Source organism: Lysinibacillus sp. Bpr_S20 (genome assembly GCF_023337835.1).
Taxonomy (GTDB): Bacteria; Bacillota; Bacilli; order Bacillales_A; family Planococcaceae; genus Lysinibacillus.
The window spans coordinates 115,344-173,014 of the sequence record NZ_JALNLQ010000004.1; the positions used below are offsets into that span (position 1 = coordinate 115,344).

Here is a 57,671-nt window from a genome sequence, read left to right on the forward strand (position 1 = left end):
AATGAAGAAATATGTAAGCAATTACGTGGATATGGAGATGTCGTGCATATTTTATCAACTCCACAAGGAGCGGCACATATTTTATCTTTTAGTATTCGCGATTTAAAAGGTGAAGTCATTATTAATGCATTGCAAAAACGTAATGTCATTGCATCGACATCGAGTGCTTGTTCATCGAAACAGACAAAAACAAGCCATGTTGTGGAAGCACTAAACATTGATGAGCACTTTAAAAAGGGTGTTATACGAATAAGTTTTGGTGCACATGTAACAAATGAAGATATAATAAAGTTTAAACAAGTATTAGATGAAGTATTGATGGAACTTAAAGGAGAATATTAAAAATGATTTGGAAAGAAATTTTAATTCGATATGGAGAGCTTTCTACAAAAGGTCGCAACAAGATGGATTTTATTCGTCGTTTAAGAGAGAACATTCGTCATGCGTTTGCGGATTTAGGACATTTACACATTCGCACAGAGCGCGACCGTATGTTTATAGCTATTCAAAATGAAACACAAATGGACGTATTATTAAAAGGATTACCTAAAATTTTTGGTATCCAATCATTTAGTCCAGTGGCTGCATGTGAAAAAGACATGGACGCTATGAAAAAACTTGCGATAACAATTATGGATACATTTAAAAATGAGCAGCTTACTTTTAAAGTAGAAGTAAAGCGTACTGATAAAACATTTCCGTTAGAATCACATGCTATTCAACGCGAAATCGGTGGTTATGTATTACCACAATATCAAAATTTATCAGTTAAGGTGAAGCAGCCTGATATCGAGCTTCGTGTAGAGGTGCGTCATGATGCAACATATATGATGGCACAAGTTATTCCGGGTGCAGGTGGAATGCCTGTAGGTTCGAATGGTAAATCTTTATTAATGCTTTCTGGTGGTATTGATAGTCCTGTTGCTGGTTATTTAATGATGAAACGAGGAGTGCGTTTAGAGGCGATTCACTTCTTTAGTCCTCCGTACACAAGCCAAAATTCATTGGAAAAAGTAAAGGTGCTTGCTAATGAATTAACGAAATTTGGTGCTAGTATTCGTTTACATGTTATTCCTTTTACTGAAATTCAAGTTCTTATTAAAGAAAAAGTACCTTCTAATGTTTCAATGACAACAACTCGTCGTATGATGTTAAAAGTTGCGGACAAAGTACGTGAAGAAATTGGTGCACTAGCAATTGTTACAGGTGAAAGTCTTGGACAAGTAGCGAGTCAAACGCTCGAAAGTCTAACAGCTATTAATGCCGTAACGAATACACCGATTTTACGTCCATTAATCTCATCAGATAAATTAGAAATTATTGATATCGCAGAGAAAATAGGCACATACGAAACGTCTATCCAGCCATTTGAAGACTGCTGTACAATTTTTACGCCTGCAAGTCCAAAAACAAAGCCAAAGCTTGAAAAGGTTGAGCATTACGAAAGCTTCTCGGATTTTGATGAACTAATCGAACGAGCAGTGAAAAACCGAGAAGTCTATATTTTCCCGAAAAAAGAACAAGAAGCAGATAAATTTGCAGATCTTCTATAAGAAGAAACTTTCAAAGCCGACTCAAAAGTATTGAGTCGGCTTTTTTGTTCCCTTCCTTTGTAGGTACAATTTACCTATAAAATTTTTGTATTAAAAATCTAATAACGCACATTCTATATTCACAAGGAGGTGAGAGACATGACTAACAACAACAACCGCAGTTCAAACAAGCTTGCTGTACCTGGTGTAGAGCACGCACTTGATCAAATGAAATACGAAATTGCACAAGAATTTGGTGTTCAATTAGGAGCTGACGCTTCAGCTCGTGCCAACGGTTCCGTTGGTGGTGAAATCACTAAACGTCTTGTACAAATGGCAGAATCTCAATTAAAAGGTATGCCAAACAACAACCAATAATTGCTTAATCAGTAATTATTAAAATTAAAACCAGTGACCGTAAAAGGCACTGGTTTTAGTTTGTTTAAATTGTTTATTTTTATCCCGTATTAACGGGTAATCATTTATCTGTTTTATTTATCCTACAAATGATTTAAATGTAGAAACTGTATTTGAAATATCCTCACTTTCGCAAATCGCAGAAATAACTGCTATTCCATCTGCGCCTGCTTTCACTACTGTATGTGCATTCGAACAGTTTATGCCTCCAATTGCTACGATAGGGAGCTCAGGATATTGTGTTCGAGCTTGCTGTAAAAAATCAGTTCCACTAGGTGGTTTGGCGTCGCTTTTAGAAGTGGTTGAAAAAATTGGACCAATTCCTACATAATCAGCACCATATTGTAGTGCAGTTTGTAATTCAACTTGAGAATGAACAGAAACACCTAGAATCATGTTACCAATTTTTTTACGTACGATCGACACTGGAATATCCTCTTGCCCAATATGAACACCATCCGCGCTAAGTTTTATAGCCAATTCTACATCGTCGTTTACAATAAATGGAACACGATACTGTTGACATAGCTTTTGACATTTGCGAGCAAAATCTTCATAGGCTTGCCCAGTTAATGAATTTGTTCCTTTTTCACGAAATTGAAACATAGTAATGCCAGATTGGAGAGCTTTCTCTAAAACGTTTATTGGCTCGTGATTCAAAACATTATTTGTACCCATAATAAAATATAGCTGTAAATCGTCACGTTTCATGAATAATTACCTCACAGGAATCTTTATAGTTTTGATAAGCAAAATGATTTGTTGGACCATGGCCATTACCAATAGATAAATCATGAGTTATGGCTAATTGAATAAATTTTTTAGCTTCCTCAATCGCTTCTTCCAATGGTAGTCCTTGACCAAGAAAGGCAGTTAATGCAGCGGAAAACGTACAGCCTGTACCATGTGTGTGTTTTGTTGCAATACGAGTAGACTGCATGGAAAATGATTGACCACCTTGAAAAAATACATAATCAGTAGCAAAACATGGATCCTCTAAATGACCGCCTTTAATAATGACACATTGAACGCCCATTTGTAATAAGACTTGAGCTACTTCTTTTATATCTGTTAAAGAATTGATTTTCCTTCCAGAAAGGGTTTCTGCCTCAGGAATGTTCGGTGTTACGATTGTTGCTAAAGGTAACAAATGACTACGTAAAGCTTCAATTGCTTGTTGTTGCAATAAGCTTTCACCACCTTTTGCTATCATGACAGGGTCTACGATAAGCGGAATATTTACTTCGGCTAAAATACGTGCAATTGATTGGATTATTTCGGAGGAAAACAGCATTCCAGTTTTAATAGCACTTATTGTAAAATCTTCGACTAGCGCTTTTAGTTGTTTTTCAACGAAGCTAACTTCAATTGGTAAGACATCCGATACACCGAGAGTATTTTGGGCCGTTAAAGCTGTAATAACAGAGGTTCCAAACACCTTTAATTCCTGAAATGTTTTTAAATCAGCCTGGATTCCTGCTCCACCCCCGCTATCTGAACCGGCTATTGTCGTTACAATATGCATCATGCTTCACCGTCCTTGGAAAGTCGATGTAGTTCATTTAATACTGCGATTTGAAAATCGCCAATGAATTGTGTAGAAGAAGCGGCTTGCTCGGCTACTTTTTTATAAAGTGATAATGTTTCTACTAATTGGTCAATTGGTTTATTTCCTACGGCGTAGGAGGCACAACAAATTGCACTCAATAAGCAACCTGTTCCAGTAACTTCTGCCATTTGAGAATGTCCACCTGTAACCCATTGCTGATGCTTGCCATCCGTAATAAAATCCTCTTCACCGGTTACTATAACAAGACAATCGTAGAGTTGAGCTACTTTTTGTGCCTCGACTGCTAAAGAAATGGAGCCACTGCCACTATCTACGCCTTTTTGTCGCCATTCTACATTGGCAATAGCAGCGAGCTCTCCAATATTACAACGAATAGCCGCAAATTTTATTTCTTCTAGTAATTGCTGTACCGTTTGTTTCCGATAAGATGTTGCGCCAGCAGCAACGGGATCTAAAATAACAGGAATACCAAGGGCATTTGCTTTTTTTCCTGCAAGTAACATGGATTCTTTCATGCGCTCATTAAGGGTACCGATATTGATCAATAAGCCTGAGGCGATTGTGACCATTTCCTCAACCTCATGACTGTCATCAGCCATTACTGGAGAAGCACCTATTGCTAATAAGCCATTTGCTTGAAAATTAGCTACTACATAATTAGTAATGCAATGAATAAGTGGGTTTTGTTTTCGGATAGTTTGAAATATCAATGTAAGTCCTCCTTGTTGGATGGACGTAAGCGTGCAAAAAAGGCTCTTTTTCGTGTGGAAAACAACACGCAAAAGAGCCTTTCATCAGTAAATAGATGTGAATTGCTCCCTACGTCAGTATTAACTAACAGGTTCAAAGGGTCAGGTTTTACCTTCTCAACTCTAAATGAGTCCCCCTGCAATCTTGCTTTTAGTTGACCAAAATGTACCATATTATTCAATCATGTTCAATAGGGAGTTTTTATCTTCATAAGTAAATGTTTACTGTGTAAAGCAACGATTACGCAAAGTTAATGGATAGAATCGATCCGTGACTGTTGCCATATAGTAGAGCATGATAGTTGTCACGACTTTAATGATTTAGAGTGTCTTCCATTGAAAATGATAAAAATGGAGCTTTATAATGAGCGTACAAAAGGGGGCATTTGCTATGAAAAGAGAAGATTTAATCGCACCAGAATGGTATAACATTTCAGAGGAAATTGAAAAATATGCACAGGATTCTACCAAAAATGCTTTATTAGTTTATAACGAAAACGGAGAAATTCAGTACATTACATATACAGCTTTACTTGAAAAAGCAAATCAGGCAGCGCATGTATTTACATCACAAGGTTTAAAAAAAGGTGATGTTATATTAGTCATGGTACCGAGATCCGTGGAAGCCTATATTGTCTATATTGCAGCCTTAAAGGCAGGTTTAACGATTATACCTAGTTCAGAGATGTTAAGAACGAAGGATATTGAATATCGAATCAAACACGCCGATGCAAAAGGCGTTGTTGCATTTGAGCCTTATATTGAACAATTCGATAATGTGGAGAATTTCCAAGAAATACAGCAATTTGTTATTGGTCACGCACATGAACCTTGGCAGCCGTTGCTTGAAAAAATGCAAAACCAACCAACGACCTACATAAGTTCTACACCGACTAAAAATACTGACATTGCCTTTTTAGCATATACGAGTGGGACAACAGGTAATCCAAAGGCAGCAGTTCATACGCATAGCTGGGGTTACGCACATTTACGGACTACTGCTCCAAATTGGCTTGGCATTCAAGAAGGAGACATTGTTTGGGCTACAGCAGCTCCAGGATGGCAAAAATGGATTTGGAGCCCGTTCCTCGCTACTTTAGGAAGTGGTGCTACAGCATTTGTTTACAAAGGTCACTTTGATGCGGCAACATACCTTACGCTGCTTGAAAAATTCAATATCAATATTCTGTGTTGCACACCAACCGAATACCGATTTATGGCAAGCCTTGAAAATTTGCAAGACTTCAATTTAAGTACGATACGTCAGGCTGTGTCAGCAGGTGAACCTTTAAATAGTGAGGTGATAAAGGTATTTACCGAGGTCTTTAATCTACAAGTACGAGATGGTTATGGACAAACAGAGAATACATTACTTGTGGGTACAATGGTAGGGATGGAGCCTAGAATGGGCTCAATGGGGAAGCCTACTCCGGGTAATAATGTTGAAGTTATCGATGATTTTGGAAATCCTACTGCTATTGGAGAAGTTGGAGATATTGCTGTACACTGTGAAACACCCGCCTTATTTAAGGAATATTTAAACGATCCTGAACGTACAAATTTACAGTTTAGAGGCGATTGGTATATTACAGGAGATCGTGCATATAAAGATGGAGATGGCTATTTTTGGTTTGAAGGGCGTGGAGATGATGTCATTATTTCATCTGGGTATACGATAGGCCCATTTGAGGTAGAAGATGCGTTATTGAAGCATCCAGCTGTGAAAGAAACTGCCGTTGTCGCAAGTCCGGATGGAATTCGTGGAAATCTAGTAAAGGCATTTGTTGTGCTCGCTGATGGAGAAGTTGGTGATGAAACGCTAATAAAAAAACTACAAAGACATGTAAAAACTTTAACAGCCCCTTATAAATATCCTCGTGCAATTGAGTTTGTTACTGAGCTACCAAAGACTTCATCGGGCAAAATTCGTCGTGTCGAATTACGTGAGCAAGAAAAAATCCATTATGTCAAACATCATTAATTTCCTAGGAAATAATGTCGAAAATCAAAGTTCTTGCTTTTTTTATGAACTTTGATTTTTTTTATAAAATTAAGTAATGTATTATAGATTGAATGGTGCTTGTGCATAGTATTGGCTCTTCACCAAAGATTGGCTATGAATTTGTTAAAATGTATGATATGTATAGAAGTTGAATCATATTTTTGCAATAAGTTTGAAACAAATTAGGAAATCAATCGTATAACGTTATGAGGAGGCGGAAAGATATGAATGGTAAAAGGTGGGCCGCTTTAATAATTGCAGGTGTACTATTAATATTTTCATTAGGGATTAACACCATTTTTGCAATATTTAAATCGAATTTCTTTAGCGATTTCGAAAGCTTGGTGGCTGGAAACGATTTGACGGTAATGGAAAAGGTTAAAGAAAGTGGTGATATGGATAAACGTATTGCTTACTTAAAGGTGGATGGAGCGATTCAAGATGTTGGCTCAAGTACATTATGGCAACCAGTTTCCTATGATCATCAATTTTTCTTAAATCAATTAGATAATATTTTATATGATCAAACTGTAGAAGGTATCGTTTTAAGTGTTAATTCACCAGGCGGCGGTGTAAAGGAATCAGCAGAAATATATAAGAAACTATTAAAAATTAAAGAAGAGCGACAAATTCCAATCTATGTTTCTATGGATTCGATGGCAGCTTCAGGTGGTTATTATATTTCAGCACCTGCAGATAAAATATTTGCGCAACGTGATACAATTACAGGTTCAATTGGTGTCATCATGCAATCTATTAATTATCAGGCATTAGCAGAAAAAGTTGGTATTAAATATGAAACGTTTAAATCTGGTGAACATAAAGATATGCTTAGTCCAATGCGTGAAGTGACACCGGAAGAGCGTGCTATGATGCAAGACATGATTAATGAAACTTATCAGGAATTCGTTAATATTGTCGCAAAAGGGCGTAATATGTCTGAGGCCAATGTGAAAAAAGTTGCGGACGGTCGAATTCTTAGTGGTAAAAAGGCTAAGGAAGCAGGCTTAGTAGATGAGATTGGCGATGAGGAAGCAACAATTGCTGCACTACGTAAAGACTTTGGTTTAGAGGACGCAGAATTATTTGAGTATTCATATGATGTGGGTGGTTGGCAATCATATGTTGGGATGAAGATTGGATCAATATTTGGTCCTTCAGCAGAGGAAAAAATGTTGATGAAAATTATGGCAGATTACAAAGCGCCAAAAATGATGTACTTATATGGCGAAAACTAGGGAGGGAGTACAATGACAAACAATGAAATTGTTATGCAAGGTTCACCCTCTATGGAGAATGCCCTCCTAATAGATACGCCAAATACGAATAAAAATTATGCGTTAAAAACGGCAGGCTTTTGGATACGTTTTTGGGCATTTTTATTAGATGGATTCGTTATTACAGCTGTAGGTGGAATTCTCGTTAATCCGATTTTTTATTTTATGGATTGGTCATTATCGGAAACGGTGTGGTATGCACCCATTTCGATTATATCCGCAATTATCTATTACAGTTATTTCGTTTTAATGACGAAATTTTTTGGGCAAACGCTAGGGAAAATGATATTTGGATTACGTGTTATTTCATTAAAACATGAGAAGCTGACTTGGTCAGATGTGTTATTCCGTGATTGGATAGGACGTATCATCAATAGCATTTTTATGCCACTTTATATTCTTGTAGGCATTTTACCGAACAATCAAGGTCTACATGACTATTTCGCAGATACAACAGTCGTTCATGAAAAAGTTTATATTGAAAAAGATATTGTGCAACCATCTTTGCCAATCAAAGAGGAAAAGACGGAATCTGTCACTCTAGAGGAAAAATCAGAACCTGAAAAACTAGAGGGAAAAAGCGAAGAATAAGGGCAAGAGCTGTCTCATTACATTGAGACAGCTCTTAGTTTTTGTGGAAATAGTGATGATTAACGGTTATTTCGTATGGAATAGAGGAACAAACAAAGTGCTCAGTTGGAACGGACATCGACCCAAGGGTGTGAAAAGATTGTTCAAAACTATTTTGATAAGCTGTCTCAGTTGCAATTAATTCCCTCCATTTAGTAATATTATGTACATATGAAGATTAGGAGGCGTTTATATGGCACAAGTAACATTTAAAAATGGCCCAGTAACACTTGTAGGTAACGAAGTAAAAGTTGGAGACCAAGCACCGGACTTTACTGTATTAGCGAATGATCTATCACCTGTTACATTAAAAGATTCAGAGGGGAAAATTCGCTTATTTAGCGTTGTACCATCATTAGATACTGGTGTTTGTGATGCACAAACACGTCGTTTTAATGAAGCAGCAGCAAACTTAGGTGACAATGTAGTCATTTATACTGTATCGGTGGATCTTCCATTTGCTCAAAAACGTTGGTGTGGTGCAGCAGGCATTGATGCTGTTCAAACAGTTTCAGATCACCGTGACCTTTCATTTGGTGAAGCATACGGTGTCTACATCCAAGAATTACGCCTTCTAACGCGTGCGGTGTTTGTTGTGGATGCTAATGACAAAGTGACTTATGTGGAATATGTTCCTGAAGCAACAAACCATCCAAACTATGAAGCGGCCATTGCAGCTGTCAAAGCACTAGCATAATGTATTGATTTTAGGCTAAGATATTACTAGACAAAGGGGCTGTGACAAGTTTTTGTCACGGCTCTTTTCTGCGTGAAAGGAAGTTGTGTATGGAAAATATCGAGAAGTTATTTGGTATGCTAAATGAACATGCCGAAAAGATAGAAAAAGAACATAATATCACATTGCTAGAGGGCATTTTAGACGGCTTAGAGGCATGGCTAGATGGGGAAGTTAATTTTTCACAAGAAGGTGCTACAAAGGAAGATGTGCGCAAAGCGATTCAAATAGCTGTTTTAAAGGGGATGCGAAAAGGATCTCAGCCGAATCATCAAATGACACCTGATACGCTTGGGTTATTAGTTGGTTATTTTGTGGAGCAACTATTTGCAAATCGTTTGAAAAAAGAAAAAATTTCCGTTTTAGACCCAGCAGTAGGTACAGGGAATTTACTACTAACAGTTATGAATTTATTAGACGGGAAAATAGAAGCAACAGGGGTAGAGGTTGATGAGCTACTTATTCGTATAGCTGCGGCAACAGCTGATTTGACAGAGCAGCCTGTGTCCTTATACCGTCAAGATGCATTAGAAGATTTATTAGTAACGCCTGCAGATGCTGTTGTTTGTGATTTACCGGTCGGATATTACCCGAATGAAGATATCGCATTAGATTATGAATTATGCCCTTCAGAAGGAATGAGTTATGCCCATCATTTATTTATTGAGCAGTCTATTAACTACACGAAGGATGGAGGCTACTTATTTTTCCTAGCACCAACCCATCTCTTCGAATCTGAGCAATCGAAACAACTTCATAAATACATTCAAAAGCATGCTTGGATTCAAGCAATTATTCAATTGCCAGATACAATGTTCGCTAATAAAGCACTTGAAAAGAGCATAGTCATTTTGCAAAAACAAGGTAAAGAATTTAAAGCTCCAAAAGAGGTACTGTTAGCAAAAGTACCAAATATGCAAAATAAACAAGCTCTTGCTATGTTCTTTGAAAAAGTGAAGATGTGGCAAGAAGGGAAATAAGTAAAAAAGGTATCCGAATTAGGATACCTTTTTTAGTTTGTCTATTATATATAAGCATGTGTATCAATATAACTGTTAGTTTCACTTCGAGTCGCCTCAAAAACGAGAGGGTTGATTTCCGCTCCGGCTGGGCGCTTTCCTGGGGGCGTCCGATGAGCCGCTTCACTCGCGATGCTCGCTCCAGGGTCTCGGGGCAACAGGATGTTGGTCACGAAGGCGTTATCACAGGACGTGATGCTCTTAGCCTTCGTTCCCCTATCGCTAATCCCCTAGGAGTCGCCCAGTCTCCACTCCAATCAACCAATTCACTTAGCGTGTATCTTTTGGTGTGGACTATAGAATGTTTTAAGCACAATAGCTAAGTGTTGAAAACCTATATGAGACACTGCTTTTTAGCACGTTATAGGAACTTGCAACTTGCCTTATACAAAAAAATAATCAAATTTATCGAAGATCTTTTTAGTGTGTGATTATAGATTTTAATACAATAGTGGCTTCAGATTTTCAACTCACTCCGTGTTATGGAACCATCAAAGACTCTTTAATCCCATTGACATAATAGTTTTTCAACAATAAGAAAAAGGTATCCAACATTGGATACCTTTTATGTAAGACAAAATTAATTTTCAGGTGTACGGATAACAAGTACGTCACATTTAGCTGAGCGTACAATTGCTTCAGATACTGAACCGATAAGGAAGCGTTCTACTGCATTTAGACCAGTTGCACCACAGATGATTAAGTCTGCGTCTACAATTTTAGAAAGCTCTTTTGTAATGATATTTTTTGGTGAGCCGTATTCAATTACAAGGTTAACATTAGTTAAGCCTGCTTCTTCAGCCTGTTTTTTGTAACCATTTAATAGCTCTTCAGAGAATGCTTGAGCACGCTCAGCAATTGAACGGTCATATGCTTCGATTGCAGCGAATGAACGTGTATCAATAACATTTACTAAATTTAATACGGCACCTTCGTTACGTTTTGCTACGTCAATCGATTTACGGAAAGCGTATTCAGCTTCCTTAGAACCGTCTACTGCAACTACAATGCTTTTATATTTATTAGCCATTTGAATTACCTCCCAGATTTGTATAAGTTGATTATACCAAATGATTTTCTAAAGGAAATACTTTCCGGAAGAAAAAATGTGAAAAAGTGAAGGCATTTAATTCACAATTGACTACAGGTTATTTTTGTTACATACGTGACGTTCTTCGGAATTTCTGTCGTATCGATTAATAAAAATACTGTATGTTCCAAATAAATATACGGGGTGGAAAATTACTATTCAATCCAGTTAGAATATTTAGTATTGTGTAAATATTATAAATTTTTTCTATTATTATTTTAATTAAAGCATTTTTTGTTTATGTTTGGTAATATGGAAATGCAAGGGGTGCATCAATACATCGAAGAGTATGTAACAAAATGTGCTTATTTTTTGGTAATGGAAGGGGATAGGGAAGATGAAGATTGGTATTCCAAAAGAGATTAAAAACAATGAAAATCGTGTAGCTATGACACCAGCAGGAGTTGTTACATTAACAAATGCAGGTCATGAAGTGTACATTGAAACTGGTGCCGGTTTAGGCTCAAGCTTTACAGATGCAGACTACGTTTCTGCGGGTGCTCATATTGTGGAGACTGCAAAAGAAGCATGGGCGCAAGAAATGATCATGAAAGTAAAGGAACCCGTAGCATCAGAATATGATTACTTCTATGAGGGTCAGATCCTATTTACTTATTTACATTTAGCGCCAGAGCTAGAGCTAACGCGGGCACTTTTAAATAAAAAAGTTGTAGGCATTGCATACGAAACAGTGCAAATAGCAAATGGTTCTTTACCGCTTTTAACACCAATGAGTGAAGTTGCTGGTAAAATGGCAACGCAAATTGGTGCACAATTCTTAGAGAAAAATCATGAAGGTAAAGGAATTTTACTAGGTGGCGTATCTGGTGTACCACGCGGTAAAGTTACAGTGATTGGTGGCGGTATTGCTGGAACAAATGCTGCGAAAATAGCTGTCGGAATGGGTGCCGATGTAACGGTTATTGATTTAAGCCCAGAGCGTTTACGTCAATTAGAAGATTTGTTTGGCCGTGATGTTCAAACATTAATGTCTAATCCTTATAATATTGCAGAATCAGTGAAAAACTCAGATTTAGTAGTCGGTGCAGTTTTAATTCCGGGAGCTAAAGCACCAAAGCTTGTTTCTGAGGAAATGATTCAGTCAATGCAGCCAGGCTCAGTAGTAGTTGATATTGCTATTGACCAAGGTGGTATTTTTGAGACATCTGATCGAGTGACAACACATGATGATCCAACTTATGTAAAACATGGAGTTGTACATTATGCTGTAGCAAATATGCCAGGCGCTGTACCGCGTACATCAACAATTGCTTTAACAAACAATACAATTCCTTATGCACTTCAAATCGCTAATAAGGGTTACAGACAAGCATGTGTCGAAAATGCTGCGCTGAAAAAAGGTGTTAATACTATAGATGGACATCTTGTTTACAAGGCAGTGGCAGATTCTCAAGGTTTGCCATTTGTAAATGTTGATGAATTAATTCAATAAATGCAAATAAGGGAGCGGTTCAATTTGATACGTTCCCTTATTCTTCCAGCATTTTAATATAATATAATATTCCAATTCTAATAGATTTCTTTCCTTTTGTTTTTAAAAGAACTTAAAGTGGAATTTTTGTACATACAGGAATCAGAATATTTGAATTAATCGATTTTTTAGATTATTAAAATTAAAGAGGATGAAATATGTATGCAACATGAAATAACTCCAAAAAAATCGTTTGTCGATAAGATGCTCGATATAATTGAACGTACTGGTAATAAATTGCCAGATCCAATTACATTATTTGTTATGATGGCATTATTAGTACTCATCTTATCTTGGGTATTAGATGTTATGGGTATTTCGGCTGTAAAACCAGGAACGAATGAAACGATAGAAGTCGTTAATTTATTGAGTCGAGAGGGCTTAATTTTAATCGTTACACAAATGCAAAGTAATTTTACAGGATTTCCGCCACTTGGCTTAGTTATTGTGTCAATGATTGGAATTGGTTTGGCGGAACAGACAGGTCTGATTTCTGCGATTATGAAAAAGACTGTTATGAGCGCACCACAGAAATTAATTGTACCAGTGATTATTTTAACAGGTTTAGTGGGCAATTTGGCTGCAGATGCGGCTTTTATTATTTTACCTCCAGTGGCGGCACTTATTTTTATGAGTTTAGGTCGTAACCCTTTAGTAGGTTTAATTGTGACGTATGCGGCTGTTGCTGGTGGCTTTAGTGCAAATTTATTAATTAGTTCAATCGATGTATTATTATTAGGTATTACAGAATCTGCTGCTCGTATTGTAGATCCAGATTATACAGGTCGCGCTACAATGAACTATTATTTCTTAATTGCCTCAACATTTGTTTTAATATTTATTGGTACATGGGTGACAAAAAAGTTTACAGAACCCCGTTTTGGCGATTATAAAGGAGAAATTAGCGTACTCGAACCATTGACACCGCTAGAGATGCGTGGTTTAAGGTGGGCAGCGATTGTTGCAATTATCTATTCTGCGATTATTGCCTATACAGTAATACCATCAAACGGTCTACTACGAGATCCTGAAACAGGCGGCTTTTTAAATTCACCATTTATGACGGGTATTGTACCAATTATGCTGTTCTTTTTCCTATTACCAGCGTTGGCGTATGGTATTGCAGCAAAAGAGGTAAAGAGTGACAAGGATGTAGCAGAAAAAATATTTAAATCCATTGCAGATATGTCATCGTTTATCGTACTTGCATTTGTTGCTTCTCAAATGATTGCGTACTTCAATTGGAGTAATATTGGCTCCATTGTTGCAATTAAAGGAGCAGAATTTTTACAGGCATTAAATTTCACAGGTTTACCAATGATTATTGGATTTGTTGTGATCTGTGCATTCGTTAATTTACTGATTGCGAGTGCCTCTGCAAAATGGGCATTATTAGCGCCGATTTTTGTACCAATGTTTATGTATCTTAATTATTCACCAGCAGTAACACAAGTAGCGTATCGGGTAGGAGATTCGATTACAAATCCTATTACACCAATGCTTGCATATTTTGCTATTTTATTAGCATTTGCAAGACGTTACGATAAAAATATCGGAATCGGAACACTCATTTCGGCGTTATTCCCATATACTATATTCTTCTCGATTGGTTGGATTATATTATTTGCTATTTGGTTCTTACTGGGATTACCACTTGGACCAGGAGATTACATTTATCTTCGTTAAACAGAAGAATCCCACGTCCTGTGGGAACGACTGAGTGACGCAACTAGACAAGGCTTATTTGATAATAATAGGAGGAATTTGAATGATTGCACAACATGTACAACTTTCAACATTACTTGAACAATTCGAGGAGGAAATGATTGCACTGCGTCGTCATTTTCATGAAAATCCAGAGCTTTCTTTTGAAGAGGTAGAAACCCCTAAAACAATTGCCGCGTTTCATCGTGCATTAGGACATGAGGTGCGAGAAGGCGTAGGGGGTAATGGCGTTGTCGCAAAACTTATTGGAGGCAAACCAGGTAAAACAGTGGCACTTCGGGCGGATTTCGATGCATTAGCAATTACGGAAGAGACGGGGCTACCATTCCAATCTAAAATCAAGGGTCGAATGCATGCTTGTGGGCATGATGGGCATACAGCAACTCTACTTGTATTAGCGAAGGCATTAAACAAAATGCAAGCAGATTTAGCAGGAACGATTGTTTTCATCCATCAACACGCTGAAGAGTTAGCGCCGGGTGGAGCAAAGTCTATGATAGAGGATGGCTGTCTAGAAGGTGTTGATGTAATTTTCGGGACGCATTTATGGGCTCCTGCAGAACTTGGTAAAGTGCAAATAGCATCTGGACCATTTATGGCTGCGGCAGATTCTATTGATATAACAATCAAAGGGAAGGGTGGGCATGGTTCTACGCCAAATGAAACGAAAGATTCGATTGTACTAGCTGCACAATTTATTACGAATTTACAACAGCTTGTAGCACGCCGAGTAAATCCGCTACGCCCAGCTGTAGTGTCAATTGGACATATTGAGGCACTCAACCCATTTAATGTCATAGCAGATAAAGTGTATATGAAAGGAACGGTCCGTACATTCCATAACGAAGAGCGTGATCTCCTTGAACAAGAAATTGAAGAAGTACTAATAGCTACTTGCTATTTAACAAGGGCTGAGTATGAATATGAATACCGTAGAGGCTATCCACCTGTTGTGAATCATCCAGCAGAAACGGAGCATGTTATCAAGGCAGCCGAAAAGGTGTCTAGTGTCAAAGCTGTTGAAATTGTCGATCCTACGATGGGGGGAGAAGATTTTGCTTACTATTTAGAAGAAAGACCAGGTGCATTTTTCTTTGTAGGTGCGCAAAATCCTTCTTGGACGGAAGTATATCCTCATCACCATCCTAAATTTGATATCGACGAACGCTCGCTCCGCATAGCTGCAAATGTTTTAGGTCAGGCAACTCTTGATTATTTGGAAAAATAATCAATGACATAATGAAAGGAAGCACCATTGCTATAATGGCTGCTTCCTTTTTTATCTCACATAACTAATAATCAGTGGGGGATGAAATAAAATCCCCACTGATTAAAGTCTCACTTTACCTGAGTAAATATTGTCAATTACAGTACAATCAAATCTTTAGGGAATTTTGTTAGTACTTCTACGCCGTCTTTTGTTACTACTACATCATCCTCAATACGGACACCTGTCACATCAGATTTATAGATACCTGGTTCAATTGTGAAGACCATGCCTTCCTCCATAGTCATTTCATTTGCGCCTGTAACAGAAGGGAATTCATGTACGGAAATGCCTAGTCCATGACCAAGTCGGTGTGTGAAATATTCGCCATAGCCTGCGTTAGAGATCGTATCACGAGCGATAATATCTAAATCCATTGCGCGAACACCTGGTTTTACTGCTGAAATTGCATTCATGTTAGCAGATAAGACTGTGTTGTAGATTTCCTTTTGTGCCTCACTAGGTTCACCAAAGGCAACTGTACGTGTAATGTCAGAGCAATAACCATCGTAAATGACACCAAGATCGAATAATATCATATCGCCTTTTTCTATTTTTCGAGCACCTGGTTTACCGTGTGGAGAGGCTGTCTTTGGACCGCTCAATACCATTGTTTCAAACGACATTTTGCAGCCTTTATCTTTAATAGCGCTTTCTATCGCTGTTAAGATTTCCATTTCTGTTTTGCCTTCAGCGATTTCTTTACAGCCGATTTCGATAGCATAGTCAGCTAATTCAGCAGCTTTGCGTAATTTTTCCAATTCAGTTTCATCTTTAATAACTCGCATCGCATTGATTTTTTCGTCGAGTCGAACGAAACTTGCTTGTGGGAATGATTGTTGTAGGGCTTCTAAACGCTCTACAATAAGTTGAGCTTTTTCAATAGCAAACGTTTGTGGGTTAACATTACGAGCTTTTATCGCTTGGGCAAGAACTTCCATTGAATTTTCAGTATCTTGGTGACCAATGACATCATAAGGCCAGCCTGCATCCTTCGCATCTGGGATTTCCATTTTGGGGCAAATTAAAAAAGGTTCTGCCTCTTTAAAAATCATCACGCCAAGTAATCTCTCATGTGGATCACTTTTAAAGCCTGAAACGTAAAAAACATTGTCTGGTGTAGTTACGAAAGCGGCATCAATTTGATGTTGTTGTAAATAGTTTTGAATTTCTTCAACCTTTGACATAAACAGTTCCTCCTCTTATTGCATAGAAAAAAATTGCACGTGCTTTGGCTATAATTACAGCCTGGCTTTGATCGAATGAATTTTTCTTTCTTAACAAGGTATATCTATGTTAGGAAAGAATCTATTATTCTCAGTACTAGCATATCAAAAAAAGGGGAAAACCGCATGAATAGCGAATAAAAATGATGTAGAACAATATGCACTGTAGGGAGGAAACGGATATGGAAATTAGTTATCATGGACATTCTGTTGTCAAAATTCAATCAAATGGGAAAACAATATTGATAGATCCATTCATTAATGGGAATGGGCAAACAGATTTAAAGGTAGCTGATGAAGCACCAGATATTATTTTACTTACACATGGCCATAATGATCATGTCGGGGATACAGTAGAGCTTGCAAAGAAAAAAGATGCACTCGTTATTGCACCAAATGAGTTAGCCAATTGGATTTCTTGGCAAGGGGTGAAAGCGCATCCAATGCATATAGGGGGAGCTAAGGAATTTAATTTTGGTAAAGTGAAGTTTACGCAAGCGTTCCACGGTTCTTCATATGTAACGGAAAATAATGAAATTATTTATATGGGAATGCCTGCCGGAATTTTATTGTTTATTGAAGGATTAACAATTTATCACGCAGGTGATACAGCTTTGTTTGGTGATATGAAGTTAATCGGAGAACGCCATCCTATTGATATTGCATTTTTACCAATTGGGGACAATTTTACAATGGGTCCAGAAGATGCGGCTTGTGCAGTTTCGTTTTTGAAGCCGAAAATTGTCGTACCAGTTCATTACAATACATTCCCTCCAATCGAGCAGGATCCACAAATTTTTGCAGATTTAGTGCAAAATGCAGAGGTTCAAATTTTAAAAGCGGGTGAAAAAGTAAACTGTTCCTAATCAGCGGCACTGCTGTACTATATGGGTTGGCACCACGTGCGTAGTTGAAACGATGGGAAAAGTAAAACAAATTCATCACTTTATATTAAATATTTTTATAAAAAATATGGTACACTAAGAGCAGAATTTGATGCTTGAGAAATAGGTGATATTTTGTCTACAAAACATGAGAGAATTTTACAATACATCGAATCATTACCCGTGGGTGATAAAATTTCAGTACGTCAAATTGCAAAAGAAATGCAGGTGAGTGAAGGAACGGCATACCGTGCTATTAAAGAAGCGGAAAATCGTCGTTTAGTAAGCTCTATTGAACGTGTTGGAACAATTCGTATTGAGAAGAAAAAGAAAGAAAATATTGAGCGGTTAACCTTTGCTGAAATCGTTAACATTGTAGATGGCCAAGTTTTAGGTGGAAAAACAGGTCTACATAAAACGTTAACGAAATTTGTTATTGGTGCCATGCAATTAGAAGATATGATGCGTTATACAGATGCAGGAAGCTTGCTCATCGTTGGTAACCGTATTAAAGCTCATGAAAATGCACTGCGAGCTGGTGCAGCTGTTTTAATTACAGGGGGCTTTGATACAACAGAGGAGAACAAGTTACTCGCAGATTCCTTGGATCTACCAATTATTTCTACAAGTTATGATACCTTTACTGTGGCAACAATGATTAATCGTGCAATTTATGATCAGTTAATCAAAAAAGATATTTTATTTATTGAAGATATTTATGTGCCAATGACTGATACTTCTGTCCTTCGAAATGATGAAACAATTCGTCATTTCCAAAAGCTAAATGAACGAACAACTCATGGTGCGTTTCCTGTTCTTACAGCAAACAATAAGCTTGTTGGGATGATTACCGTTAAAGACGTTATTGGTCGAGAAGAAAACGAGCTTATTGAAAAGGTTATGACAAAAAATCCGATCGCTGGATCGATGAAAATGAGTGTTGCTTCTGCAGGACATCGTATGATTTGGGAAGGGATTGACCTATTACCAATTGTCGATGATGACAATATTTTGCAAGGTGTGATTAGCCGACAAGATGTACTAAAAGCACTTCAGCTTGCTCAAAGACAGCCGCAGCATGGTGAAACGATTGATGATTTAGTGAAAAACGAGATGAAGGTGCTTGGCGATGAAGAATTAATCGTAGAATTTAAAGTAACACCTCAAATGACAAACCAATATGGGGCAATTTCTTATGGAGCATTTACAACTTTGTTAGCGGAAGTTGGCTCATTCGCATTAAAGCGCCGTAAGCGTGGGGATGCTGTTGCCGAAAACATGACGATTTATTTCATCAAGCCTGTGCAAATGGAAAGTACACTTACTGTAAAACCTCGAATATTAGACATGAGTCGTAAGTTTGTGAAAATGGACTTCGAAGTGTTTAATCAACAAATGCTTGTTGGGAAGGCAATGATGATGTTCCAATTACTGGAGCGTTAAGAAAACACAAAAAGGGATGGCCTAGAGGAAATGCTAGGCCATCCCTTTCACTTTTTTAATTATGCCCGGGCATAATGGATTTTTTCATTGGTTAATTCGGTACTCTTCTTCAACAAATTGACCGTAGTGACGAACCTTCTTACTATTTTCGATCACAACAAAGATGCCTAAAACGACAAGAATTGCTACAATAATAAATGTAAATAGCCCAGGGAATAAATACGCTTGGTTAAAACCGAATAAAAGAATAAATGCACCAAGACTTACATTAGCCTTGCTTTTGTACCAATTTTTAGCAATTGGTAATGGAGAACGAAACTGTTTTGTTTTAAAATAAAAATAAAAAACAAATGATATGATTATTGCAAACACAAATATTAAATTGATCATAGTAAACCTCCTAGCATAACTAGTCATTATTGTAACGATTATTGAGGAAAAATGCTAACGGTTATTACTATCAAATTGGGGGAAATTAATTTGAAAAGACAAATCATCGACACAATTGCTTCATATGAAACAATCGTTATTCATCGCCATGTGCGCCCAGATCCAGACGCTTATGGATCTCAGCAAGGGTTAAAAGAGCTTATTTTAGCAAACTATCCGGAAAAAAAGGTTTATGCAGTAGGTGAGCATGAAGAATCTTTATCATTTTTAGCAAATCCAGATAACATAACAGATGATATATACGACGATGCTTTAGTTATTGTGACAGATACAGCAAATACGGCACGTGTGGACGATCAACGCTATACAAAGGGTAAAATGATTATTAAAATTGATCACCATCCAAATGATGATCCGTATGGTGATTTACTATGGGTGGATACAACTGCGAGCTCTTGTAGTGAAATGATTTATGAGCTTTTTGAGGAAGGGAAACAACTGGCCAACTGGATGCTACCTGATGCCTCAGCAAGATTATTATTTGCTGGTATTGTAGGGGATACAGGACGTTTCCAATTCCCTAGCACGACCGTAAAAACGTTTAAAATAGCAGGGGAGCTCATTACATATAATTTTGATCGAAATCAAATTTTCGATGGAATGTATGAAATGGAGCAAAAGCTTTTAAATTTACAAGGTTATATTTATCAAAACTTCAAAATGGATGAGTATGGGGCAGCACATATCAAGCTGACAAAGGAGTTACTGACAGAATTCAATGTTGTCCCGTCAGAGGCATCCCTATTAGTTGGTTGTCTTGGAAGTGTGAAAGATATTTGTGCATGGGTGGTCTTTATTGAAGAGGTCGATCAGATTCGTGTGCGTTTACGTTCAAAAGGCCCTATTATTAACACGTTGGCAAAGGAATTCAATGGTGGTGGGCATCCGCTCGCTTCGGGGGCTACAGCTTATTCATGGGAAGAAGCAGAACGTGTTATAACGAGATTACAGGAAATTTGTAAATCATATCGATAAACATGAATATTGGGCTCTTCGCTAAAATTAGTGGATGACATTGTTAAACGTATGCCATATATAAGGTGATTGGAGTGGAGGCTGGCGACTCCTTGGGGATCAGCGATAGGGGAACGAAGGCTAAGAGCATCACGTCCTGTGATAACGCCTTCGTGACCAACATCGTGTTGGCCCAAGCGGCTCATCGGACGCCCCCAGGAAGCTCTGCTCTGCGCGAAAGCGAAGCGTCAGCTACAAATGTTTTATCTGTGCGAAAGCGCAGCGGCAGCAACAAAGCGCCCAAACGGAGATCAACACTCATCATGGTAATTTTTCGATATTTGGTGATTATTTGTAAACTTAAGAGAATAAGAACGTACTTCTGCCATAATAATAAAGTTTTGAAATTAACATTTTTAAATACTTAGAAAGGAAGGGATTCATTTGAAACATGTATACACGAAAATGCATACGAGTGCGGATTTATTGAAAAGTACGATTCGGCTTGAACAATTGATCCCTTTTTTACAAGAGCAAAATACTCAGGCCTGTGCAATCGTCAATTCAAAATTGTACGGGCTTTTGCCTTTTTGTAAAGCATTGCAGCAAGCGAATATTCATGCTGTATTAGGGCTCTCGATTGATGTGCAGTGGCATGACAGAAAGGTTCCACTTGTGCTGTATGCTCAGACACAAGAAGGCTACCAGCATCTTTTAAAGATTAGTAGTGCAGTTTCAATTAGAGCGGATGATGCACTTCCATGGAAATGGCTTGAAGGATATGCAGCGGGCTGTGTGGCATTGCTTTCTTCGGATGACTTAAAAGACATTGAGGATTGGAATGAAGTAGCAAGTGCATTACATAAAGTTTTTGGGAACCGTTTATTTATGGGGATAGCAAGACCTGCAGGGGTGGTAGTTGAAAATGAAGAAACGTTTGTAGCATGGTGTAAATCTATGAACATAACGATCGTTGCCTCTCAAAGTTGCTATTTTTTACGTCCAGACGATCATTTTGCCTTTGAGGTTGCAAGGGCGATAGACTCTGGTGAAAAGCTTTCCGGTACAATGCTATCAGCCCATTTACAAGGTTATTATGCCCCAACGGAAGAAGAATGGCAAAGTTGGTTTGCTGATCATCCAGAATGGCTTGCGTCTAGTGCAACAATGCTAGTAAGTTGTACGGCGAAAATTCCTGAAATGCACGTGCAAATGCCTAAATTTCCAGTGCCGACAGGGGAAACGGCTGAAAGTTTGCTTGTCAAAGAAGCTTTTGAAGGATTGTCAGAACGTTTAAAGCAAACAGAAATTCCCCCAGCTTATCGGGAGCGACTTCAATATGAGCTTGAAATTATTTGTTCGATGGGCTTTGCTGATTATTTTTTAATTGTTGCAGATTTTATGCATTTTGCTAAAGAAAATCGTATTTTAACTGGTCCTGGACGTGGTTCATCAGCAAGTTCTCTTGTTGCTTATAGCTTATCTATTACACAAGTAGATCCATTAGCGTACGGCTTATTATTTGAACGATTTTTAAACCCTGAACGTGTTACTTTGCCAGATATAGATATCGATTTTGTCGATAGTAAAAGACAAAAAGTCATTCAGTATGTCGCTCAGAAATATGGAAAGGCAAATGTAGCGCAAATTATTACGTTTGGTACGTTATCTGCTAAGGCAGTTGCTAGGGATGTTGCCCGTGTTTTTGGTTTTGATGCTGAAACATTGGAGAAAATCTCAAAAATGATTCCCAATAAACCTGGAATAACCTTGCAAAAAGCTGTGGCCGAATCACAGAGCTTACAAGGCTGGTTAGCAGAGGATGAAAAACATCGTCGCTGGCTTGAGGTGGCGTTAAAACTTGAAGGGATGCCAAGAAATTCTTCTACTCATGCTGCTGGGATTGTGCTGTCACCTTCACCATTAGTCAATACGGTACCGATTGAACAAGGGCATGATGAAATATATTGTACGCAATGGCCAATGGGAGATGTAGAAGCTAGTGGACTTGTCAAAATGGATTTTTTAGGATTGCGCAACCTGACAATTTTGGAACAGATACGTTGGTCAATTTATAAAGCAGGTGGTCCTTGGATAGAGTTTGAGCTTATTCCAATGCAAGATGAAAAGACCTTAAAACTTCTTCAAATGGGAGATACATTAGGGATTTTTCAATTAGAATCGGAAGGTATGAAGCAAGCTTTACGTGATATTCATCCAACCCATTTTTTAGATATAGTGGCAGTCAATGCGTTGTATCGCCCTGGTCCGATGGATTTTATTCCTGTGTATGCAAGACGGAAAGCAGGAAGGGAATCGGTTACTATGCCTCATCCAGCTTTAGAACCCATTTTACGAGAGACATTTGGTGTCATAGTTTATCAAGAACAGATTATACAAATCGCTTCGGTGATGGCGGGTTTTACGATGGGACAAGCGGATTTATTGCGGCGGGCAGTTAGTAAGAAAAATCGTCAAGTATTAGAGGAGCAACGTGCCGCATTTGTAAATGGAGCAATGAAGCAAGGCTTTGAAGTTCATGTGGCAGAAGAGGTGTATGCATTAATTGTGCGCTTTGCAGACTATGGTTTCCCTAAAAGCCATGCTGTCGCATATAGCATTATTTCCTACCAAATGGCCTATTTAAAAGCACATTTCCCACAAAGCTTTTATACAGCACTTTTATCAAATGCAACAGGAAATGTGGAGAAAATCTTACAGATTGTGAGTGAAGCGAAAGAGAAAGGGATCCCGTTTTATCCACCTTCATTAAAACAGAGTACAAAATTTTTCACTGTTGAAAAAGATGGGATTCGCTATAGCTTATCTGGAATAAAAGGAGTACCACAACCATTTATAGAGACAGTGAATGGATTACGCCAAACGAATGCAGAAGCATTTGATAATTTATTTGACTTGGCAGTTGCCTTAAGTGCACAGCATTTTAAACCAAAAGTAATGGAATCATTAATCTTCGCTGGGGCTCTCGATTATATAGGGAAGGATCGTGCTGTATTAATCGCTACATTGGAGGCGGCCTTAAAGCATGCTGAATTACTAAGACCAACTGAGGATATTGATATGGAATCGGCGACTGCCTTTAGTTTTGGTAAGCCGAAGTATATGGAAGCGGAAGCTATGCCTCAAAAGGAAAAACTACTACATGAAAAGGAAAGTCTTGGGTTTTATATTTCAGCACATCCAGTCTCAGCTGAAAGAACTTTTTGGAATGAAGTAAATAGTACGTGCCGAGAGTTGAAGGGTGCTCGTGACGGTACGTTTGTAAAAATGATAGGCTTGATAGAAGAAGTAAAGAAAATACGCACAAAAAAAGGTGAGCAAATGGCCTTTGTTCAGCTTCAGGATGAGTTTGGAACGGTATCTATAACTTTATTCCCGCAGGTTTTTCATCTTGTTCAAGAGCTGTTATTAGAAGATGAATTGCTTTACATTGAGGGAACACTTGAAAGGCGCTTTGGTAGACCTCAAGTGAAAGTAAAACATGCGCAAGCGACGAAAAGAATATGAAATTGAAGGGAATTTTAGAAACTGCATAAATTTTTATGCAGTTTTTCTTTACTTTTTAACAGTTATTTTGTAAGCTATAATCAATGTTCAAAAGTGGCCAGACCACTTTTTAATCTTCATTTACAAATGTTTTGTAGCGACATAGACAATTACACCAAGGTGATATTGGTTAAGAGGAGTTGATCGTATGGATAAAAAAACTGAACAAAAGAAAGTGTTTTTAGATATCGTCCAACAATTACGACAACTTATTAAATTAGAAAAAATACAGGCTGGTGAAAAGCTACCTTCCGAACGAGTCCTATCAGAACGTCTAGGTGTCGGGCGATCCTCTGTGAGAGAGGCATTGCGAAGTTTAGAGTTGCTAGGTCTTATTGAAACGAGGCATGGGGGAGGTACTTTCCTGGCTTCTACACAAAAGCATCAGCTCGTAGAAATATTGTCGATGTTTATATTAGAAGATGAAAAATCGAAAAAGGATGTCGAATTAACGCGACAAATTCATGAAAAGGAAGCTATTCGCGTAATAAGTTGTACAGAGACTCTGCGAACACTACCTGTGTGGGACAGTTTTTTTGTAAAGCTAGAGATCGAAGGTACGATTAATTGTCGGGATGTTTTACGAGAAATAATCATTACGTCAGGAAATCGTCTTTCACTAAAAGTCTGGTTTCAGTTAGCAGTTTATGACGGTGACCGATTAAATCGAAACTCAACAGAAGAAGAAAAAATAATCATTCAAACTATGTTGAAATCGATGCAGCTAGGCTATGAAAAAGAAGCATTAAAAGCTTACGAGCAATGGATGAGGATTGTACAAAGTAATTAGACAACAAAGGGGGAGTCAAACATGGCAATTCGTAGCTTATTCACTAAAAAGAAAGAGGATGGACAAGAAAAGGGATTTCCAGAAGGTCTTATGACAAAATGTCCAGAATGCCGTCACATTCAATTAACGAAGGAACTAGAAAAAAATCATAAGGTATGTACAAAATGTGACCATCATTTCAAAATGACAGCACAGGAGCGCGTAGCAGATTTTTTAGATGAAGGATCATTTGTTTCAATGGATGATCATTTACAGACTGGTAATCCACTTAATTTCCCTGCTTATATAGAAAAAATATCAGCGGATCAACAAAAAACAGGATTAAGCGAAGCTGTGCTGACTGGGATAGGTTCTCTAAATGGGGAAGAAATTGTTGTAGCAATTATGGATTCACATTTCCGAATGGGCTCAATGGGCTCAGTTGTGGGTGAGAAAATTACACTTGCTGTTGAAAAAGCTACTGAATTACGTTTACCGTTTATTATCTTTACTGCTAGCGGTGGTGCGCGAATGCAAGAAGGCATTCTATCATTAATGCAAATGGCAAAAACAAGTGTGGCATTAAAACGTCATAGTGATGAAGGTCTATTGTTTATTTCTATTTTGACGCATCCTACAACAGGTGGCGTTTCTGCAAGTTTTGCCTCTGTTGGAGATATTAATATTGCTGAACCACAAGCATTGATTGGTTTTGCTGGTCGTCGTGTCATAGAAGAAACAGTAAGAGAAAAACTGCCAAGTGATTTCCAAACAGCGGAATTCTTACTAGCGCATGGTCAGCTTGATGCAATCTTCCATCGAAAAGATTTACGAAACCAAGTAGCGGTGCTTGTAAAAATGCATACGAAAGGCGGCGTGCAACATGTCTAAAAATTTAGCTTTTGAAGAACCAGTAGTACAATTACGTGAAAAAATTGATGAGTTAAAAACGATTGCTGCCGATGCGGATGTAGATATGACAGGCGAAATTGAAACATTAGAAACACGTCTAACACAGTTAGAACAATCCATTTATGCCAATATGAAGCCGTGGGATCGTGTCCAGGTTGCTAGACATCCAGAGCGACCAACTACATTACAATATATAGAGGCTATGTGTGAAAACTTTATTGAGTTACATGGTGACCGTACGTTTGGGGACGATGCGGCTATTCTTGGAGGAATTGCTCTTTTTGAAGGTCAGCCTGTAACAATTGTTGGACATCAACGTGGAAAATCAACTAAAGAAAATATTCGTCGGAATTTTGGTATGCCACACCCTGAAGGATATCGCAAGGCATTACGCTTAATGAAGCAGGCGGAGAAATTTAAGCGACCAATTATTTGTTTTATTGATACGAAAGGAGCTTATCCCGGTAAGGCAGCTGAGGAACGTGGTCAAAGTGAAGCAATTGCCAGAAATCTAGTTGAAATGGCGGGCCTAACAGTGCCAGTTATTTCTATTGTTATTGGAGAAGGCGGTAGTGGTGGTGCAATTGCTTTAGGTGTAGCGAATCGCGTCTTTATGTTAGAAAACTCAACGTATTCGGTTATCTCACCAGAAGGGGCTGCATCGATTTTATGGCGTGATGGTACCCTAGGAAAGCAAGCGGCAGAAGCAATGCGTATAACAGCACCTGACTTAAAAGAACTTGGCGTTATTGATGGAATTATTCCTGAAATAACAGGTGGAGCTCATCGTAATGTAGCGAAACAAGCACTTAATATAAAAGAATGTATAAGCGACACATTAAAAGCTTTGAGTTCTTTAAATGGTGAACAATTAATTGAGGATCGTTATGAGAAATTCAGAAAGATTGGACAATATACAGAAGCTGAAATACAATTTTAGGTTTTTGGATATGTAAATATGCTCGTAAATAGTTAAATATTGTGTTTTTAATAAATAAAAAACTTAGAATAAATAGCATGAGAATTGATGAAAGTATATTGAATAATTGTTAAATTTCGGATGTTTTTGAATAGAAAGAGTGTGTGAAAGCGCATTCTTTTTATTTTTTATGTAAAAGTTATGTTTTTGTAGCATCTGAACCCTTACATAGTTTGTTTTTTCATGTTAATGTGAATAATAATAGTATCTGCAGGAGGTTCGACAATGAAAAAAATTGCCGTATTAACAAGTGGTGGAGATGCACCAGGAATGAATGCAGCCATTCGTGCAGTCGTTCGTAAAGCAGCATATCATGGAATTGATGTTGTCGGAATAAAGCATGGCTATGATGGCTTAATAAAAGGTAATATGGAAAATCTTGATTTAGGTTCAGTAGGTGGCATTATTCAACGTGGTGGTACACATTTAAATTCAGCAAGATGTCCTGAATTTAAAGAAGACGATGTTCAGCAGCGAGGCATTGAAAATATGCGCGAAGCTGGCATTGAAGGACTAGTCGTTATTGGCGGTGATGGTTCTTACCGTGGAGCTATGGATTTAGTGAAAAAAGGCTTTCCTGTTGTTGGCGTCCCAGGAACAATTGATAACGACGTACCAGGAACCGAATATACGATAGGATTCGATACTGCACTAAATACGGTCGTAGAATCAATTGATAAAATCCGCGATACAGCAACTTCCCATGAAAATTCCTTTATAGTTGAGGTGATGGGGCGAGATGCAGGGGATATTGCTTTATGGGCAGGTCTTGCAGCTGGAGCTGAGACAGTTTTAATTCCTGAAGAAGATTATAATTTGGATGACATTGTGGCACGCTTAGATCGTGGGGCAGCCCGCGGGAAAAAGCATAGCATTATTATTGTCGCTGAAGGTGTCATGTCTGGTGGCGAATTGGCCAAACAGTTATATGAGAAAACAGGAAAAGAAACGCGTGTTTCAGTTCTTGGTCATATCCAGCGCGGCGGTTCACCTACTGCGCGTGACCGTGTTCTCGCGAGTCAATTTGGTGCACATGCAGTAGAATTGCTAATGGAAGGAAAGTCTGGTAGGGCGGTAGGTATCCGCAATCATCAAGTGATTGACTATGATATGCCAGAGGCTTTCGAAAAAAATCATGAAGCAGATGTAAGCTTATATACTTTAATGAAAGAACTATCAATATAATTTGTTATAAAAACGGAGTGGGCAGAAAATGAGAAAAACAAAAATCGTATGTACAATTGGTCCAGCAAGTGAGTCACCAGAAATTTTAGAGAAACTAATTGAAGCAGGTATGAATGTTGCCCGCTTAAACTTTTCCCATGGTTCTCATGAGGAGCACGCAGTACGTATTAATTTAATTCGCGAAGTAGCACAAAAATTAGGAAAACCAGTTGGGATTTTACTCGACACAAAAGGTCCAGAAATTCGTACGCACAATATGAAAAACGGAGAATTGCATTTAGCAGCAGGCCAAGTAATTGATATTTCAATGACTGAAGTTGAAGGAACTGAGTCAAGCTTCTCTGTAACGTACGATCGTTTAATTGAGGACGTTGAGCAAAACTCTATTATTTTATTAGATGATGGACTTATTCAATTACGCGTATTAGCAAAAGATATGGAAAAAGGACTTATTCATACGATTGTTGAAAATGCAGGTGTCTTAAAAAATAAAAAGGGTGTTAACGTGCCGGGCGTTTCTGTACAGCTTCCTGGAATTACAGAAAAAGATGCACAGGACATTTTATTCGGTATTAAACAAGGTGTTGATTTTATTGCAGCCTCGTTCGTTCGTCGAGCAAAGGATGTACTAGAAATTCGAGAATTACTTGAACAAAATGGCGGTAACCACATTCAAATTATCCCGAAAATCGAAAACCAAGAGGGTGTCGATAATATCGATGAAATCATCTTAGTTTCAGATGGATTAATGGTAGCGCGTGGTGACCTAGGTGTAGAAATCCCTGCAGAAGAAGTACCGCTTGTACAAAAGAAATTAATTTTAAAATGCAATCAAGTAGGTAAACCAGTTATTACGGCTACACAAATGTTAGATTCGATGCAGCGTAACCCACGTCCAACACGTGCAGAGGCTAGTGACGTAGCAAACGCAATTATCGATGGTACTGATGCAATTATGTTGTCTGGTGAAACGGCAGCAGGACTTTACCCAGTAGAATCAGTACAAACTATGAATAAAATCGCACAGCGTACAGAAAATTCATTAGATTATAAGGCCATCGTTTCTACACGTAGTCGTGAAAAAGAGGCAAATATGACGGAGGCGATTTCTCAGGCAGTAGCATACACTTCGATTAACTTAGGTGTAAAGGCAGTACTAGCACCGACAGAAAGTGGTAATACAGCTAGAATGATTGCGAAATATCGCCCTGGTGTACAAATTGTCGCTGTTACAGGTTCTCCCAATACAGCTCACGCGTTAACACTAGTTTGGGGTGTGTACCCAGTTGTTTGTCAACGAGTTACGACAACAGATGAAATTTTAGAACTAGCTGTTGATGAAAGCTTAAAGCATGGCTTTGTTACGCACGGTGACGCAGTTGTCATTACAGCAGGTGTACCAGTAGGTGAAGCAGGTACTACAAACTTAATGAAGGTACACATTATCGGAGATTTACTAGCTCGCGGTCAAGGAATCGGTAAAGCTTCAGTAGTAGGTAAAACAGTTGTTGCAAAAAATGCAGCTGAGGCACTTGCGTATGATACAGACGGATGCATTTTAGTAACGGTTGGCTCTGATCGTGATATGATGCCAGCACTTGAAAATTGTATTGGTCTTATTACAGAGGAGGGCGGTCTAACAAGTCATGCTGCAGTTGTAGGACTAAGCCTTGGAATCCCTGTTATCGTCGGAGTAAAAGAAGCCACTACATTGATTCGCCACGGCCAAGAAATTACAATGGATGCTGAAACAGGCGTTATTTACAAAGGGCATGCAAGTGTTCTTTAATCTATAACAAAAAGCTCTAGTGCATTATAGTTGCACTAGAGCTTTTCTTATAGAAGTAAATAGCATTTTATGTTTTTTTAATCTAGGAATGACATTTTGTTAAAAATATGTCGTGTGTAAGAGTTGATTGGAATGGAGACTGGGCGACTCCTTGAGGATTAGCGATAGGGGAACGAAGGCTAAGAGCATCACATCCTGCGTGAAAGCGAAGCGACAGCAACAAATGTTTTATCTGTGCGAAAGCGAAGCGACAGCAACAAATGTTTTATCTGTGCGAAAGCGAAGCGACAGCAACAACAAAGCGCCCAGCCGGAACGGAAATCAACCCCACGTTATGGTGACGAGCTGATTTTGCCTAGTTTAAACAATGTTTATACAATTTAATATAAAAATAATAGCGTCGTCATCTCTTAAATACGAGTCATTATTTTTTTAATGAAACTTAATGGGCTATAATAACGTATAAAAGGTATAGCGTTTTATAGCTAGAAAGGAGAAAAATATGAGAAAAGTTTTTCTTGGTTTCATTGTCTATGCATTAGCCGAATTGGCGTTATTAATAGTAATTGGTCAAAATATTGGTGTTCTAAATACATTATTGCTTTTAGTCGCTACGAGTATAATTGGTATTTATGTTGTGAAAAATAAAGGTATGAATTCTATACAAAAGGTAAAAAATACGATAGCACGCGGAGAAGCACCAGGTCCGGCATTAGTTGATACAGTTTTAAATTTCAGTGGTGGTGTACTTCTAGTATTACCAGGTTTTATAACAGATCTTGTTGGCTTATTACTACTCATGCCTTTTTCTCGCAAAATGTTCCAGCCTATCTTCTATTATTGGATGCGGAAAAAAATGAAAAAAGGTCAATTTATTATCGTTCAAAAATAGCATTATCCTTTAGTTTAACTGCCAAAAATAAAAATATAGGGCTCAGTAAAATGCCGTAAAAACCAAATAATAAAATAGAGGCAGCACTGATGAAAAAAGTGTGGAATGTACGTAATTGTAATGTATTTGACCAAAGCATGGATTCAGCTAGCTGCCTTGTTAATTGAACGAAGAGATACAAAAGTAAAATAGCAACACATAAAAAGGTATTGCCTTTTAAATAAAAATAAATGCTCATAGGTACAAGAAATACGCCAATCCCAAAGAACGGAAGTACATCTGCAAATGCAACTATAAATGCTTTAATGATGGCTTGTTCAAAATGGAGAATCATAAATCCTGCACAAAGAATAAGCAGTGTAATCGTGAATAGCTGAAACTCCACGTACAAAAAGTAATGAAATAGCTGCATAATTTTAGAAAAATGCTTTTGCCACTCATTGCGGAACTTTTTTGGCACATATTGAAAAAACCAATATCGGGATTTTCGAGTTTCCAACAGGGCGAAATAGTAAGCGACAAGGAATATAAATACTTCAATTACATGCTTCATCATTAGTTGGAATATATTCGCTGTGTATAAAAAGATGGAATCAAAAATAGAAAGTGATTTTTCCTTTAACACTTGGATGAACATTGATTCATATTCATTGAAAAGTGGAAAATTTTGTAGCGTATCTCTGATTTCAGGGAAGACAAGAATAATACTGTTTATAGATATGACAACAAGAAGTAAAATACAAGCTAGTATTAGTGCTTCCACAATAATTGCTGCAAGCCAATAGGCAATCCTACAATAAGAGTGAAGGAATTTTATGATAGGATAAGTAGAAAAAGACAAAAAAATCGCAAGTGATACAGGTAATACGAACCACAGTATTACCAAGTAGAATACAAAAAGTAAAATACTGATAGTTCTTTCGTATGAAAAATACTTGATATTCCTCATTTTTACAAATTCACCCCGTTTCAAATGATAATTCGATGTCAAAATGTGCGAAAGAATCTCTTTGAAGCGTATTTCTAATCGCTAGTGCGCCTTTTTCTTTATTCGGAGGATTTTCATTCACAAAGCTGTCAAAAATGATTATAATAGCAATGTAAGCGATTTACTTAATGGTTCATATGAGCAAAAAACGTAAATGTGACGCATTTACAACTAAAAAATATATTATGAGGGAGCGATAATTTATGTCAGCAACTAAAGGTTTAGAAGGTATCGTAGCAGCGGAATCTAAAATCAGTTCAATTATCGATGACACACTTACATATGTTGGTTACAACATTGATGATTTAGCAGAGAACGCGTCATTTGAAGAGGTAATTTATTTATTATGGCATACTCGTTTACCAAAAGCGGACGAGCTAGCTGAATTAAAACAACAATTAGCAGACAACATGACTATTCCGCAAGCAATTGTAGACCAATTCAAAACATACCCACTTTCAACTGTACATCCAATGGCTGCACTACGTACTGCAGTATCTTTACTTGGTGTATTCGATGAAGAGGCGGATGTTATGGATACAGAAGCTAACTACCGTAAAGCAATCCGTTTACAAGCGAAAATTGCTACAGTAGTTACTGCATTTGCGCGTGTTCGTAAAGGTTTAGAGCCAGTTGCGCCAAAACCAGAATTAGGATATGCAGCAAACTTCTTATACATGCTTAAAGGTGAAGAACCAGCAGCAATCGAAGTTGAAGCATTCGACAAAGCGTTAGTATTACATGCTGACCACGAATTAAATGCATCTACATTCACAGCACGTGTATGTGTAGCTACATTATCAGATGTTTATTCTGGTGTAACTGCAGCTATCGGTGCATTAAAAGGACCACTTCATGGTGGTGCAAATGAGCAAGTTATGAAAATGTTAACTGAAATCGGCTCACTTGAAAACGTTGAATCTTATATTCAAAATAAATTAGACAACAAAGAAAAAATCATGGGCTTCGGTCACCGCGTATACCGCAAAGGCGACCCACGTGCACCACACTTACGTGTAATGTCACAAAAATTAACTGAGTTAACTGGTAAACCAGAGCTTTATGAAATGTCAGTTAAAATCCATGACATGATCGTAGAACAAAAGAAATTACCTGCAAACGTAGACTTCTTCTCTGCGTCAGTGTATGATTCTTTAGGTATTGATCATGACCTATTCACACCAATTTTCGCAGTATCTCGTACTTCTGGTTGGGTAGCTCATATTCTAGAGCAATATGCTAACAACCGCCTAATCCGTCCACGTGCAGAGTATGTTGGACCAGGCATGCAAAAATATGTTCCAATCAGCGAGCGCTAATTCGGAAAATATGCTAGAATATTTGGGACTGTGTTACTAATGACACAGTCCTATGATTATGAATTTAGGAGGCAACATCAATGTCAAACAAAATTGTAGTTGAAAATGGCGTACTTAATGTACCAAACAATCCAGTAATTCCATTCATCGAAGGTGACGGAATTGGTCCAGATATTTGGGCTGCAGCATCACGCGTAATCGACGCAGCAGTTGAAAAAGCTTACAACGGTGAAAAGAAAATCGAATGGTTAGAAGTTTTAGCTGGTGAAAAAGCATTCAACCAAACTGGTGAATGGTTACCACAAGAAACTTTAGACAAAATTAACGAATACCTAATCGCAATCAAAGGTCCTCTTACTACTCCAATCGGTGGTGGTATCCGCTCTCTAAACGTAGCATTACGTCAACAACTTGACCTATATGTATGCTTACGTCCAGTACGTCACTTTGATGGAGTACCTTCTCCAGTTAAACGTCCAGAAGACGTTGATATGGTTATCTTCCGCGAAAACACAGAAGACATCTATGCTGGTATTGAATTCGAATCTGGCTCTGAACAAGCACAAAAAATCATCAACTTCCTACAAACTGAATTTGGTGTAAACAAAATCCGCTTCCCAGAAACTTCTGGTATCGGTGTAAAACCTGTATCTAAAGAAGGTACTGAGCGTTTAGTACGTTCTGCTATCGAATATGCTATTAATCATAAACGTCCATCTGTTACTTTAGTACACAAAGGTAACATCATGAAATTCACTGAAGGTGGATTCAAAAAATGGGGTTATGAATTAGCTGAAAAAGAATTTGCTGATCAAACATTCACTTGGAACCAATATGATGCTATTAAAGCTGAACAAGGTGAAGAAGCAGCGAATAAAGCACAAGCTGACGCTTTAGCAGCTGGTAAAATCTTAGTTAAAGATTCTATCGCTGATATCTTCTTACAACAAATCTTAACTCGTCCAAATGAGTTCGACGTAGTTGCTACAATGAACTTAAACGGTGACTATATCTCTGATGCATTAGCTGCTCAAGTTGGTGGTATCGGTATCGCTCCAGGCGCAAACATTAACTATGTAACTGGACACGCGATCTTCGAAGCTACTCACGGTACAGCTCCAAAATATGCTGGTCAAGATAAAGTAAACCCATCTTCAGTATTACTTTCAGGTGTATTAATGCTTGAACACTTAGGATGGCAAGAAGCAGCTGACATGGTTACTAAATCTGTAGAGAAAACAATTTCTTCTAAAGTTGTAACTTATGACTTCGCTCGTTTAATGGACGGCGCTACAGAAGTAAAATGTTCAGAATTCGCTAATGAATTAATCAAAAACCTATAATTTTCTATTCTAAATAGAAATTATAGCTAAAGCGGAAGTATATTCTGCCGATATAATTAGGGAAATGTAAATTTCTATTGACCTTAGCTTAATAAAATATTTACGATGAACTTGTTTAATCGAGGGAGGAGAATTTATTCTCCTCCCTTTTTTAAATTCTTTCAGTGTTTGAACAACCACTGAAAGAATTTAAGCCTCTGGCGGATGTCACTAATCGGCTTTGTGCTGATTCATGACGTAATTATGTCGAGGCATAATTGATTATCAATAACCTAATTTTAAAGGAGTGTATTCGAATGTCTCTGAAACGAAAAAAAATCTCAGTAATCGGTAGCGGTTTTACTGGCGCTACTGCAGCATTTTTAGCAGCTCAAAAAGAACTTGGTGATGTAGTGTTAGTGGATATTCCTCAAGCTGAAAACCCAACAAAAGGTAAAGCTCTAGATATGTGGGAAGCTGCACCAGTGCAAGGCTATGATTCTTATGTTAAAGGTACTTCTAATTATGCAGATACTGCAGATTCTGATGTAGTAATTATCACTGCTGGTGTTGCGCGTAAACCAGGTATGAGCCGTGACGATCTTGTTCAAATTAACCAAAATGTGATGAAAGCTGTTTCTAAAGAAATTGCTAAGTACTCACCAAATGCAACAATACTCGTTCTTACTAACCCAGTTGATGCAATGACTTACACAGTATTCAAAGAAACTGGTTTCCCTAAAAACCGCGTAATTGGTCAATCAGGTGTACTTGATACAGCTCGTTTCTGTGCATTTGTAGCTGAAGAACTTAATATCTCAGTAAAAGATATCACAGGTTTTGTATTAGGTGGTCATGGTGATACAATGGTGCCACTTACTCGCTACTCGTTCGCAGGTGGTATTCCATTAGAATCATTAATCCCAGCAGATCGTCTTGAAGAGATTGTTGACCGTACACGTAAAGGTGGCGCTGAAATCGTTAACCTCCTTGGTAATGGTTCAGCCTATTATGCTCCTTCAGCGGCACTTGTTGAAATGGCAGAAGCTATCATTAAAGACCAAAAACGTATACTTCCATCTATTGCATACTTAGAAGGCGAATATGGCTACAATGATTTATATCTAGGCGTTCCGACGTTACTAGGTGCAAATGGTGTAGAAAAAATCTTTGAACTTGCGTTAACAGACAATGAAAAAGCAGCTTTAGATAAATCGGCAGAGGCTGTCCGCAACGTTATGAAAGTTTTAGCTTAATAAAAGTTTATGAAATCGAGTAGGATTCATTCCTACTCGATTTTTTTAGTATGAAGATATCGAAAAACAGGTAGAACAGTGCGCCAAAAAAAGATGTTCTTAGTTAAGTGGTGCCAGAAAATGGAGATGGGTAGTATCTAGGGTTTTATTAATAAGGCTCATTGCTAAGAGTTACGAAGCTAATTCTTCTTCAATTAATGGAGCAGAATAGCTTTATATAGAATTTTCAATTCCTTCAAATAGTAGAGTAAAAATGTGCGGACATATTTTAGAAGTATGCTAAAATTATCCTGTCAATGATTACATTGAATGAACAAAGAGATGCAATAAGGCTTTCGAGAAAAGACGTATATAGCAACCTAACTAATAAATTTTTATATTTTATTCTTTTGGAGGATGAAATAATGGATTTGGTAAATCAATTTTTAAACGGATTGAGAGCCGCATTATCAACAGATGAGCTCGAGGAACTAAATACAGCTTGTGGTGCTGCAAAAAGGGATATTGATAAGCTAAAGTCAGAATATCCAAATTGTCCAGAATCACTAATCTGTCTACTTGAAAATATCGATGGTACATATTGGCGAAAATATGGAGAAAGCAAAATTGCGGTTTGTATTTTAGGGTCAGATGTTGAGGAAGGTAAATATCCTTATTATTTGCTATCTATACAGCAGATGCTCGAGAGTTCAAAAGAAGAAGAAGACATCTCCTATCTTTTAGAATACGACGATGACGAAGAGGCTGTTGACTCTAAAATAAATCCGGAGGGACTTCTCCCAGGGATGTATATCCATTTTTCAGATTGTATGAACAATGGTGGATCATCGAGACTCTATATTGATTTTAACCCTTCTAATGAAGGGGTATGTGGTCAAATAATTCGCTTTTTGCATGACCCTGATCAATATCAAGTAATTGCAGACAGCTTTGATGAGTATTTACAGGTTCTTATTGACGGTGGTTTTATGTTTCTAGAAAACGAAGAACATTAGCTTCTTGCACTCTATATGCTGAAATAAAATCACGCTTTTATAAAAAAGATGCGATGCTTTTGCCTAAGATTATCGCTCTAAAACTTATATAAATAACCCGAGTAATAGATTATTGATAAACACTTAAACAAACGATGTACTTAGTTGAATAGCTAAAAAGAGGTAACCATTTCATATGAGGTGGTTTCTTTTAATTTAGATGGCGCTAAAACTGAAGAGTTGCGGAACGGGTTCTTGTTTAACTGCAGTTTAGTTAAAAAGGCAATTGCATAGAATTCCCTGAATAATTTTAATATTTTTGAACGAAATGAAGCATCGCTCCGTCTAATGGAGGAAGGAGGCGAAAAGGATGGAATGTGAAATCGTGCAGCGTGCTATTCGTGGGGATCATCAAGCGATACTTTCACTTATTGAAATGGATGAAGATATTTTATATCGCATGGCTTTTACATATCTGAAAAATGAGCAAGACGCTTTAGACGTGATGCAGGATCTGGTTTATAAAGCACTGAAAAAAATGCATACCGTTAAACAGCACGAATATGCCAGAACATGGCTCGTGCGCGTCTTGATCAATTGTTGTAAAGACCATTTACGAAAACGGCAACCAACCGTTTCACTTAAAGAACATCATCAAGTCGAATGGGTCATCTACTCTGACATGGAGCGGTTATTGGATCACTTATCCTTATCGGATCAGCAACTCGTTTATATGAAATATTTTCAGCAATTAAAAAACAAAGAAATTGCCGAGCTAAATCAAATTCCGGAGGGTACTGTAAAGTCTAAGCTTCATTACATACTAAAGAAGCTTAGAAACTTCGCTGGAGAAAGGGAGGACTGGCTATGAGTAAACTACCGATTGACGTTCCAAAGGAGAAACTTCAACAAGTACGGATGGATATGTTTCGTAAAGTTCAACGAGAAAAAAGAGCAAAGAAGCGCATTGTTCCGGTTGCAATAGCCTTTTTGTTTTGCTTAGGTCTTTTATTTTCAATTCGTGTTTCTCCTACGATTGCTAGTCATGTTGCAAAAATTCCTGGCTTTCAAGCAATTGTATCTGCGGTTGTACGAGATAAAGGGATAAAAGATATTGTGGACAATGACTACTATGAAGAAATCAATGTGACGCAGTCTAAAAATGGCCTATCACTTACATTGCAAGGCGTGATTGCGGATAATTCGGGATTAGTACTTTACTATGACGCAGATGCCTCATTTGATAAGTCGGAATTTTATTTGGAAGGAGTTCAATTGTTCCAAGGGGACGAAGAAATTGAAGGGGGCTCATTTACAAATCATCAATTAAATCAAACACGCATTTCTTCTTCAGTAGATTATAGTTTTTCAGAGCCTTTCGCTTATACATCAAAGGATTTTAAAGCGGTTTTTCATTTTTATGAAAAAGATAAGGGGAACATTGAAATTTCGATACCGTTTTCACTAAAACATGAAATCGCTAAGGAGAAAACTTTTACTGCGAATCGTACTGTAAATGTCGATGGTCAAAAATTTACGATTACAAAAATTCGCCGTTCTCCATTAAGAATGGCTATCGATTTTGAATTAGATGAAGCGAATAAGATGCAAATTTTATCGCTTGAAAATATTGCGGTCGAGATGGAAAATGGGGAGCGCAGAGAAGAAGTCGTTAAAAATGGCATGTTTATAGGCAAAAATATTCGTGAAGGTAAATTCACACTAAATTTACAAAGTAACTATTTCCATGATTTAGATGCACTCAAAATATTAATTGGAGCTGTTCATGCCGTTCCAAAGGGCGAGGATTTTATCGAAGTTGATTTTGGCACAAAAGAAGTACTCATGAAGCCCGATTATTTGGATTGGGATATTTCTGTAACGCAGCAAGGTGTATCAGTTGCTGCAAAGAAATGGGATGATAGAAGTCGACATTCGTTTCTAAATAGTGCTGTAAAAGCAGATGGCACGCCGTTAGAATTTACAGGTGGCTCGTACTCAGATGATGACCAGTACCTATATGCGACGGAGAACTTTGAAAATTATGATGGCAAAGCAAAAATATATCTAAACTATTACTTCAATCCTATTGGGAAAAATATTGAACTGAATATTCCGTTGCAATAAAGAAAAGATGTTCAAAAAGGTTTTCCTTTTTGAACATCTTTTCGATTTTTCCATACTTATGGTAATATCGCTGTATTGATTCTGAAGCGAAGCGGATGTTTTCTGTGCGAAATCGAAGGGACAGCACAAAGCTCCCAGTCGAAACGGAAATCAGCCACATGTTATGGTATGAACTTTGAAAAATGGGTATTCGGCTTTTCGTTGTACTTTTGGAATAAAATTGATACTATGAAGGTATATGATAGAAAAGGGGTTGGCGTATTTTTGCTTCAAAAAAACAGTAAGCTTGGTCTCACTATTGATGAAATTACAGTTGGCGAGAAGATTCATATTACCGAAAAGATTGAAGATAAGGATTTATTGCTTTATTTAGGACTTACGAATGATAGTAATCCGCTTTATATTCAACATGAATATGCTGCGATGACACCTTTTCAAAAGCCAATCGTACCAACGATCATGCTGAATGGCATTATTACTTCAGCTGTGTCAAAGTATATTCCTGGACCAGGTGCACGAATTATTGAGCAACATATAAAGTATTTAGAACCGCTCTATCATTATGAATTATTCGATACTCTTTTAGAAGTAACAGAAGTAAATAAATTACAAAATACAATTACTGTATCGGTACACTCTTATAATGAGCAAAAACGGCTTGTGATTGAGGGTACTTTACTGGTAACACCACCACTTGTTTTATAGACTTCTTGAGATTTGAAATGGGGGTTTCAAATCACTAACGGAGGCTTTACACATGACAAAAACGATTTTAGTTGTAGAAGATGAATTTTCTATCGCGACATTATTAAAATATAATTTAGAGCAGGCTGGATATGTTGTAGAAACAGCAGCAGATGGTCAAGAGGGTCTTGATAAGGCAATTGACTTACAGCCAGATTTAGTTTTATTGGATTTGATGCTTCCAAGACTTGATGGTATGGAGGTTTGTAAACAAATTCGTCAGCAACGTATGAATACACCTATTATTATGCTAACGGCAAAGGATGACGAGTTCGATAAAGTACTTGGACTAGAGCTAGGAGCAGATGATTATATGACGAAGCCCTTTAGTCCGCGTGAAGTGTTGGCACGGGTAAAGGCTGTTTTAAGACGTTTTACACAAAATGTAGTAGCGGAAGAAAAGAATGGGCCACAAGAGAAAATGTATGAATTTGGACAATTACGTGTTTTTCCAGAGCGTTTTGAAGTATTTTTACAGGGGGAGGCACTGGAATTTACACCAAAGGAATTTGAGTTACTCATTTATTTACTTGAAAATAAAAATCGTGTTTTAACACGTGATCAGCTCTTAAGTGCTGTATGGAAGTATGACTTTGCTGGTGATACTCGAATTGTGGATGTGCACATTAGCCACCTTCGTGATAAAATCGAAGAAAATAGCCGTAAGCCGTTGTTCATCAAGACAATTCGTGGACTTGGCTATAAATTCGAGGAGCCGAAGACGACATGAAATCAATGAGCAACCGCTTATTCTTGACATTCATGCTATTGCTTGGATCGATATTAGCTGTCCTAATGATTGTTATAGGTCAGCTTTTTCCTGTTTATATAGAACAGTACAATGAGCAGGCAAGTTTACAAATGCAAGAATCAGTCAACCAAGTATTAGATGAACGAAAAATTGAACTATCAAATGAAGATAAAGAGGCACTGTATACGGCTCAAAACCTAGAGGCAACAGATTTTCTAATATCAAATGTTAGTGGGCGACTTTATGTAGTGCTAGCGATCCTTTTTATAATAGTGTTTATTTTAATGGCAGTTGTAAGTCGCTATATGATTCGGAATTTCACGGCGCCTATTGATAACGTGACGGATACAGCACTTGAGCTGGCGAAGGGGAATTACCGTGCCCGTGCACACGAAAACGAGCATGAACGCATGATGCCACTAAGCCATTCCATCAATATTTTAGCACGTAACTTACAGGACATTACGACGATTCGAGAGGTAGAAGAGGAAAGGCTTAAAACGTTAATTGAAAATATGGGAAGCTCACTCATGATGATTGGACGTGAGGGGAATATATCGATCGTGAACCGTGTATTTTTAGAGCGTTTCGGTATGCAAATTGACGATGTACAAGGGAAAGTTTTTCGTACAATTGGCTTGCCTAAATCACTAGAGCAATTTATCGACCATGTGTTTTTAACGGAAATGCCTTATCGACAACAAATTAAAATGGAAGTCCAACAGGAGCTTTATAATAAGGAAGTGTATGGAGCGCCTGTTATTGGTGATCATGGTCGATGGCTGGGTGTCGTTATTGTTATGCATGATATTACGGAGCTTGTTCGTTTAGAGCAGATTCGTAAGGACTTTGTAGCAAATGTATCCCATGAATTGCGTACACCTATTACATCTATTAAAGGCTTTTCGGAAACTTTACTAGATGGAGCGTATAAGGATGAAAAAATGCTCCTCTCTTTTTTAGAGATCATTTATAAGGAAAGTAACCGTCTACAGATGCTTATTCAGGATTTACTGGAATTATCGAAAATTGAACAGCATGGTTTTACCGTTAATATTATGCCGATGGGATTGCAAGATGTACTTATACGTGGAGCAGAGCTGACAGGACCCCGTTTGGATGAGAAAAATATGAGCTTTCATGTTGATATTGAACGTGATGTTCAGGTTATGGGGGATGCGAATCGTATCATTCAAATTGTCACTAATTTAATTACCAATGCCATTACGTACTCTCCAGAAAATACAATCGTTACGATTCGATTAAAGGAAAATGAAACATACGGCATTCTCGAAATCGAAGATCAAGGTATAGGAATTGAAAAGCATGAAATTGCCCGTGTCTTTGAACGATTTTACCGTGTGGATCGTGCGCGAAGCCGGAACTCGGGTGGAACAGGTTTAGGTCTTGCTATTGTGAAGCACTTAGTAGAGGCACATCATGGTCGCATTCAGGTAGAAAGTGAAGTTGGCGTCGGGACAAAAATGATTGTTATGATTCCGAAAAATTAACAAATTCTTTACAATAGCATCATTTTAGATTCACAATGGGGTCTTATACTTTTTAGTAGAAACCCCCCTATAAAATTGTGAAGGCTTGTAAAAATAAGATTTTTTAATTGTGTTGATTAGTAATCGTAAATAATAAGAATCTATTGCCAAATTTTTTGGTGATAGATTCTTTTTCTGTTTTACACGTAACGCAAATAGGTGTAAAGTATAGTAGCATAATATTCAACGAATTAGAAATGTATTGATTGTTAGTTCATAGTGTTGAGACCTGATCTGTTAACTTCATTCTATTACCGTAAAGATGACGCACCAGAAGATACATGCTAAGAGAAGTGGTTGATTGGAGTGGAGGGCGACTCCTTGGGGATCAGCGTCACAGATGAGACCCTGGAGCGAGCAACGCGAGTGAAGCGAGAGGGGAACGAAGGCTAAAAGCATCACGTCCTGTGATAACGCCTTCGTGACCAACATCGTGCTGCTGCCGCTGCGTTAACACTACGCTTTCGCGCAAAAAACATCTGTTGCCCCGACGCCCCCAGGAAAGCGCCCAGTTGGAACGGAAATCAACCCCTCGTTTTGCCGGCGAGCAACACTTTAATACGCATCTAAATTGCACTAACACCTCAACATTATGAACTAACAATCAGTGATACTTGTTAGTTGAACCAATATCAGGCTTATACGGTCAGCGCTACCGTTAAAGTGGGATAAAAAATTGAAAGAAGGATGACCATGAAAATCGTCAAAAGTATCGTGCAAATCGGCTATCTTTATGTCATTTTATTTGTTGGGAATAGTATTGCACGTCTACTTCACTTGCCGATTCCAGGGAGCATAATTGGACTAGTCTTATTGTTTTTACTTTTGCAGTTTCATATTATTAAGCTTGAATGGATTGAGCTAGGTGCAGGTTTATTACTTAGTGAATTATTACTATTTTTCATTCCATCTGCTATCGGAGTAATCGATTATACTGCATTATTCGGTGTGCAAGGTGTGAAAGCTGTGCTTGTTATTGTATTGAGTGCCATAGTTGTCATGTTTGCAACAGGTTTCACAGCACAATTGCTTGGGCAACGAAAGAAAGGTGATACTGCATGAGCTTGTTAATAGCTATAGTCAGTTTACTAGGTACTATTGCCGTTTTTTATACTAGTAAAATGTTTTATAAAAAGTATCAGAAGGAATGGTTAACGCCTATACTGATCACACCATTAGTGGCAATTATCATCTTGCTACTAACGGGTACATCCTATAAATCTTATACTGCAGGGGCCGGTATTTTATCAAATTTACTAGGACCAGCAACTGTTGCATTTGCGGTACCAATTTATAAAAATTTTAACCTATTAAAGAAACATGCTTTTGAAATTATTCTAAGTATTGCAGTTGGTTCAGCTGTTGCCATTGCATCATCATTTATCTTTGCTGTACTAGTTGGATTAAATAATGAGCTTGTGCATAGCATAGTTCCACGCTCAGTGACTACACCAATAGCGATGGACATTTCCAATATGATTGGAGGCTCTCCTACTCTTACTGCCGTTTTCGTTATGGTAACTGGTATTTTAGGGAGTGTAATAGCACCGTTAGTAATTAAAGTATGTCGTTTCCATCGACCATCCTCTAGAGGTCTACTGTTAGGCATGGGTGCACATGGTACGGGTACCTCTAAAGCATTTGAATTTGGTGAGCTTGAAGGTACGTTTGCAAGTCTTGCTATGATTGTAGCTGCATTAATTAGCATTGTTTTATCAACAACATTTTTCCCAGCATTTGAACATCTAGTTGTCAATATCCTGTTGCCTTAAATGGTAGCAGGATTTTTTTATGTTCTATTTATTTGCACAGTATCATTTTAGATGGGAGGCAAGCGCAGGAACCTCCTTATGTCAAACTGCCTAAAATAAAAAAGGGTTTATTAAAATATTTTGAAACTTTTTAAGAGGTGCCCCGTATACATTAGTACTAAGCTTTAAGGGAGGATTAGACATGAGTGTGAAAAGGTCACTAATGATGGTGGGACTTGGCATTTTCGGCATTGTTGCACTTATTTCGGTATTTACATCATGGTACACGGTAGATGAATCAGAACAAGCCGTTGTTATTACGTTCGGTCGTGCCGATAATACAGTAACAGAACCAGGTTTACATTTTAAATTACCTTGGCCTGTACAATCGGTTGAGGTTTTATCGAAGGAAACATTTAGTTTACAGTTTGGCTATAAGCAAAATAAAGATGGGGAATTGGAAGCTTATGATGCTGAAACGAAAATGATTACAGGGGATGAGCATATTGTTTTAACAGACCTTGTAGTTCAATGGAAAATTACAGAACCGAAAAAGTATTTATTCAGCTCACAAGATCCAAAAAAAATATTACATAGCGCTACGTCGAGTGCGATTCGATCAATTATTGGGAGTTCAAAAATCGACGCTGCGTTAACAGAGGGAAAAGCGGACATAGAAGCAAAGTCACGTGATTTACTCGTTTCTCTTATTGAAAAATACGATATTGGTATAAGTGTTTTAGGAGTAAAATTACAGGATGTTGAATTACCAAATCCCGATGTGCGAGCGGCCTTTACAGCAGTTACTGACGCACGTGAAATGAAAAATACAAAAATTAATCAAGCTAAAAAATATAACAATCAGCGAATTAATGAAGCTGAAGGTGAAAAAGACGCCATTATCTCGAAGGCTCAAGGTGAAAAAACAGCGCGTATAGAACAAGCTCAAGGGGATGTAGCTGTCTTTAATAAAATGTTTGAGCAATATAAGGGCAATCAACAAATTACTCGCGAACGTTTAATTTTGGAAACACTTGAAAATGTATTACCTAAAGCACAAATTTATATTATGAATGATGATGGTAGTACAATGAAATACTTGCCTCTTCAAGCATTTCAACCTACTAAACAGGAGACACCTGCTGCACAGGAAGAACCTGTTAAACAGGAAACACCAAAAGAGAGAAAAGAAGGGAGCGGTAACTAATGGATCAAAAAAATAAGGATCTTGAAAAATTCCTCAATTTTTTATCGGGTAAATCCAAAAATACTGCTTCAAAAGAAGGGGAAGCAGGGGATAATGTAGTCAAAATGTCGAAAAAAAGCCCGATGAATCCCAAAAAATACATTTCTCTTGTTGCTACATTAACAGCCATTTTTGCTATCGCTATTATATTGTTTGCTAATGTGTATATCGTTAAAGAGTCCGAATATGCAGTTGTTAGACAGTTTGGAGAAGTAGTGAAATTTCAAAGTGAGCCAGGCTTGAAAATTAAAGTTCCATTTATTCAAAGTGTCACGAAGCTACCAAAAAACCAAATGACGTATGAAGTTTCTGAGGAAGAAATTAATACAAAGGATAAAAAACGAATTATTATTGATAATTATGCAGTTTGGCATATAACAGATCCAAAGCAATTAATTTCAAATGCCGGAACAATAGAAAAAGTTGAATCACGTATGGAAGAATTTATTTATTCAGTTATTCGTTCAGAGCTTGGTCGAATTGAATATAAGGAGATTATAAATGATGAAAATTCTTCACGCGGGAGTATCAATGATCAGGTAACTGCACGTGTCAATGAGTTGCTTTCAAATGATAAGTATGGAATCGAAGTAATAGATGTTCGTATTCGTCGTATCGACTTGCCATCTGTAAATGAGCAATCCGTGTTTACAAATATGATTTCAGATCGTGAATCCATGTCGCAAAAATACCTATCAGAAGGTGATGCGGAGAAACGCCGTATTGAAGCTCAAACAGATAAACAAGTTCAAGAAATGCTAGCTACAGCTAAAAAGGATGCAGCATTGATTCAAGCGGAAGGTGAAGCAGAAGCAGCGAAGATTTACAATAAATCGTTCTCTCAAGACCCTGAATTCTATTCATTGTACCGTACATTAGAATCATATAAGAAAACTGTCGGTGAAGATACGGTCATTATTTTACCATCCACTTCACCATATGCGAAAATATTATCTGGCTATATTAAGTAATACTATTATTCTTGCAGGGATAATTATATGAAGCCGTCTCAAATTTTTTGAGACGGCTTTTTTACACTTTCCATGAAAATGACAAGAAGTTTTGTATGGTATTTTATATATTAGGTACGAATTTGTAGAAGGACTATTTAATGAATAGCAATAATTATATAAGTTGATTGGAGTGGAGACTGGGCGACTCCTCGGGGATTAGCGTCACAGATGAGACCCTGCAGCGAAGCGAAGCGGCTCATCGGACGCCCCCAGGAAAGCGCCCAGTCGGAACGGAAATCAACTCCACGTTATGGTGAGGAGCCTACTTGGTTTAATTTTAGGTATTTTTAATCATAAGTTTTTTAAATATCTTTCAATTATCGATATTATGTTATAGAAATGATAGAAATTTATAATTTTATGTTCCGTTTATGATATTTATCTGATAGAATGATATTGTTCGAGAAATAAAAAATGGGGGTAATAGTTGTGAAGTTGCAAATTAGCAAGGGGCTCCAAAATTTAGGGATAGCCTGTAGTATTGCATCGTTATTTACACTTTTCTTCCGTCTATCAGATTTTGCATGGATCACAAAAAGTGTTTATCATATACCAGTATTTTTTGTCATTTTGTTTTTATTAGGTTTAGTCATTGCTGAGGATGTAAGAAAAATATTTAAAAAAATATTTTTGTACGAAAAACGCAAAGTGAAACGTCCTATATGGCAAGTTGGGATTGGCTTCATTATCTTCTTAGCGCAGATTGGCACTGTAATGGTGTTTAATACAGAGCTTACACATCCACAGCTTGGTGGTATGCCGTTATTTTTGGTATTTGCCTTTATGAATGCCTTTATTTTGACAGTCATATATGAAGAAATTTTCTATCGTAAAGAAAAAACAAGTAAAGCTAGTAAATAACATCGGAAAGTCAATTACAATGAGTGATTGGCTTTTTTTGTTGTAGTCAATCCTAAGTTAGATTATGGATTAGAAAATTTGGCGATTTTCAACGTTATGATTGGTAAAATACATGTTTTCTCGATAAAGTAAAAGGAAGAGGCATTTTCAAACATACGTTTTCGTTTTACAATTAAGAAGACGATAACGCAGGAGGATAAAATCATGACAAAGGAAAAATTGCTATTATTGGATGGCAATAGTTTAGCATATCGCGCGTTTTTTGCGTTGCCATTATTGACGAATGATAGTGGAATTCATACGAATGCAGTGTATGGCTTTACAACAATGCTACAAAGAATTTTAGAGGAAGAGCAACCAACGAAAATTTTGGTTGCCTTTGATGCAGGTAAGACAACCTTCCGTCATGAGACATTTACGGAATATAAAGGTGGTCGACAAAAGACTCCGCCGGAATTATCTGAGCAATTTCCTTATATACGTAAGCTTATTGATGCTTATGGTATTAAGCGATATGAGCTTGAATTATACGAAGCGGACGATATTATAGGGACACTTGCGAAGGAAGCTTCATCACAGGATATGGACGTCATCGTCGTATCGGGAGATCGTGACTTAACGCAGCTCGCGACTGAGCAAGTAACGGTATATATTACTAAAAAAGGTATTACTGAAATTGAAAAAAATACACCAGCCTTTATTGCAGAAAAATACGGCTTAACCCCTCAGCAAATTATTGATATGAAAGGTTTAATGGGGGATTCTTCAGATAATATCCCGGGCGTACCGGGTGTCGGTGAAAAAACAGCCGTTAAATTGCTAAAAGAGCATGGTTCAGTGGAGTCGCTTTATGCGGCAATGGAAACGGTAAAAGCTTCTAAAATGAAAGAAAAATTAGTTGCCAATGAAGAACAGGCACTAATGAGTAAAAAGCTAGCGACCATTTTTACAGATGCACCGATTGATATAACGCTTTCGGATCTTGCCTATAGTGGTCCCAATGAAGAGGAATTAATTAACGTGTGGCGTGAGCTCGGCTTTAAATCATTACTAGAAAAAAGTGATTTTACTGTCCAAGAAGAGGAACAAGCACCTTTTGACTATGAAATTGTGGAAGAAGTAAAGCAAGAGCATTTAAAAGATGTCATGGCAGTGCACTTGGAGTTAGAAGACGAGCATTATCATACATGCCAGCAACTAGGCATTGCACTAACAGATGGGGCGAAAACTATGTACGTGCCGTTTGACATTGCGGGTAAATCAGATGACCTTCGCTTGTGGTTAGAAGATGCTACTAAAATAAAGTATATGTCTGATTCAAAAGCGGCTCAGGCTGCATTAAAACGTGCGGGGATTCGTTTAGCTGGAGTGGATTTTGACTTATTACTGGCTTCTTATATTAATAATCCTGCACTAAGTGGAGATGATGTGGCAACACTTGCGAAAGAACTGGGCTATCGTAATGTGCAGGCGAATGAGACTGTTTATGGTAAAGGGGCGAAACGAGCGATACCAGCGATAGATGTACTTGCTGAGCATGCCAGCCGTAAAGCCTTTGCTGTGTGGTCTTTACAGCCAAAGCTTGAGACATTGTTAAAGGAAAATGAACAGTTTGAACTCTATAAAAACTTAGAGCTTCCGCTCGCTGCTATATTAGGGGAAATGGAAAGTGAGGGTATCACGGTCAATCGTGCCACATTGGAGAAAATGGGGCAGGAACTAAATGATAAACTAGTTGTGATTGAACAGGAGATTTATACGGAGGCAGGAGAAGCCTTTAATATTAATTCACCAAAGCAATTAGGGGTTATCCTCTTTGATAAACTTGGTCTTCCTGTTATTAAAAAGACTAAAACAGGCTATTCCACTGCAGCAGATGTATTGGAAAAATTAAAGCCAGAGCATGCAATTATTGAGCATATACTTTTATATCGTCAGCTTGGAAAATTACAATCGACTTATATCGAAGGCCTACTAAAGGAAATCCATGAAGAGGATGGAAAGGTGCATACTCGATTCCAACAAGCATTAACTGCTACTGGGCGTTTAAGCTCAACTGATCCGAATTTGCAAAACATCCCGATTCGTTTAGAAGAAGGACGAAAAATTCGTCAAGCCTTTGTGCCATCGAACGAAGATTGGATATTATTCTCTGCCGATTATTCACAAATCGAATTGCGTGTCTTGGCCCATATGTCAAAAGATAAAAATTTAGTCGAAGCTTTCCGTGAAGGCATGGATGTTCATACACGTACTGCGATGGATGTATTCCATGTCTCAGAAGATGAAGTCGATAGTAATATGCGTCGTGCTGCAAAAGCAGTAAACTTTGGTATTGTCTATGGTATTAGTGACTATGGCTTATCGCAAAATCTGGATATTACTCGTAAGGAAGCTGCTACATTTATCGAGAAATATTTTGCGAGTTTCCCGGGTGTAAAACAATATATGGATGATATCGTTCAGGATGCGAAGTTTAATGGGTATGTGACAACGATTTTAAATAGACGTCGATATTTACCTGACATTACAAGCTCGAATTTCAATCTACGAAGTTTTGCAGAGCGTACTGCGATGAATACACCAATTCAGGGAAGTGCAGCTGATATTATTAAAAAAGCAATGATTGATATGGATGCTCGTTTGAAAAAAGAAAATATGCAGGCAAAAATCCTATTACAAGTGCATGATGAATTAATTTTTGAAGCACCTAAAGAGGAGATTGCATTGCTTGAAAAAATAGTTCCAGAAGTTATGGAGAACGCAATCGAGCTTTCAGTACCATTAAAAGTTGATTTTAACTACGGTACGACTTGGTACGAAGCAAAATAAGGAGGGTTTGAAATGCCTGAATTACCAGAGGTTGAAGGTGTCGTCCGGGCATTAAAACCTAAAGTTGAAGGGCGTACAATTCAACAGGTTCAACTATCTGAAATTATTCGTTTTTCCTTTGGGGAGGGCAAACAATGTATCGTGAAGCAAGCTGAGCCGGATGTATTTGAAATATCCTTGTCTCAAATGACGATTACTAAAATTGAACGACGTGCAAAATACATCTTTTTTCATTTGCTGAAAGAAGATGTCCCTTATGTGCTTGTTAGTCATTTAGGAATGACAGGTGCTTGGTTTGTGGTGGATTCACCTGAGGAAATTTTTGAGGAGAAGTTTAAAAAGCATATTCATGCAACATTTCAAATGGTAGATGGTGGCTATTTAATTTATTCAGATATACGCCGCTTTGGTGAACTACGTTTTTTAACAAAAATTGAGGATCATGCACCATTAACAAAAATGGCACCAGAGCCATTCGATGAAATAGCATGTGATTATTTTATTGCGAAATCAAAGTTACCGAAATATGAGAAAAAGGCAGTGAAGGATGTAATTATGGATGGGCAGGTCATTTCGGGCTGTGGCAATATTTATGCGACAGAAGCATTATTTGCCCAAAAAATTCATCCTGCCCGTACAATGAACCGCATCAGTGAAAAACGTAAACGTGCATTATTTGAGGCAATTGTCGCTATTTTACGCCAAAGCATTGAAGAAGGAGGTTCAACAATTTCAGATTATCGTAATATCAATGGCGAGGCTGGAAGTATGCAGAATCGACTGCAAATGTATGGGAAGAAGATGTGTCTAGCGTGCGGTACTGCAACGAGCCAAATGACGATAGGTGGGCGCACATCAGTCTTTTGCCCAAATTGTCAACATTAAAGGGGATTAACTATGATTATCGGATTAACAGGAAGTATTGCAAGCGGAAAAAGTACAGTAGTAAAAATGATGACAGCACTTGGTTTACCGATTGTCGATGCAGATGTTGTTGCACGTGATGTTGTAGAACCAGGAACGGAGACTTTAAAGTTAATAGTTGAAAATTTTGGACAAGATATATTGCTAGAAGACGGTAGTTTGAATCGTGCCAAGCTTGGCGATATTATTTTTCACGAGCCTGGAAAGCGTAAAATGCTAAATGATATTATGCACCCTGCTATTCGTCAGGAAATGCTACGCCAGCGTGATGCTTATTTAGAAGCTGGAGAAAAGCATGTTGTAATGGATATTCCGCTATTATTTGAAAGTAAGCTGCAGCATTTTGTCGAGCGTATTATCGTAGTATCAGTAAGTGAAGAGGTGCAGCTCCGTCGATTAATGGAGCGTAACAACTTATCTAAGGAGGATGCATTAGCTCGAATGCGTTCTCAGTTACCTCTGTCAGTCAAAGAAAAAGGTGCACATGCGGTTATTTATAATAATGAAAATCTAGAACAAACAGAGCATCAACTTAAAAAAATCCTGACTTATTGGGATGTTATATAATAAAAAATCTGTAAAATCACTCGATGCGTAGCAATGATATATTGCTACGCATTTTATTTTGTTGAAAAACTATAAATTAAGGTGTCATATTAAATAAAGTATGGCTCTTTCGGTAAAACGAATGGTTGATTTCCGTTCCGGCTGGATGCTTTGTAGCTGACGCTGCGCTTTCGCTACAGAAAACATTTGTAGCTGACGCTGCGCTTTCGCACAGATAAAACATTGCCGCTGCCGCTTCGCTTTCGCGCAGAGCAGAGCTTCCTGGGGGCGTCCGATGAGCCGCTTCACTCGCGTAGCTCGCTCCAGGGTCTCGGGGCAACAGGTGTCTTTTGCGCGAAAGCGTAGTGCAACGTAGCGGCAGCAGAGGGTTTTGTTTGTGCGAAAGCGTAGCGACAGCAACAGCACCGATGTTGGTCACGAAGGCGTTATCACAGGATGTGATGATTTTAGCCTTCGTTCCTCTATTGCTGATCCCCAAGGAGTCACCCAGCCTCCACTCCAATCAACTTATCTCATGACATACGTTTTAAACAAAATGGCATCCAACTTTTTAGTTTGAGAAGGGCCTTTTCAGGAGTTATCGCCCAACTTTTAAATTTTATCTACCAACTTTCACGTTTTATCTACCAACTTCTGAATTTTATCGACCAACTTTCACGTTTTATCATCTAACTTTTAATTTTTATCGACATCCACCTTCCGAAGAGCAAAAAGGATTCACACACAAAACTGTGCGTGAATCCCTTTACTTTATCATATAGCGTTCATTCTTAATTGCACAAATTGGAGTGGAAGGCTACTCCCGTGGGAAAGCGAGATAAGCGAGACCCTGTGGCCAACATGATGTTGGTCACGAAGGCATTGTCACAGGACATGACGCACTTAGCCTTCGTTCTTTTAGCGGAGGAAGCGGCTCGACGCTCGCCCGCAGGAAGCCTTGCTCTGTGCGAAATCAACAAAGCGAGTAGCCTGGAACGGAAATCACCCTTTAAAGAGCCACACTATTCACTGAGACATCTTTGCCAATTTTGGTTTTCATAACCATGGATGCGTAGCAAAAACACTTTGCTATGCATTTTTTTGCGAGTTTATACCATAATAAGGACTAATTTAGGCGATTTTATTTTTCAGAAAATAAGAACTTTAATAATATGAGTATATAATGTTCATCTTTTTTAAAATTGTGTTATACTAATCACCATAAAGTATATAATTAATATGAGTACGTAACTCACAGGAGGATTTTATAAATGACAGTATCAGTTGCTATTAATGGTTTCGGACGTATCGGACGTATGGTTTTCCGTCAAGCAATCGTGCAAGAAGGTTTAAATATCGTTGCAATTAACGCTAGCTATCCAGCTGAAACGTTAGCACATTTGATTAAGTATGACACAAATCACGGAACATTCGAAGGTTCAGTTGAACCAGCAGGCGATGCTTTAATTGTAAATGGTAAACGTGTTCAAATTATTAGCGAACGTGACCCATTAAAATTATCATGGGCAACAATGGGCGTAGATATCGTTATTGAAGCAACTGGTAAGTTTAATGATCGTGAAAAAGCAGCAATGCACTTAGAAGCAGGAGCAAAAAAAGTTATCTTAACAGCACCTGGTAAAAACGAGGACGTAACAATTGTTTTAGGTGTAAACGATGAGAAACTTGATATCGCAAAACATGATGTTATTTCAAATGCTTCTTGTACAACAAACTGCTTAGCACCAGTTGCCAAAGTATTAAATGACACATTTGGGATTGAAAGCGGGTTAATGACAACAGTTCACGCTTATACAAATGACCAAAAGAATTTAGACAATCCACATAAAGATTTACGTCGTGCACGTGGTTGCGCACAATCAATCATTCCAACATCTACAGGTGCTGCAAAAGCATTAAAATTAGTGTTACCTGAATTAGACGGCAAAATTCATGGTATGGCACTTCGTGTTCCAACACCAAACGTATCATTAGTTGACCTAGTAGTTGATTTAAATACAGACGTAACAGTAGACGCTATCAATGCTGCATTTGTAAAAGCTGCTACTGAAGGTCCAATGAAAGGTATCTTAAACTTCTCAGTTGAGCCTCTAGTATCTTCTGATTACAATACAACAACTTACTCTTCAACAGTAGATGGACTTTCTACAATGGTAATGGGTAACCGTAAAGTGAAAGTACTTGCTTGGTACGACAATGAGTGGGGCTATTCTGCACGTGTAGTTGATCTTGTGAAAAAAGTGGCAAAAGCTTTAGAAACAGTTAATGCATAATAATAATTAGACTGAGCACATTGAAATCCAAGTGGTTTCAATGTGCTTTTTTGATAGCTAGGATCAATTATGCCTCGGCATAATTGCATCCGGAATCGGCTTTGTTCTGTACCTTAATTTAGAATCTATGCTTGTACTTTAGCCTTTCAAGGTTTATCATGAGCACACTAGCGTCAATGCACTTTTCTTACACATAGGAAATTTGTTATAATAGAGATATTAAATTGTTGTGAAATCAGGAGAGTAATTATATGAGATGTCCATCTTGTCAATTTAACGGAACGCGTGTTGTGGATTCGAGGCCAGTTGATGATAATAAAGAAATTCGTAGACGTCGTGAATGTGAGTCATGTGGCTTCCGCTTCACAACGTTTGAAAAAATTGAAGAGACACCTTTAGTTGTTGTGAAAAAAGAAGGTTCACGAGAAGAATTTAGCCGTGAAAAGGTACTTCGTGGACTTATTCGTGCTTGCGAAAAACGCCCTGTTTCTCTTGAAGTACTTGAAGGGTTAGTAATGTCTATTGAAAAAGATCTTCGCCGCATTGGGAATTCTGAAGTTCGATCCGAGGACGTAGGAGAAATGGTAATGGATCGCTTAGCGAAAATCGATGAGGTTGCTTATGTACGCTTTGCCTCGGTTTATCGTCAATTTAAGGATATCAATGTCTTTATTGAAGAGATTAAAGAAATTATCCAACGTCAGACAGAGCAGAAATTATAGGAAAACAGAGAGGGTGAATGACGTTGATCCATTTGTATAAGGAATTGCAGCCAGCTGATTCTTTTGACATTCGTCTACCTCATGCACTTTCTACGCAGGAACGTCAATTAGTAACGCTTTTTTATCAGCCTTTAATTGGAGCGGAACCAATCAGCCTGTATTTAACACTATGGGCAGAAGCTGAACAAATGCCAAAGCAGCAAATGACACATTATTATTTAATGAATGTGCTAGGGCTTCCTATTGGCAAAATATTTGAGGCACGTATTGCGCTTGAAGCAATTGGACTGCTACGTACATGGAAAAAGGAAGATACTGACCAACGTAGTTTTTTATATGAGCTGATGCGTCCACTTGATGCAGATAGCTTTATGAAAGACCCACTGCTCTCGATGTTTTTATTTAGTAAAATTGGAGAGCAAGCTTATCGGAAATTACGTCAGCGTTTTATTCCAACTGCAAGAGATGCAGAATTTAAAGATGTATCACGTGCTTTTATAGATGTATTTAAGCCTGTAAGTACAAAGATTCCGGCTGATTTACAAGCCGATACTAGTCGTAAGGATACTCAGCAAAAAGTATATCCGTTTTATTTTGACCAGTTTGACTTTGAACTGCTGCAAGCGGGCTTATCAGAACAACTAGTGCCGGCAAGCTTACTAACATTTGAGGTACGTGAATCAATCGCAAAGTTAGCCTTTTTGTATCACTTAACTGCGCTTGATATGCAAAAAGTAGTGATTCTAGCTTTAGATGATGACCTTGGTATTTCATTGGAACGTTTACGTAAGGCCGCTGCAGATTTTTATAAACTAACGGTATCAAAAGAACCACCTAAGCTTACTAGAGTGAGTGAGCCGTCATCTAAAGAGGAATCAGGCCAAAAAACAAAGGACCAGGAGCTTCAGCAATATCTAGAGAAGACTCCCCCAGTGCAAGTACTGCGAGATATTAATAATGGCAAAGAGCCTCTACAGACGTCCGTGCAGCTTGCTGAGAGCTTAATTGTTCAGCATGGAATGCCTGTAGGTGTTGTTAATGCTCTTTTGGAATATGTCATGCTAACAACTGATATGAAGTTACCTAAAAAATATGTGGAAACGATCGCGGATCATTGGGTACGTAAAAATATTCAAACAGCCAAAGAAGCCATGGAACTAGCTCGCCAAGAGCATGATAAGTACACTACGTGGAAAAATAAGCCTCAAACACCGAGGAAAAGTAATCAAAGTGCTAGAGGGCGTTCAGGAAATCAGCGGGAAGAAAAGGTACCTGAATGGTTTTACAAACGTAACGAGCAACAAGAAGAAAACACTTCAAGCACGATGGATTTTGAACGAGAGCGTCAAAAAATATTGGAAATGCTAGGGAAGAGTGATGAATAAGGAGGGTGAACGACAATCGAACCAATTAATGGACCATTAAAAAGAGCAGTTAATGTACCATCATTTCAAGAACGTTACGAAGCGATGCGTCGAGAAATTTTAGAAAACCCTCGTGTGCAAGAATTTTTAGCAGAGCATGCAGATGAGTTAAGCTATGATTCAATTGAACGTAATTTACCGAAACTTCATGAGTTTATTAGTCAATCTACTGTCTGCTGTGGTTGTGGCAATACAGAAAGTTGTACAAACTACTTAAAAGGTTTTTTACCTACTTTGCGTGTAGTGCGGAGCACCGTTGAAATTGATTATGTACGATGTGAGCAAAAAATGCGTGAGGATGAACGTCGTGATGTAGCCAATATGATTGCGAGTATGCATATGCCGAAGGATGTGCTACGAGCGACTATTCAAGATTTACTTATTGACGATGAATCTCGTGTCATGATTGCTCAAAAAGCAGCACAATTTGTGAAGGCAACAGTGGAAACAGGCAAGCTTCCTGCAAAAGGTTATTATTTATACGGTAAATTTGGTGTAGGGAAATCCTTTGTACTTGGAGCACTTGCGAATGAATTAGCATCTATCAAAATTCGTTCTGTAGTCGTTTTCGTGCCTGAATTTTTACGAGAAATGAAAAATGCAATTGGCGATAATACGTTGAATGAAAAAATAGATTATGTGAAAAAGGCACCAGTGCTAATGCTCGATGATTTAGGAGCCGAGACAATGACTGCTTGGACACGAGACGAGATTCTGGGGACTATTTTCCATTACCGCATGGCGGAGCAATTGCCAACATTCATTACATCTAATTTTAATTATGATGAATTGGAGCATCATTTAGCACAGTCGCAAAAAGGTGACATTGAAGTCGTGAAGGCTGGACGTATTATGGAACGTGTTAAAGCTTTGACAGAGCCAATTGAAATGCGTGGTAAAAATCGCCGTATGTAATATTGACAGTTGCATTTTGCGACAATCGAGCGTATACTGTCACATATATTAAAAATCAAAATGCATTGATGAGGACATGAATTTTGTGTAACGGCTTTTAGAGAGGGAAGTCATTGGCTGTAAGCTTCCTAGTTCGAGCACACTATTTACTACCTGCTGAGCAGCGAAAGGGATAATCTTTCGCCGGTCCCTAGCCCGTTAGCTAGCCTTGAGCTTCGTCTGACTATAAAACGTCGGAAGGAAGAAGGGTGGAACCACGAGCATACGCTTCGTCCCTTTCGTAGGGACGGGGCTTTTTTTATTTTCGTTCAGTGGAAAATAGTGGTTAGATGAATGCGGATGTAGTTTCTTTTTAGTAGGTGTCCAATACCTACGATAAAAGTGGGGATTCCGGAGATTCTTGACCTTCAATCATGCATCACAACAAGACTAGAAGGAGTGCAAACAAAATGTCAGATATGATTAAATTAACTTTCCCAGATGGCGCTGTAAAGGAATTTGTAAAAGGTACATCTACTGATGACGTAGCATTATCAATTAGCCCAGGACTTCGTAAAAAGGCATATGCAGGTAAAGTAAATGGTGCCTTAGTCGATTTAAAAACACCAATTGAAGAGGATGCTACAATCTCAATTATTACTCAGGATGATGAGGAAGCACTGGAGATCTTACGTCACTCTACTGCACACTTAACAGCACAAGCGATTAAACGTTTATTCCCTGATGTTAAACTTGGTATTGGTCCAGTGATTGAAGGTGGCTTCTACTACGATATTGATGCACCAACTCCAATCACTGCTGAAGACCTACCGGCAATCGAAAAAGAAATGAAAAAAATTATCGCTGAAAACCTAGAGATCGAGCGCAAAAATGTTAGCCGTGCAGATGCACAAGCGATCTATGAAGAAATTGGCGATGAATATAAATTAGAATTACTAGAAGCCATCCCAGAAGATGAGCAAGTTTCTATTTACTATCAAGGTGAATTCTTCGACCTTTGCCGAGGTATTCACGCACCATCGACTGGCAAGCTTCGCGAGTTCAAACTTCTTTCATTAGCTGGCGCTTACTGGAGAGGTAACTCAGATAACAAAATGCTACAACGTATTTATGGTACAGCATTCTTTAAAAAAGAAGATTTAAAACATCACCTACAAATGCTTGAAGAAGCAAAAGAACGTGATCACCGTAAAATCGGTAAGGAACTTGATTTATTTACAACTTCTCAAAAAGTTGGTCAAGGCTTACCGTTATGGCTACCAAATGGTGCAACAATCCGTCGTGTTATTGAACGCTATATTGTAGATAAAGAATTATCTCTTGGTTATAAGCATGTTTATACACCAGTACTTGGCTCTAAAGAGCTGTACCAAACTTCTGGGCACTGGGATCATTACCAAGATTCTATTTTCCCACCAATGGAAATGGACAATGAAACATTAATTATGCGTCCGATGAACTGCCCTCACCATATGATGGTGTACAAAAACAGCATGCATTCATATCGTAATTTACCATTACGTATTGCGGAGCTTGGTACAATGCACCGTTACGAA

General features: G+C 38.0%; 51 protein-coding genes and 1 riboswitch (2 of these 52 cut by a window edge). Of the genes, 43 read left to right on the forward strand and 8 right to left on the reverse strand.

The annotated features are described in order from the left end of the window. The 3 genes from MWJ95_RS11530 to MWJ95_RS11540 all read left to right on the forward strand — a co-directional run. Positions 1-342, forward strand: partial view of a cysteine desulfurase family protein gene (locus tag MWJ95_RS11530; RefSeq protein ID WP_249105638.1) — the 3' end only. 813 nt of this gene lie to the left of the window's left edge; the window shows 342 of its 1,155 coding nt (coding positions 814-1,155); the start codon falls outside the window, past its left edge; its stop codon occupies positions 340-342. 2 nt (positions 343-344) lie between these two features. After that, positions 345-1,553, forward strand: coding sequence for a tRNA uracil 4-sulfurtransferase ThiI (thiI, locus tag MWJ95_RS11535; RefSeq protein WP_249072934.1), 1,209 nt, complete (start codon positions 345-347; stop codon positions 1,551-1,553). Positions 1,554-1,691: 138 nt separating this feature from the next. Next, positions 1,692-1,910 (forward strand): alpha/beta-type small acid-soluble spore protein, encoded by a 219-nt coding sequence (locus MWJ95_RS11540; protein WP_249072933.1) that lies wholly within the window; start codon positions 1,692-1,694, stop codon positions 1,908-1,910. 117 nt (positions 1,911-2,027) lie between these two features. On the opposite strand, the gene thiE is transcribed toward MWJ95_RS11540, so the two are convergent. Genes thiE through thiM form a run of 3 tightly spaced genes read right to left on the reverse strand, consistent with a single transcriptional unit; the run spans position 2,028 to position 4,229 of the window. Then, positions 2,028-2,660: a thiamine phosphate synthase gene (gene thiE / locus MWJ95_RS11545; RefSeq protein WP_249105640.1), complete on the reverse strand. Its 633-nt coding sequence runs from the start codon at positions 2,658-2,660 to the stop codon at positions 2,028-2,030. Next, entirely contained in the window at positions 2,650-3,474 is an 825-nt protein-coding gene (thiD, locus tag MWJ95_RS11550) for a bifunctional hydroxymethylpyrimidine kinase/phosphomethylpyrimidine kinase (RefSeq protein WP_249106049.1), read from the reverse strand. Before thiD ends, thiE begins: the two co-directional genes overlap by 11 nt. Then, the gene (thiM, locus tag MWJ95_RS11555) at positions 3,474-4,229 is read right to left on the reverse strand and encodes a hydroxyethylthiazole kinase (protein WP_249105642.1); all 756 of its coding nucleotides are present in this window, start codon (positions 4,227-4,229) and stop codon (positions 3,474-3,476) included. Before thiM ends, thiD begins: the two co-directional genes overlap by 1 nt. An 89-nt stretch (positions 4,230-4,318) precedes the next feature. Further along, positions 4,319-4,417, reverse strand: a riboswitch (TPP riboswitch). Between the two features lie 242 nt (positions 4,418-4,659). Here thiM and mbcS point away from each other — a divergent pair. The 5 genes from mbcS (at position 4,660) to MWJ95_RS11580 (ending at position 9,893) form a co-directional block, all read left to right on the forward strand. Continuing rightward, the gene (gene mbcS, locus MWJ95_RS11560) at positions 4,660-6,249 is read left to right on the forward strand and encodes an acyl-CoA synthetase MbcS (protein ID WP_249073035.1); all 1,590 of its coding nucleotides are present in this window, start codon (positions 4,660-4,662) and stop codon (positions 6,247-6,249) included. A gap of 245 nt (positions 6,250-6,494) precedes the next feature. Further along, entirely contained in the window at positions 6,495-7,508 is a 1,014-nt protein-coding gene (gene sppA, locus MWJ95_RS11565; protein ID WP_249105643.1) for a signal peptide peptidase SppA, read from the forward strand. Between the two features lie 12 nt (positions 7,509-7,520). Continuing rightward, positions 7,521-8,138, forward strand: coding sequence for an RDD family protein (locus MWJ95_RS11570; RefSeq protein WP_249105645.1), 618 nt, complete (start codon positions 7,521-7,523; stop codon positions 8,136-8,138). 232 nt (positions 8,139-8,370) lie between these two features. Then, positions 8,371-8,874, forward strand: a complete 504-nt coding sequence (gene tpx / locus MWJ95_RS11575; protein WP_249072928.1) for a thiol peroxidase — start codon at positions 8,371-8,373, stop codon at positions 8,872-8,874. A gap of 89 nt (positions 8,875-8,963) precedes the next feature. Further along, on the forward strand, positions 8,964-9,893 hold the full coding sequence (locus MWJ95_RS11580; RefSeq protein WP_249072927.1) for a class I SAM-dependent methyltransferase: 930 nt from the start codon (positions 8,964-8,966) through the stop codon (positions 9,891-9,893). A gap of 619 nt (positions 9,894-10,512) precedes the next feature. Here the strand turns inward: MWJ95_RS11580 and MWJ95_RS11585 are convergent. Continuing rightward, positions 10,513-10,962, reverse strand: a complete 450-nt coding sequence (locus tag MWJ95_RS11585) for a universal stress protein (RefSeq protein ID WP_053484991.1) — start codon at positions 10,960-10,962, stop codon at positions 10,513-10,515. 397 nt (positions 10,963-11,359) lie between these two features. Between MWJ95_RS11585 and ald the strand changes: the two genes are divergently transcribed. The 3 genes from ald to MWJ95_RS11600 all read left to right on the forward strand — a co-directional run bounded on the left by ald (position 11,360) and on the right by MWJ95_RS11600 (position 15,467). Continuing rightward, positions 11,360-12,475 carry an alanine dehydrogenase gene (ald, locus tag MWJ95_RS11590; RefSeq protein WP_249072926.1) on the forward strand — a complete coding sequence of 372 codons (1,116 nt, stop codon included), beginning with the start codon at positions 11,360-11,362 and terminating at the stop codon, positions 12,473-12,475. Between the two features lie 201 nt (positions 12,476-12,676). Further along, positions 12,677-14,200, forward strand: coding sequence for an AbgT family transporter (locus tag MWJ95_RS11595; RefSeq protein ID WP_249105647.1), 1,524 nt, complete (start codon positions 12,677-12,679; stop codon positions 14,198-14,200). An 82-nt stretch (positions 14,201-14,282) separates the two neighbouring features. Further along, positions 14,283-15,467, forward strand: a complete 1,185-nt coding sequence (locus MWJ95_RS11600) for an amidohydrolase (RefSeq protein WP_249105649.1) — start codon at positions 14,283-14,285, stop codon at positions 15,465-15,467. Between the two features lie 137 nt (positions 15,468-15,604). Here the strand turns inward: MWJ95_RS11600 and MWJ95_RS11605 are convergent, their stop codons facing one another. Continuing rightward, positions 15,605-16,693: a M24 family metallopeptidase gene (locus MWJ95_RS11605; RefSeq protein ID WP_249105651.1), complete on the reverse strand. Its 1,089-nt coding sequence runs from the start codon at positions 16,691-16,693 to the stop codon at positions 15,605-15,607. A gap of 221 nt (positions 16,694-16,914) precedes the next feature. On the opposite strand from MWJ95_RS11605, the gene MWJ95_RS11610 reads away from it, so the two are divergent. After that, positions 16,915-17,598: a metal-dependent hydrolase gene (locus MWJ95_RS11610; RefSeq protein ID WP_249105654.1), complete on the forward strand. Its 684-nt coding sequence runs from the start codon at positions 16,915-16,917 to the stop codon at positions 17,596-17,598. Between the two features lie 153 nt (positions 17,599-17,751). Next, entirely contained in the window at positions 17,752-19,059 is a 1,308-nt protein-coding gene (locus MWJ95_RS11615) for a DRTGG domain-containing protein (RefSeq protein ID WP_249105655.1), read from the forward strand. 84 nt (positions 19,060-19,143) lie between these two features. On the opposite strand, the gene MWJ95_RS11620 is transcribed toward MWJ95_RS11615, so the two are convergent. Then, on the reverse strand, positions 19,144-19,449 hold the full coding sequence (locus tag MWJ95_RS11620) for a YtpI family protein (RefSeq protein WP_249072920.1): 306 nt from the start codon (positions 19,447-19,449) through the stop codon (positions 19,144-19,146). 90 nt (positions 19,450-19,539) lie between these two features. On the opposite strand from MWJ95_RS11620, the gene MWJ95_RS11625 reads away from it, so the two are divergent. The 8 genes from MWJ95_RS11625 to MWJ95_RS11660 all read left to right on the forward strand — a co-directional run bounded on the left by MWJ95_RS11625 (position 19,540) and on the right by MWJ95_RS11660 (position 30,556). After that, a complete protein-coding gene (locus MWJ95_RS11625) occupies positions 19,540-20,484 on the forward strand; it encodes a DHH family phosphoesterase (RefSeq protein ID WP_249072919.1) in 945 nt (314 codons plus the stop codon). Between the two features lie 423 nt (positions 20,485-20,907). Further along, complete coding sequence (dnaE, locus tag MWJ95_RS11630) at positions 20,908-23,991, forward strand: DNA polymerase III subunit alpha (RefSeq protein WP_249105657.1); 3,084 nt, start codon at positions 20,908-20,910, stop codon at positions 23,989-23,991. A gap of 187 nt (positions 23,992-24,178) precedes the next feature. Beyond that, positions 24,179-24,820, forward strand: coding sequence for a FadR/GntR family transcriptional regulator (locus MWJ95_RS11635; RefSeq protein WP_249072917.1), 642 nt, complete (start codon positions 24,179-24,181; stop codon positions 24,818-24,820). 21 nt (positions 24,821-24,841) lie between these two features. Next, positions 24,842-25,690: an acetyl-CoA carboxylase, carboxyltransferase subunit beta gene (accD, locus tag MWJ95_RS11640; RefSeq protein ID WP_249105659.1), complete on the forward strand. Its 849-nt coding sequence runs from the start codon at positions 24,842-24,844 to the stop codon at positions 25,688-25,690. Then, complete coding sequence (locus tag MWJ95_RS11645; RefSeq protein ID WP_249072915.1) at positions 25,683-26,651, forward strand: acetyl-CoA carboxylase carboxyltransferase subunit alpha; 969 nt, start codon at positions 25,683-25,685, stop codon at positions 26,649-26,651. The genes accD and MWJ95_RS11645 overlap by 8 nt, the downstream gene beginning before the upstream one ends. Positions 26,652-26,915: 264 nt before the next feature. Beyond that, the gene (gene pfkA, locus MWJ95_RS11650; protein WP_249105661.1) at positions 26,916-27,875 is read left to right on the forward strand and encodes a 6-phosphofructokinase; all 960 of its coding nucleotides are present in this window, start codon (positions 26,916-26,918) and stop codon (positions 27,873-27,875) included. 28 nt (positions 27,876-27,903) lie between these two features. Further along, complete coding sequence (gene pyk, locus MWJ95_RS11655; protein WP_249105663.1) at positions 27,904-29,664, forward strand: pyruvate kinase; 1,761 nt, start codon at positions 27,904-27,906, stop codon at positions 29,662-29,664. A 502-nt stretch (positions 29,665-30,166) separates the two neighbouring features. Continuing rightward, complete coding sequence (locus tag MWJ95_RS11660; RefSeq protein WP_249105665.1) at positions 30,167-30,556, forward strand: FxsA family protein; 390 nt, start codon at positions 30,167-30,169, stop codon at positions 30,554-30,556. Here MWJ95_RS11660 and MWJ95_RS11665 read toward each other — a convergent pair. Then, complete coding sequence (locus MWJ95_RS11665) at positions 30,540-31,505, reverse strand: AI-2E family transporter (protein WP_249105667.1); 966 nt, start codon at positions 31,503-31,505, stop codon at positions 30,540-30,542. The genes MWJ95_RS11660 and MWJ95_RS11665 overlap by 17 nt on opposite strands. Positions 31,506-31,747: 242 nt before the next feature. On the opposite strand from MWJ95_RS11665, the gene citZ reads away from it, so the two are divergent. The 17 genes from citZ (at position 31,748) to coaE (ending at position 50,781) form a co-directional block, all read left to right on the forward strand. Further along, positions 31,748-32,863 (forward strand): citrate synthase, encoded by a 1,116-nt coding sequence (citZ, locus tag MWJ95_RS11670; protein WP_249072910.1) that lies wholly within the window; start codon positions 31,748-31,750, stop codon positions 32,861-32,863. An 80-nt stretch (positions 32,864-32,943) separates the two neighbouring features. Then, positions 32,944-34,206 carry an NADP-dependent isocitrate dehydrogenase gene (gene icd / locus MWJ95_RS11675; RefSeq protein WP_132357191.1) on the forward strand — a complete coding sequence of 421 codons (1,263 nt, stop codon included), beginning with the start codon at positions 32,944-32,946 and terminating at the stop codon, positions 34,204-34,206. 296 nt (positions 34,207-34,502) lie between these two features. Beyond that, a complete protein-coding gene (gene mdh, locus MWJ95_RS11680; RefSeq protein ID WP_249072909.1) occupies positions 34,503-35,441 on the forward strand; it encodes a malate dehydrogenase in 939 nt (312 codons plus the stop codon). Positions 35,442-35,845: 404 nt separating this feature from the next. Further along, complete coding sequence (locus MWJ95_RS11685; RefSeq protein ID WP_249072908.1) at positions 35,846-36,436, forward strand: SMI1/KNR4 family protein; 591 nt, start codon at positions 35,846-35,848, stop codon at positions 36,434-36,436. Positions 36,437-36,785: 349 nt separating this feature from the next. Continuing rightward, on the forward strand, positions 36,786-37,286 hold the full coding sequence (locus MWJ95_RS11690) for a sigma-70 family RNA polymerase sigma factor (protein WP_249105670.1): 501 nt from the start codon (positions 36,786-36,788) through the stop codon (positions 37,284-37,286). Then, positions 37,283-38,542, forward strand: coding sequence for a DUF4179 domain-containing protein (locus tag MWJ95_RS11695; protein WP_249105672.1), 1,260 nt, complete (start codon positions 37,283-37,285; stop codon positions 38,540-38,542). Before MWJ95_RS11690 ends, MWJ95_RS11695 begins: the two co-directional genes overlap by 4 nt. Positions 38,543-38,806: 264 nt before the next feature. After that, positions 38,807-39,247, forward strand: coding sequence for a MaoC/PaaZ C-terminal domain-containing protein (locus MWJ95_RS11700; RefSeq protein WP_249072905.1), 441 nt, complete (start codon positions 38,807-38,809; stop codon positions 39,245-39,247). Between the two features lie 52 nt (positions 39,248-39,299). Further along, entirely contained in the window at positions 39,300-40,016 is a 717-nt protein-coding gene (locus MWJ95_RS11705; protein WP_249072904.1) for a response regulator transcription factor, read from the forward strand. Continuing rightward, positions 40,013-41,548, forward strand: coding sequence for a two-component system histidine kinase PnpS (pnpS, locus tag MWJ95_RS11710; protein ID WP_249072903.1), 1,536 nt, complete (start codon positions 40,013-40,015; stop codon positions 41,546-41,548). The genes MWJ95_RS11705 and pnpS overlap by 4 nt, the downstream gene beginning before the upstream one ends. Positions 41,549-42,280: 732 nt before the next feature. Further along, complete coding sequence (locus MWJ95_RS11715; protein ID WP_079561583.1) at positions 42,281-42,649, forward strand: CidA/LrgA family holin-like protein; 369 nt, start codon at positions 42,281-42,283, stop codon at positions 42,647-42,649. Next, on the forward strand, positions 42,646-43,359 hold the full coding sequence (locus MWJ95_RS11720; protein WP_249072902.1) for an LrgB family protein: 714 nt from the start codon (positions 42,646-42,648) through the stop codon (positions 43,357-43,359). Before MWJ95_RS11715 ends, MWJ95_RS11720 begins: the two co-directional genes overlap by 4 nt. Positions 43,360-43,540: 181 nt before the next feature. Further along, the gene (gene hflK / locus MWJ95_RS11725; RefSeq protein WP_249105674.1) at positions 43,541-44,545 is read left to right on the forward strand and encodes an FtsH protease activity modulator HflK; all 1,005 of its coding nucleotides are present in this window, start codon (positions 43,541-43,543) and stop codon (positions 44,543-44,545) included. Continuing rightward, positions 44,545-45,555 carry a protease modulator HflC gene (hflC, locus tag MWJ95_RS11730; RefSeq protein ID WP_249105676.1) on the forward strand — a complete coding sequence of 337 codons (1,011 nt, stop codon included), beginning with the start codon at positions 44,545-44,547 and terminating at the stop codon, positions 45,553-45,555. Before hflK ends, hflC begins: the two co-directional genes overlap by 1 nt. Positions 45,556-46,026: 471 nt before the next feature. Next, positions 46,027-46,458: a DNA polymerase I gene (locus tag MWJ95_RS11735; protein WP_249072899.1), complete on the forward strand. Its 432-nt coding sequence runs from the start codon at positions 46,027-46,029 to the stop codon at positions 46,456-46,458. A gap of 204 nt (positions 46,459-46,662) precedes the next feature. Beyond that, a complete protein-coding gene (gene polA / locus MWJ95_RS11740) occupies positions 46,663-49,290 on the forward strand; it encodes a DNA polymerase I (RefSeq protein ID WP_249105678.1) in 2,628 nt (875 codons plus the stop codon). Positions 49,291-49,302: 12 nt separating this feature from the next. Beyond that, on the forward strand, positions 49,303-50,175 hold the full coding sequence (mutM, locus tag MWJ95_RS11745; RefSeq protein ID WP_249105680.1) for a bifunctional DNA-formamidopyrimidine glycosylase/DNA-(apurinic or apyrimidinic site) lyase: 873 nt from the start codon (positions 49,303-49,305) through the stop codon (positions 50,173-50,175). 12 nt (positions 50,176-50,187) lie between these two features. Then, positions 50,188-50,781: a dephospho-CoA kinase gene (coaE, locus tag MWJ95_RS11750; RefSeq protein ID WP_249072896.1), complete on the forward strand. Its 594-nt coding sequence runs from the start codon at positions 50,188-50,190 to the stop codon at positions 50,779-50,781. 76 nt (positions 50,782-50,857) lie between these two features. Here coaE and MWJ95_RS11755 read toward each other — a convergent pair whose 3' ends face one another. Then, on the reverse strand, positions 50,858-51,100 hold the full coding sequence (locus MWJ95_RS11755) for a hypothetical protein (RefSeq protein ID WP_249105682.1): 243 nt from the start codon (positions 51,098-51,100) through the stop codon (positions 50,858-50,860). Positions 51,101-52,031: 931 nt separating this feature from the next. Here MWJ95_RS11755 and MWJ95_RS11760 point away from each other — a divergent pair. The 5 genes from MWJ95_RS11760 to thrS form a co-directional block, all read left to right on the forward strand. After that, positions 52,032-53,054: a glyceraldehyde-3-phosphate dehydrogenase gene (locus tag MWJ95_RS11760; protein ID WP_249105684.1), complete on the forward strand. Its 1,023-nt coding sequence runs from the start codon at positions 52,032-52,034 to the stop codon at positions 53,052-53,054. A gap of 251 nt (positions 53,055-53,305) precedes the next feature. Beyond that, on the forward strand, positions 53,306-53,776 hold the full coding sequence (gene nrdR / locus MWJ95_RS11765) for a transcriptional regulator NrdR (RefSeq protein ID WP_049667519.1): 471 nt from the start codon (positions 53,306-53,308) through the stop codon (positions 53,774-53,776). A gap of 17 nt (positions 53,777-53,793) precedes the next feature. Further along, on the forward strand, positions 53,794-55,161 hold the full coding sequence (locus MWJ95_RS11770) for a replication initiation and membrane attachment family protein (RefSeq protein ID WP_249072894.1): 1,368 nt from the start codon (positions 53,794-53,796) through the stop codon (positions 55,159-55,161). A gap of 24 nt (positions 55,162-55,185) precedes the next feature. Then, a complete protein-coding gene (gene dnaI, locus MWJ95_RS11775) occupies positions 55,186-56,115 on the forward strand; it encodes a primosomal protein DnaI (protein WP_249106052.1) in 930 nt (309 codons plus the stop codon). A 449-nt stretch (positions 56,116-56,564) separates the two neighbouring features. Then, positions 56,565-57,671 carry the 5' portion of a threonine--tRNA ligase gene (gene thrS / locus MWJ95_RS11780; protein ID WP_249105686.1) on the forward strand. It continues 825 nt past the right edge of the window, so the window shows 1,107 of its 1,932 coding nt (coding positions 1-1,107); its start codon is at positions 56,565-56,567; the stop codon falls past the right edge of the window.

Bases quoted from the DNA above. Each gene is read 5' to 3' on its own strand.
- pnpS (WP_249072903.1), top strand. From the start codon at position 40,013: ATGAAATCAATGAGCAACCGCTTATTCTTGACATTCATGCTATTGCTT.
- MWJ95_RS11605 (WP_249105651.1), bottom strand. From the start codon at position 16,693: ATGTCAAAGGTTGAAGAAATTCAAAACTATTTACAACAACATCAAATT.
- thiI (WP_249072934.1), top strand. From the start codon at position 345: ATGATTTGGAAAGAAATTTTAATTCGATATGGAGAGCTTTCTACAAAA.
- sppA (WP_249105643.1), top strand. From the start codon at position 6,495: ATGAATGGTAAAAGGTGGGCCGCTTTAATAATTGCAGGTGTACTATTA.
- MWJ95_RS11665 (WP_249105667.1), bottom strand. From the start codon at position 31,505: ATGAGGAATATCAAGTATTTTTCATACGAAAGAACTATCAGTATTTTA.
- MWJ95_RS11690 (WP_249105670.1), top strand. From the start codon at position 36,786: ATGGAATGTGAAATCGTGCAGCGTGCTATTCGTGGGGATCATCAAGCG.
- MWJ95_RS11720 (WP_249072902.1), top strand. From the start codon at position 42,646: ATGAGCTTGTTAATAGCTATAGTCAGTTTACTAGGTACTATTGCCGTT.
- hflK (WP_249105674.1), top strand. From the start codon at position 43,541: ATGAGTGTGAAAAGGTCACTAATGATGGTGGGACTTGGCATTTTCGGC.
- icd (WP_132357191.1), top strand. From the start codon at position 32,944: ATGTCAAACAAAATTGTAGTTGAAAATGGCGTACTTAATGTACCAAAC.
- mdh (WP_249072909.1), top strand. From the start codon at position 34,503: ATGTCTCTGAAACGAAAAAAAATCTCAGTAATCGGTAGCGGTTTTACT.
- MWJ95_RS11760 (WP_249105684.1), top strand. From the start codon at position 52,032: ATGACAGTATCAGTTGCTATTAATGGTTTCGGACGTATCGGACGTATG.
- MWJ95_RS11660 (WP_249105665.1), top strand. From the start codon at position 30,167: ATGAGAAAAGTTTTTCTTGGTTTCATTGTCTATGCATTAGCCGAATTG.
- polA (WP_249105678.1), top strand. From the start codon at position 46,663: ATGACAAAGGAAAAATTGCTATTATTGGATGGCAATAGTTTAGCATAT.
- MWJ95_RS11770 (WP_249072894.1), top strand. From the start codon at position 53,794: ATGACGTTGATCCATTTGTATAAGGAATTGCAGCCAGCTGATTCTTTT.
- MWJ95_RS11595 (WP_249105647.1), top strand. From the start codon at position 12,677: ATGCAACATGAAATAACTCCAAAAAAATCGTTTGTCGATAAGATGCTC.
- MWJ95_RS11620 (WP_249072920.1), bottom strand. From the start codon at position 19,449: ATGATCAATTTAATATTTGTGTTTGCAATAATCATATCATTTGTTTTT.
- tpx (WP_249072928.1), top strand. From the start codon at position 8,371: ATGGCACAAGTAACATTTAAAAATGGCCCAGTAACACTTGTAGGTAAC.
- MWJ95_RS11635 (WP_249072917.1), top strand. From the start codon at position 24,179: ATGGATAAAAAAACTGAACAAAAGAAAGTGTTTTTAGATATCGTCCAA.
- pfkA (WP_249105661.1), top strand. From the start codon at position 26,916: ATGAAAAAAATTGCCGTATTAACAAGTGGTGGAGATGCACCAGGAATG.
- MWJ95_RS11695 (WP_249105672.1), top strand. From the start codon at position 37,283: ATGAGTAAACTACCGATTGACGTTCCAAAGGAGAAACTTCAACAAGTA.
- MWJ95_RS11705 (WP_249072904.1), top strand. From the start codon at position 39,300: ATGACAAAAACGATTTTAGTTGTAGAAGATGAATTTTCTATCGCGACA.
- nrdR (WP_049667519.1), top strand. From the start codon at position 53,306: ATGAGATGTCCATCTTGTCAATTTAACGGAACGCGTGTTGTGGATTCG.
- MWJ95_RS11540 (WP_249072933.1), top strand. From the start codon at position 1,692: ATGACTAACAACAACAACCGCAGTTCAAACAAGCTTGCTGTACCTGGT.
- MWJ95_RS11585 (WP_053484991.1), bottom strand. From the start codon at position 10,962: ATGGCTAATAAATATAAAAGCATTGTAGTTGCAGTAGACGGTTCTAAG.
- MWJ95_RS11580 (WP_249072927.1), top strand. From the start codon at position 8,964: ATGGAAAATATCGAGAAGTTATTTGGTATGCTAAATGAACATGCCGAA.
- MWJ95_RS11600 (WP_249105649.1), top strand. From the start codon at position 14,283: ATGATTGCACAACATGTACAACTTTCAACATTACTTGAACAATTCGAG.
- MWJ95_RS11715 (WP_079561583.1), top strand. From the start codon at position 42,281: ATGAAAATCGTCAAAAGTATCGTGCAAATCGGCTATCTTTATGTCATT.
- mutM (WP_249105680.1), top strand. From the start codon at position 49,303: ATGCCTGAATTACCAGAGGTTGAAGGTGTCGTCCGGGCATTAAAACCT.
- coaE (WP_249072896.1), top strand. From the start codon at position 50,188: ATGATTATCGGATTAACAGGAAGTATTGCAAGCGGAAAAAGTACAGTA.
- MWJ95_RS11685 (WP_249072908.1), top strand. From the start codon at position 35,846: ATGGATTTGGTAAATCAATTTTTAAACGGATTGAGAGCCGCATTATCA.
- MWJ95_RS11570 (WP_249105645.1), top strand. From the start codon at position 7,521: ATGACAAACAATGAAATTGTTATGCAAGGTTCACCCTCTATGGAGAAT.
- ald (WP_249072926.1), top strand. From the start codon at position 11,360: ATGAAGATTGGTATTCCAAAAGAGATTAAAAACAATGAAAATCGTGTA.
- pyk (WP_249105663.1), top strand. From the start codon at position 27,904: ATGAGAAAAACAAAAATCGTATGTACAATTGGTCCAGCAAGTGAGTCA.
- citZ (WP_249072910.1), top strand. From the start codon at position 31,748: ATGTCAGCAACTAAAGGTTTAGAAGGTATCGTAGCAGCGGAATCTAAA.
- thiD (WP_249106049.1), bottom strand. From the start codon at position 3,474: ATGCATATTGTAACGACAATAGCCGGTTCAGATAGCGGGGGTGGAGCA.
- thiE (WP_249105640.1), bottom strand. From the start codon at position 2,660: ATGAAACGTGACGATTTACAGCTATATTTTATTATGGGTACAAATAAT.
- hflC (WP_249105676.1), top strand. From the start codon at position 44,545: ATGGATCAAAAAAATAAGGATCTTGAAAAATTCCTCAATTTTTTATCG.
- MWJ95_RS11645 (WP_249072915.1), top strand. From the start codon at position 25,683: ATGTCTAAAAATTTAGCTTTTGAAGAACCAGTAGTACAATTACGTGAA.
- accD (WP_249105659.1), top strand. From the start codon at position 24,842: ATGGCAATTCGTAGCTTATTCACTAAAAAGAAAGAGGATGGACAAGAA.
- MWJ95_RS11610 (WP_249105654.1), top strand. From the start codon at position 16,915: ATGGAAATTAGTTATCATGGACATTCTGTTGTCAAAATTCAATCAAAT.
- mbcS (WP_249073035.1), top strand. From the start codon at position 4,660: ATGAAAAGAGAAGATTTAATCGCACCAGAATGGTATAACATTTCAGAG.